At 45.6% G+C, this 43,639-nt stretch carries 29 protein-coding genes and 2 pseudogenes; 18 read left to right on the plus strand and 13 right to left on the minus strand.

What is annotated here, in order from left to right; translation table 11 throughout:
• Window positions 1–42: 42 nt before the first annotated feature.
• Both KME11_21935 and KME11_21940 read right to left on the minus strand, forming a co-directional pair.
• On the minus strand, window positions 43–615 hold the full coding sequence (locus KME11_21935) for a transposase (protein MBW4517875.1): 573 nt from the start codon (window positions 613–615) through the stop codon (window positions 43–45).
• A 135-nt stretch (window positions 616–750) separates the two neighbouring features.
• On the minus strand, window positions 751–921 hold the full coding sequence (locus tag KME11_21940) for a hypothetical protein (GenBank protein ID MBW4517876.1): 171 nt from the start codon (window positions 919–921) through the stop codon (window positions 751–753).
• A gap of 208 nt (window positions 922–1,129) precedes the next feature.
• Here KME11_21940 and KME11_21945 point away from each other — a divergent pair, with 208 nt between their 5' ends.
• Window positions 1,130–1,288, plus strand: a complete 159-nt coding sequence (locus KME11_21945) for a hypothetical protein (protein MBW4517877.1) — start codon at window positions 1,130–1,132, stop codon at window positions 1,286–1,288.
• A gap of 99 nt (window positions 1,289–1,387) precedes the next feature.
• On the plus strand, window positions 1,388–1,675 hold the full coding sequence (locus KME11_21950; protein MBW4517878.1) for a hypothetical protein: 288 nt from the start codon (window positions 1,388–1,390) through the stop codon (window positions 1,673–1,675).
• 180 nt (window positions 1,676–1,855) lie between these two features.
• Here KME11_21950 and KME11_21955 read toward each other — a convergent pair whose 3' ends face one another.
• Window positions 1,856–3,634: a ShlB/FhaC/HecB family hemolysin secretion/activation protein gene (locus tag KME11_21955; protein ID MBW4517879.1), complete on the minus strand. Its 1,779-nt coding sequence runs from the start codon at window positions 3,632–3,634 to the stop codon at window positions 1,856–1,858.
• 306 nt (window positions 3,635–3,940) lie between these two features.
• Here KME11_21955 and KME11_21960 point away from each other — a divergent pair, with 306 nt between their 5' ends.
• Window positions 3,941–4,111, plus strand: a complete 171-nt coding sequence (locus KME11_21960; GenBank protein ID MBW4517880.1) for a hypothetical protein — start codon at window positions 3,941–3,943, stop codon at window positions 4,109–4,111.
• Between the two features lie 563 nt (window positions 4,112–4,674).
• Here KME11_21960 and KME11_21965 read toward each other — a convergent pair.
• Window positions 4,675–5,035: pseudogene (locus KME11_21965) on the minus strand (hypothetical protein).
• Window positions 5,036–5,124: 89 nt separating this feature from the next.
• Here KME11_21965 and KME11_21970 point away from each other — a divergent pair.
• Window positions 5,125–5,337 (plus strand): annotated as a pseudogene (locus KME11_21970) (IS1 family transposase).
• Between the two features lie 67 nt (window positions 5,338–5,404).
• Here KME11_21970 and KME11_21975 read toward each other — a convergent pair.
• A complete protein-coding gene (locus tag KME11_21975; GenBank protein ID MBW4517881.1) occupies window positions 5,405–5,929 on the minus strand; it encodes a 2'-5' RNA ligase family protein in 525 nt (174 codons plus the stop codon).
• Between the two features lie 150 nt (window positions 5,930–6,079).
• Entirely contained in the window at window positions 6,080–8,686 is a 2,607-nt protein-coding gene (locus KME11_21980) for a hypothetical protein (GenBank protein MBW4517882.1), read from the minus strand.
• A gap of 298 nt (window positions 8,687–8,984) precedes the next feature.
• Between KME11_21980 and KME11_21985 the strand changes: the two genes are divergently transcribed.
• Both KME11_21985 and KME11_21990 read left to right on the plus strand, forming a co-directional pair.
• The gene (locus KME11_21985) at window positions 8,985–12,149 is read left to right on the plus strand and encodes a tetratricopeptide repeat protein (GenBank protein MBW4517883.1); all 3,165 of its coding nucleotides are present in this window, start codon (window positions 8,985–8,987) and stop codon (window positions 12,147–12,149) included.
• A gap of 34 nt (window positions 12,150–12,183) precedes the next feature.
• Window positions 12,184–14,517 (plus strand): tetratricopeptide repeat protein, encoded by a 2,334-nt coding sequence (locus KME11_21990; GenBank protein ID MBW4517884.1) that lies wholly within the window; start codon window positions 12,184–12,186, stop codon window positions 14,515–14,517.
• Window positions 14,518–14,715: 198 nt separating this feature from the next.
• On the opposite strand, the gene KME11_21995 is transcribed toward KME11_21990, so the two are convergent.
• Window positions 14,716–14,967, minus strand: coding sequence for an NfeD family protein (locus tag KME11_21995; protein MBW4517885.1), 252 nt, complete (start codon window positions 14,965–14,967; stop codon window positions 14,716–14,718).
• 168 nt (window positions 14,968–15,135) lie between these two features.
• On the opposite strand from KME11_21995, the gene KME11_22000 reads away from it, so the two are divergent.
• The 8 genes from KME11_22000 (at window position 15,136) to KME11_22035 (ending at window position 24,866) form a co-directional block, all read left to right on the plus strand.
• Entirely contained in the window at window positions 15,136–15,519 is a 384-nt protein-coding gene (locus KME11_22000; protein MBW4517886.1) for an ATP-binding protein, read from the plus strand.
• A 273-nt stretch (window positions 15,520–15,792) separates the two neighbouring features.
• The gene (locus tag KME11_22005; GenBank protein MBW4517887.1) at window positions 15,793–15,894 is read left to right on the plus strand and encodes a DDE-type integrase/transposase/recombinase; all 102 of its coding nucleotides are present in this window, start codon (window positions 15,793–15,795) and stop codon (window positions 15,892–15,894) included.
• A 685-nt stretch (window positions 15,895–16,579) separates the two neighbouring features.
• On the plus strand, window positions 16,580–18,802 hold the full coding sequence (locus KME11_22010) for a protein kinase (protein MBW4517888.1): 2,223 nt from the start codon (window positions 16,580–16,582) through the stop codon (window positions 18,800–18,802).
• A gap of 52 nt (window positions 18,803–18,854) precedes the next feature.
• The gene (locus tag KME11_22015) at window positions 18,855–19,754 is read left to right on the plus strand and encodes a hypothetical protein (GenBank protein ID MBW4517889.1); all 900 of its coding nucleotides are present in this window, start codon (window positions 18,855–18,857) and stop codon (window positions 19,752–19,754) included.
• Window positions 19,755–19,792: 38 nt separating this feature from the next.
• On the plus strand, window positions 19,793–20,797 hold the full coding sequence (locus tag KME11_22020) for a hypothetical protein (protein ID MBW4517890.1): 1,005 nt from the start codon (window positions 19,793–19,795) through the stop codon (window positions 20,795–20,797).
• A 42-nt stretch (window positions 20,798–20,839) separates the two neighbouring features.
• Window positions 20,840–21,760 (plus strand): hypothetical protein, encoded by a 921-nt coding sequence (locus KME11_22025; GenBank protein ID MBW4517891.1) that lies wholly within the window; start codon window positions 20,840–20,842, stop codon window positions 21,758–21,760.
• Between the two features lie 39 nt (window positions 21,761–21,799).
• Window positions 21,800–22,696, plus strand: a complete 897-nt coding sequence (locus KME11_22030) for a hypothetical protein (GenBank protein MBW4517892.1) — start codon at window positions 21,800–21,802, stop codon at window positions 22,694–22,696.
• Window positions 22,697–22,763: 67 nt separating this feature from the next.
• Window positions 22,764–24,866 (plus strand): FHA domain-containing protein, encoded by a 2,103-nt coding sequence (locus KME11_22035; protein MBW4517893.1) that lies wholly within the window; start codon window positions 22,764–22,766, stop codon window positions 24,864–24,866.
• On the opposite strand, the gene KME11_22040 is transcribed toward KME11_22035, so the two are convergent.
• Complete coding sequence (locus KME11_22040; GenBank protein MBW4517894.1) at window positions 24,847–26,124, minus strand: FHA domain-containing protein; 1,278 nt, start codon at window positions 26,122–26,124, stop codon at window positions 24,847–24,849. The two genes, KME11_22035 and KME11_22040, sit on opposite strands and share 20 nt — an antisense overlap.
• A gap of 190 nt (window positions 26,125–26,314) precedes the next feature.
• Between KME11_22040 and KME11_22045 the strand changes: the two genes are divergently transcribed.
• From KME11_22045 to KME11_22060, 4 genes are all read left to right on the plus strand, one after another.
• Window positions 26,315–26,704, plus strand: a complete 390-nt coding sequence (locus KME11_22045) for a hypothetical protein (protein ID MBW4517895.1) — start codon at window positions 26,315–26,317, stop codon at window positions 26,702–26,704.
• A 52-nt stretch (window positions 26,705–26,756) separates the two neighbouring features.
• The gene (locus KME11_22050) at window positions 26,757–28,496 is read left to right on the plus strand and encodes a caspase family protein (GenBank protein MBW4517896.1); all 1,740 of its coding nucleotides are present in this window, start codon (window positions 26,757–26,759) and stop codon (window positions 28,494–28,496) included.
• Window positions 28,497–28,561: 65 nt separating this feature from the next.
• Window positions 28,562–29,182 (plus strand): site-2 protease family protein, encoded by a 621-nt coding sequence (locus KME11_22055; protein MBW4517897.1) that lies wholly within the window; start codon window positions 28,562–28,564, stop codon window positions 29,180–29,182.
• 200 nt (window positions 29,183–29,382) lie between these two features.
• The gene (locus KME11_22060) at window positions 29,383–31,206 is read left to right on the plus strand and encodes a BamA/TamA family outer membrane protein (protein ID MBW4517898.1); all 1,824 of its coding nucleotides are present in this window, start codon (window positions 29,383–29,385) and stop codon (window positions 31,204–31,206) included.
• Window positions 31,207–31,233: 27 nt separating this feature from the next.
• On the opposite strand, the gene KME11_22065 is transcribed toward KME11_22060, so the two are convergent.
• From KME11_22065 to KME11_22085, 5 genes are all read right to left on the minus strand, one after another.
• Entirely contained in the window at window positions 31,234–37,377 is a 6,144-nt protein-coding gene (locus KME11_22065) for a CHAT domain-containing protein (protein ID MBW4517899.1), read from the minus strand.
• A gap of 151 nt (window positions 37,378–37,528) precedes the next feature.
• On the minus strand, window positions 37,529–38,335 hold the full coding sequence (locus KME11_22070) for a DUF928 domain-containing protein (protein MBW4517900.1): 807 nt from the start codon (window positions 38,333–38,335) through the stop codon (window positions 37,529–37,531).
• A 29-nt stretch (window positions 38,336–38,364) separates the two neighbouring features.
• Window positions 38,365–40,722: a CHASE2 domain-containing protein gene (locus KME11_22075; GenBank protein MBW4517901.1), complete on the minus strand. Its 2,358-nt coding sequence runs from the start codon at window positions 40,720–40,722 to the stop codon at window positions 38,365–38,367.
• Window positions 40,723–40,733: 11 nt separating this feature from the next.
• Entirely contained in the window at window positions 40,734–41,891 is a 1,158-nt protein-coding gene (locus KME11_22080; protein ID MBW4517902.1) for a DUF1822 family protein, read from the minus strand.
• Window positions 41,892–41,915: 24 nt separating this feature from the next.
• Window positions 41,916–43,130: a sigma-70 family RNA polymerase sigma factor gene (locus KME11_22085; protein MBW4517903.1), complete on the minus strand. Its 1,215-nt coding sequence runs from the start codon at window positions 43,128–43,130 to the stop codon at window positions 41,916–41,918.
• Between the last annotated feature and the right edge of the window lie 509 nt (window positions 43,131–43,639).

The following is a 43,639-nucleotide window of genomic DNA, read 5'->3' on the forward strand; positions in this document are numbered from 1 at the left end:
GAGTAGTTGCCGTGCCCCGCAGCTATTCAAGGCTTTGGGTGTTCAGGGCTTCAATGTCTGAAATACAGGCACAACAATCATTTCCAGGTTCCGTGGCACTATTTTACACGTATCTCGGCTCGACCCCTCATACAACCGAGCATCGGTGGGAAAGGCAATCGCCTTCTGTTGAACCGTTGTATCCACCGTGACGCCTTTGAGTTCACGTTTCGTCAGAGCTTGATATTGCATTGCAATTCTCAAGACTTGTTTGAGAAGCTTCTCAACCCCGTTCGCACCGACTCGTTTTCGCCATTTCACTAAACTGCTTGGATGACAAGGAAAATCATGTTGAAAGTTTTGTTCTCCACAAAAGTATTGCCAGTAGGGATTCTCAAGGCACTCTACAATGACAGATTCATCACTTTCATCGTAGAGTGCCTTGAGATAGTGCAATCCCACCAGCAATCGAGTCGGCAGCGGGGGACGACCGACCTCGCTGGCAAGGCTAGCAAATTCTTGCTCAAAGTAGTCCCAATCCAGGGTCGATGAAAGTTGAACGAGGGGATGGTCTACTTTGAGCAGGGGTGCCAGGAGTGTTTCAGAAGATGCTGATGGGGGGTGAGATGGGCTCATGATTTCACCAGTTTTTGCCAAGTTTTGCTCAGTTTCTGACAATTCTATCATGGCTCTTAGAGGCTATAATCCTTGCTCTTGTTAAGCTTTAGAGTTTTTCAGGGACGACTAGCTAGTCAATATCCAAACCAGGATTCAACGAGTTCTGCTTTTAAGGACTGAAGTCGAATCTTGGATGATTCCTGATAGAGCGATCGCGTTACAACCCAATCGATAAGCATCTGGATAAGACCATCCGGCTCTTGATACATCATAAAAGCCAACTGAAAACTTAACAGAGGCTGTATCGCCAATCGTGTCATTCATACCAATTACATAAGGGATGTGTTGGATAATCGCATCCGTTTGGACTTTGGAGTAACAATCGTTGAGGGCGACGAATTCTAGCCGCGGCTGGAAAATAGTTGAAATAAGCTAGCTAGTGCTGCGGTTGACGGTAGCTTAGCGCTGCCTGATTCACCTTCTAAAACTAAACCTGCTGTACCTTCTTTATGCCCACAAAAGTGAAGAACCTGTGGTTGAATGTCGAATAGTGCGCGACGCAAATCATCGGGACGTACTGCCCAGCGTTGCTAAAGATCAAATTGCTCTCGTTGTTGGCTCAGGCGCAATCCTTGGTCAACTTCTCGCACTTCATTATCTAGCCGTAATCGGGCTTAATCGGCAGGACTAGCGGCAAGCACCAGGATGACGCGTGGGGATTTCCCAGCACTGGGAAGATGCGCTAATTGAGCAGAACTTGCAGGTTGGGAGATAAGGTGCGATCGCCTACATGAAGATCTCCACCTGTGCTCCCGACTCCGTCACCATCAACAAAATTGACCCAGACCCCAGCCAGGGCGCTATAGAAATTCCTATCGATATGATTGATGCCTTCAGCCTTGTTTCCCAAACCTACTCTGATAGAGATGCGCTCAACCGAACTCCCAGCGAGTTCATCATCATAGGCAGAGGTGAACTATCGCCTAGTTCCACTGATCAATTGGGAGCAAGCTCAACCCTCCCCCACTGGATCGCCCATAACAATTCAACCAGTCAGTCGGCACCTCTCAGAAGCTAAGAACCCCAAAGCCACGCAGAGAGGCAAATTGCCTAATTGCAACGAGATTGTAGAAGTTTGAGGCTGGGTCAAAACCGCAGAGAGAGAGAATGTTAGCTGCATCTCCGCGATCGTGCAGTCTTCTACCACCCAGATCAGTTGCAATAGGTAACCCAGACATCTCCCAATCTCGCACGAGTTCTAAAACGGCGTATACCTGACCGAAAAATACACCCCGTTTTCCTGCCAAGTGCGATCGCTCGACTCCACCCGAATCAGCGGAATTCCCCAGTCAAGCCGCGCTGAAAAAGTGTCCCCTATCCCCCACAACAACCCGACCCCAGCTCCAATTAAGCTATTCGGATTCGGATCTTCCCCCGAACTATTCCACGTCGTCCCCAGATCCACAAAAGGGGTCACTTGTAATAGTCCTTTAATACTCGGTACTCGTAAGATGGGAATACGTATTTCTGTAGATAGCAGCGCTCCATTATCCGTTAATAAAGCATCCTGCCGATATCCTCGCACCGTTTCTTGTCCTCCTAAACCAAATTGTTCGGAGGGGAGTAATGACCCATCTGCCAGTTGTACATCTCCACGTACTAACAGCAGTGTATCAGGCGCTAACAACCGCACCCATTGTCCCTGTCCTCGCCAGGATAAAAATCGGCTGTCGGGCGTTCTCTCATTGATAGTTGAGTCCAGCAAATTTAATCCTAAACTCACTTGAGAGCGAGCTGCTAAAACTTGATTGTTACTGCGCTGCGTCCATTCTTGGAAAAAACGCAAGGCAGAAATTTTTGTACGTCCATTTTCATCTGCTCCCAGTGAGGGAAAGGGGAGATTCTCCTCTAAAAATTCAGCTTGACTCTCTTGTCGAGAAGCCGTAATACCCAGCGTGAATTCCTCAGAGGGGGATTCAAAGAGAGGCTGACGATAGGATATTTCGTAGTAGCGAGAGTTAGAGTCAATATTGAGGACTTCAAAGTCAGGATCAATAATGCTGCTGGAAGTTATCCCGTAGGAGAAGCGCAAAGTTCCGTTGCGGGGATTGAGTGGAAGTGTGTAGCTGGTATCAATGCCGTTGCTGCCATCAGTGTTGTTGTAACTGACTTGTAAGTCATCACCAAAGCCGATTAAGTTGGCTTGCCTTACTTCCAGTTGACGACGAAAGCTGCCGACACTGGGCGATCGCCCATTATCGATAGAGGGGGTAACACTAAAAGTGTCTGCTTCTGCGACTTGGACTTGCAGCAAACTGATGCCCGGACGGGTTCCCGCTTGCAGATCGGCTGAGATACTCTCGATGAGAGGGTCAAGCTGTAAAAGCTGTAAGCCCTCTAACAATCGAGGCACATTGAGCGGCGTAGAAGCTGCTAGTCTAATCCGACTGCGAACATAGCTAGACTGGAGCCGTCGAGTGCCTGTGATATTAATGTCTTCTAAACTGCCTTCAATCACCTGAATTTTAACGACTCCACCCTTTAACGTTTGGGGCGGAATGAAAGCACCAGAAGTCACATATCCCCGACTAACATAAAGCTGTGTTACTGCTGAACGCGCTTGCAATAGTTCGGCAAAGGATATTTCTCGTCCAGTGAAAGGAGCGGTGACCGCAGCAAATTCTTCTGGAGTGAAGACTCGACTGCCCACCACTGCAAATCGTTGCACAAAAAGCGTTTGAGGAATTTCTGCGGGTGTCTCTGATGGTGTGGCTGGAGGTACGGGAGTGGGTAAAAGCTCGTCAGGGGGCGGCAGCGGGGGCAGGGGCGCACTCGGTAAAGGAGGTTGGGGAATAGGATTGGGTGGCAGCGGGGCTTGAGCAATTTGGTTGGCGATCGGGGGGAGAGTGGGGGCTTCTAGTGAATTAGATGGAAGAGGTTTAGTCGGATAAATTGAGGTAGCTTTAGTTTCATCAGATAAAAGAATCGAAAGTTGAAGTTGATCTACGGAGACTTTTTCTGAAGTTGATTCTGCCATATTTAAAGTGGTTTCTATGCTTTTCACTGAAGATATATTTCCCATAAGTATCGTAATGATAATGGTGAGATTCAACAGCAGCATTTGGCTGAAAAAATGTAGTAACTTAGCATTCATAAGAGGGATTTTTTCGTTCTGTTACAAGAAGTTTTGAAGAGTAGAAGAACTCTTTCACGGTAGTAGGCTTAATCCACAACGCCGAAGAATTTAGCGACCAAAGTTGCTTGACCAACATTATGCTCTTGACCGATTCCTTTAACTTGTTCTTTGCAAATCATCTTCATGCGTAAATCTCATTGATGCACCATGGATCGTGGGTTAACTGAAGAGGCGGATGAACCCGCCGAGCTAATTCGGGGGCGGCGCTCTGCACCTATCTGTAAATCATCGAGCGATTCCCCTCAACTCCTTGCCCTGCCGTCATCTCTTTCAAGAGTCGATTGCTCAAGGGGGCGCAGCAATACCACCGTACCTTGAGCGGGATGATTTCAGGCAGAAGGTGTCGCCACTTAAACAGGTTGGAAGCGGACATACAAGCTACACAGAATGGGCAATTAATCCCATCACTTTACCATCTCCCAAGTTTTTGCAAAAAACCCCCTGACTTCTGTATCGAGTTAAGTTGCCTAAATCAGCACAACTGTGCTTATGCGAGTTGAGTCGAAAGCAGTTTTTCGATACGAGCGTAGCGGCACTAAAGCCTGCACCATAACTATTTATCGAATCGTAGACATTCGCTACGAGTCAAGGCGTTTATTGATTTCTTAGTAAAACGATTTGGCAGTCCGCCTTACTGGGAGGATGTTGCAATTTAGGTTGTCTTCTATTCCGTTGCTGATACTGACTTGTGAATCGCCTCGATCTACATTAGTGCTGGTGAGCGATCGCGCTCACCAGCACTGTTGGCGAATGTCCTATAAATAGATTTACACAAAATGTGCAACCGCTGAAGCACTTAATCTTTGCTTGCTCACTACTCTTTATAGTAGGTTTTTAGGAAAAGTTGGAATACATTGACCGACTGATAATATTGCATTGAGTCATCGGCAGACCGCCCCGCATTTTTCGATTTTTTGCACGACGGCAACTGCGCGGGCAATCCCATGCTCGGCACGGATTTTCATCCCCAGTAGCTGCCCGTTGCCGCATCGATTGATCGGTCACAGCCGTTTGAATCGCTTGAGCAAGTCGTTCAACCGTAAGTTGCTTACGAAGAATTGGTTCTGGACCAACGCCTAATTTCGCGTCGCGCTGCCCCCAAAATAACTGATCACCAAAGAACAGAATCACGATCGCCGGAACACCTGCCCTGAGACCTGCGGCTGTCGTCCCCGCACCACCATGATGAATAACAGCCGCAACTCGTGGAAAGAGCCAGGAATGCGGAATTGAGTCCACCATGAAGACGGTCTCCGGTAAAGCTTCCTGGCGTTGCTGAAAGGGTAATGATTTAAGCGGGGAGAGGAACTGTCCGATACTTCAAATAATGCATAGTCAGGCAGCAGACTGGAAAGTGGCATCGACGGCAGAATAAATTTGGCAAGATGTGGGAACAAACGAAAGTGACCACCCGATTAGTCGTGAGCTACTTCAATTGGATCTGGTAGCATAACCGATTTAAGACAACGGTGGCTCAACGAGCAAAACTGACAGAGCGACCCTGGTCTTGGCAAGACATCGTCACTTATCCCACGATTCTTTGAAGCACTACCGAAAACTCAATATACACAAATCTAAACCACCTGTCTGCTCTTACATAACGAATGAGGATTAGAGCACCTTAAATCCTAAAAAAGGGAATTCGCCCGCCATTTCCCACTCTCCACCTTTATAGTACCAAAGCAGAAGCCCTTCTCCTTGACCTGAAAAACATTGCCATTCAAGGTTCAGCCGATCGTACAACTCACGCGCTACCTCTGGAGTGACTTTGTTCTGTAAGGTAATGTGAGGTCGGTAGTGCTGTTGATCTTGCCGGGTCAGCCAGGGCATCCACCCCATTGCAAGCTGTTGTTGCAGATGAACTAGGACTGGAGAACTCACTTCTGCCGCCACCCCTCGCCCTAGAAAACGTAGACCTGGAAAAGTAAGAGACAAAACAGGTGCATCTGAGCAGAGATCCTGGAGAAGTCGTTGAATCTGATGTTCCTGTTCACCGGGTAGGGTATGGAAAAGAGTTACATGAGCAGACAAAAAGTTCTTTGCAGGCGGAAAATACTGCTGACGGAGGCGATCGAAGAACTCAAATGTAGGTTGATCCAGTTTAAGCGTCAAAATTAGAGGCAAGGATTGAAGCATAGTAAGAGGAGGTCTGAGAAGTATACAAGCTGTTATCTTGTTACCCTGTGATTAGAAAACTAAGATACAGGAGACGAGAGGAGTGACTTTATCCTATCGCAGCGATTTATCAGAAATCCGAGATGTTGTCTAGCGGAATCTCCGATCGCTCTACCTCTGCCCTTTTAACCTGGCTAGATACGTGTAATCATCGATCTTCTCAACGACAGGATGACTGCTGATTTCTCCAGGGTGGGTTTCTGTAAACCACCGCTGCCATATCCATTTTGCTTGCTGCTTAAATTGCTCAGACACCAGATTCCAATCTTTTGTTTTATCTAATTCATTCAGAAATTCAATGACATGGGCTGCAATGCTATTTTCGTTCCACCCTTGTTGCTTCTCATCTAATGAAAATATATCTGATTGCAGTCTGTCAACATTAAGTGCTTGTTTTAACGATTTACTAATCCTGTAATTACTCAAATTTTGCGAGGCTCTGGCCATACCGTAAATTCCATCGGCAATTAACCGAGCAAAACCAATATAAATAGCTCCACGTAGCGACTTCAGAAAATAGTTGATTGCAGTAGGCATATCTTTCTCAACCAGTAAATACCACTCTCCGTATGCCAAGTTGACCTCTGCCATGATTGAGTCAATGTACTGACCACTGTAGGTGGGTTCCAGAGACGCTCGAATAATCCGGGATGCAACTTCACATAGGGGTTTTGCCAAGCCCTCTGGATCGCCTAAGCGACTATGAATTCGGCTAGCATTCACCAGCCAATGAGCAGACCGCTGACGATAACCAATCTTAGAGGCGCAGTAAGCCGCACGAATTGAGTGTTGAATCGATTCCTTCAAAATGCTGTAATCGTCCTCATCACAAAAGCAAAGATTGAGCCGTGCAATCCTGCCGAAGATCTCGGAGGCACAGAGATATGTACTAAAATCAAATCGACCAGAGTACTTTCCATATCTCAAATTCTGCTGCGCAATATATTGATTCAACATACTCAGTCGATCTACAAGAGAAGACTGCCATTGCTTAGTTGATAAGAAGGTTGAATCGCCAGAGAAAAATTGATGCACCATCCACTCAATCTCATAAAGGATTTTAATCTCCAAGCATTGCTGAATATTACTGTCTCCACGTAGTCGTCTTTCTACCTCATCTAAAAACTTACGAGCTTGAGTTAAGTTGCCTTCAACATGGGCAGATCGAGCACAGGTAAGGTTTGCAAAACAACTCTGTCGTTTTAGATAAGCACCAAAACAGTCTTGCAAAATAGGATTATCCCGTAGCATATCGCGTTGAAGCTCTTGAACTTTATCAAGAACACGTTTGCCAAGATAACGATTCGCAGAGCTATCCTTAATCTGACGAAATGCATAGTCATTCAGAAGTTTCCTGCCCTGTGCTAAAGCGTTCTCAATCTCAGCAACTGCCTGACATACTATATAGTAGTTTTTATAGTTCTCCTGACGTTCTAACTTGTCAGACAACCATTTGCTTGTGGCGTTCAGTGAGGATTGTATAATCGCTTTAATCGTACCGCGATCGACCCATGTACTCTCATAAATTCCGCCTTCGCCCGTTCCAGCCTCAGCACCCACTTCACGGAACGCTACAGAAGCCTTAACTAGACCATAGCCCTGCTGGCTCAGGGAGCGTGTAGAACTCTCGATTAGCTCTAGGTGTTGGCAATAGCCCATGCCGATCGCCAATGCTGTTAATGTGTTCTCAATATGGGTTGCAGAAGATCGATATAGCCAGCAAATCTCTTCGTCAATCTCTGGGAATTGACAAATAATTTTTGCCTCCATAATAAAGGGGCTATCTACAGACTTGCTCTCAGCAAAATCATATTTCTCTCCGAATCTGGTTCGAGAGTCGTCGTAGTACAACTGAGACTCAACTGCCAGTTGGGACTGCTTCAACTCCTTTTTAAGGACAGTCTCGGTATCATCCAGGTAGTGTTGAAGTGAAAAAGTCAGAACAGTAAACTGACATTGATAGACTTTAACTCGGATATAGGGGTTGATGGACTGCTTCAGATGCCGATCGCTCAAAATTGATGAGCCAAGCTCAAAGAGTTCTACATCGTTGAGATCAAATCGACCAGAAGCTGAAGCAGTTGCCAGAAATCTTTGAATCTCGCCGAGGATAATGGGACTGGATATCTCAGATTTAAGGGGTTCTGAAAATAAAGCCTGAATGCGATCGGGAATGGACAATAGATTTGGGTTAGAAGTTTGCTCGGAGGGCAACTGCTGGGTATAAGGAAATGCCCTAGCTCGAATCGCCACCTCTAGATCATTAATTAAGCTGTTAAAATTGGCAAACCCAATATCAGGCAAACTTGCCAACATCGCTCGAATGCGCTGGCTCTGCTGTTCTCTGTTCGATCGATTCGATCGCGCACTGGGCAAAAAACCTGCCGCCTCTAAGAGGCGATCCGCTCCTTCTTTTCTCAGTTGCAGACGTTTTTGTTTTGCTCCCTTAGATATTTTCTTATGCTCTAAGAGAGAGGGGGAGGTTAGAAAGTCCCAAAGCTTCACCAAGTGAACCCGATGAATAGATAAACCCCGATCCCCAAGAGTCTGCATAAATGTCACCAGCGGCTGACGGCTGATACCTAAACCTTGTGCTAATTCTACGTTGGTAGCCTCTAAGTCAGCCTTAAACTGCTCTAATACCTGATGTAGATTCTGCCAAAACTGCTTTTGTTCTTCATCATATTTCGTAGGGTGGTCTTGAAGATGATCGCTCATAAGAACCTGCTAGCTGTTAGCCGGAGGTGGTTGCAATTCTGTGATGACGTATAAAATCTAGATTCTAAAACTTGATAGAGCGTAGTCATTTGGAAGTTCACTGAAAGAGCCTACACCACTTTATCTGGGAAGTGTCTATTTTATAGACATATAAAGAGCGGACTTTGACTCAAAACGAAGAAACTTATAGAAAATAATTGCTTCCTGTCTAGATAATTGACAGAAAAGTACTGTAAGCTGATAGAAAATTATAGATGCTGCCATTGTAACTGTACCTCTCACAGTCGAGCGCCGCCCTATGTCTTTGAAAAAGCGTAATCGTGGTTATATTTTAATTCCGGAAGGATTGCAAAAGCTCCAGCGTCGGTTGCGGGAGTGGGAATCGGCGCGAAATACTGGATATCGCTATTCCCAAGAAAAGCTGGCAGAGATGACGGGCTTGCATTCCGATACTATTCGCAAAGTGTTGGGAGCCACAGAGGGAAGCGATCTGAGTAGCATTGAGCGGATGTTTCAATCCTTCGATCTGGCTCTGGCTGAGCAAGATTATGTGCAGGTGGGACAAACCCCGGATCGGAGTTTTGTGGGTAGAGAAGAGGCGATCGTTGCGCTCAATAAGATAGCTCAAGATGCAAAAATTATTGTGATTCATGGGCGGGGCGGCGTTGGTAAAACCACGTTAGCTCGGAAATATTTCAAGCAAGGCACATTTGCCCTATGTCTAGAAAAATGGATGGCAACAGAAACCAAGAACATTATTTCAGTTGAAAGTATTGTAGAAGAATGGCTACGTCGTTATTTTCATGAAGAACCTGGCTGCGAGTTTGGCATTACCCTTTCGCGATTGAGGGAGAAGCTTCGCAAACATCCCCAGCATATTGGTATTTTGATCGACAACTTAGAACCTGCTTTAAATGGTGATGGCAGCTTTATTGCTGATCACCGTCGTTATGTTGAACTTTTAACGGTTCTATCTGATCCGGATGTTAATGCTTTAACTTTGGTCACTAGCCGAGAGAGGTTGCTTGAAAATATTACAGTAAGTCACTATCACTTGGATGGATTGTCCTTGGAAGCATGGCATCAGTTTTTTGAATCGAAAGGAATTCAAAGCAGTCCAGCAATCCTGGCTATGCACCAGTTCTATGACGGTAATGCCAAAGCAATGGATATTTTGAGCGCTTCCGTTTGCTTAGAATTTGAGGGTGATGCGGAAATCTATTGGCAGACGAATCAGAACTACTTACCACCAGAATTAGAAGGTTTGGTGAGGAAGCAGTTTCAACGTCTGGAGCAAGTTAATTCTAGCGAATATAACCTTCTCTGTCGTTCAGGCTGTTATCGCTATCAAGATGTTCCTTCCGTTCCTATTGCAGGACTAGATTGTCTTCTATGGGATGTTGCGGAGGATGAACGTTATAGTGTTATTCAATCATTAAAAAACCGTTCGTTACTTACATTCCATAAAGGACAGTTCTGGATTCACCCTGTCATTCGTAAAGAGTCGATTCGACGCTTGAAAACGACGAGAGATTGGCACGAAGCAAACTTGAGAGCTGCTAGCTTTTTGGGGCAAAGTATCCAGTTAATTCAAAAAACACCAGAGGCGCTCACAGCTTTGGAGCCTTACCACCACTATGTACAAATCGGTGATTTTCCAAGAGCAGCAGATGTGTTGATGGGAAAACGCTTAAATGTTTGGGGAACAAATGAATCCCTAATGCGCTCATTTTACAAGCGCGGTTTTTTACAACAAATGGTAAACTCTATTTCCAATGTGTTGGATAACCTCACTATCGAGGAAGATGCAACCCCATTAGAGCAATTAAACTATGCCTACCGAAAGGCAAAATTGCGGCATACATTGGGAGCGATCGCCTGGTTGTCAGGTCATATCCCGGAGGCAATTCAGCACTGCGAGGAAGCAAAAAAAACTGCGGCGAGTGCGTTGTTAGTGGGTGAATCTGACTCCTATCTAAGGGATGTCAGGTTGAATCTTAAGATCGTTGAAATCAATGCGCGATTGACGATCGGCATTTGCAAGATTGGATTTTGGGACTTGGAAACAGCCCTTGCTGATTTTCTTGAAATTGTAGAACTCAGCAGAGCCGTGAACTATGAAAAATTTGCGCCTTCTGCTCTGTTCTATGTGGCTTTCTTACAGTCCTATTTGGGTCAGACACAGTCCGCATTAGAAATTGCAAATAGGCTCTATGATGATTTACCAGAGAAGAGTTTACCGTTTTGGGTGACGGAATATCGTCTGTCTTATCTAGGACAAACCTACATGAAATTAGGAGAACTCGAAAGGGCAGTCAAAATTTTCGATCGCGTACTTGAATGTATTCAGGCTAGCCCATATACCCAGGCAGCCATCAAAGCTCAGAATGGCAGAGCGGAGCTTCATCGACGAGAGGGGAATTTTCCAGCGGCTGTAGTGTGTCATGCCGAGGCAATTCGTGTAGCAACAGAAATGGGTGCCCAATATGATCTAGCCGAGGCTTATTATCAGCAGGGTTTAACTTACAGAGAGGCAAACCAGCTTGATGAAGGTAACGCTAGCTTTGAGCGGGCAAAACAAATTTTTGAACAGATTCACGCACCGAAGCAGGTTACAAAAGTTCAGACAGCTCTGGAGAGTGATGCTATGCCCTCCCAACTACTTCAAGAAACTGAGACATTTAGTTTTGAGCCACTTTGTGAAAGCAGAAATACTTTGAAGATTGAGTGGAAGATTATTTTAGATGCTCCTTTTGAGGAGACATCAAGTGAGCAGATAGAGGTAATCATTGAATATTTACGGCATACATCAAAGGATTATTCTATTAGACTAAAACAGACTAATTCTGGGAGCATAGTTATAACACTTGAGGGATCTGAAGAGGGATTTAAGATTATTCAAGCTCTTTATAAAGAGGGTAAACTTACTGAAACAATCGGTTTACCTGTCAAGTTTGTTGGTTGTGAATTACCTCAACCAAATACTAAAAATTCAAACACCCAGCCGAATGTCGATATCTTCTTTTCTTACTCCCATCGAGATGAATTGTTAAGGAGTCAGCTTGAGAAACATCTCAGTGCTATCCATAATGGAAAAATAAAGGGATGGCATGATCGGCAAATCGGACCAGGCAGTGAATGGCAAGGTAAAATTGACCACCATTTAGAAATTTCTCATATCATCTTACTGTTAGTTAGTTCAGATTTTATAGCGTCAAGGTACTGCTACGATATAGAGCTAGTACGAGCTATGAAACGTCATGATGCAGGCGATGCAAGAGTTATTCCCATTATTCTTCGTCCAGTTTTTTGGCAGGATACACCCTTTGGAAGACTTCAAGCATTACCTAAAGGTTGTGTGCCTGTAACTTCGTGGGAGAACCAAGATGAAGCTTTCCTTGATATTTCAATAGGAATTCGTTCTGTTGTTGACGAAATTTTCTTAAAATGTAAGACATCATGACGTTAAGCTCCTTACAACACGCTGGAGTTGCTTCATGAATGCCGGACAAAAGCGCGATCGCGGTCGTCTCCTCACTCCCGAAGCTCTGAGAAAACTTCAGCAAGCGATTCGTGTCTGGGAAGTTCGGCATGAGAAAAAATGTACCCAGGAGCGTATCAAGGAACTCACAGGAGAGTTCAAGGAGGGAGGGCTTGACCCTGGCACGATTAGCAAGATTCTCAAGGGCAAAGAGGGCGTTGATTCAGAGTCAATTCGTTGCCTGTTTCAATCATTTAGGTTGCAGCTTAAGGAGACAGATTTAGTCGCTGCGATCGCGTTCTTGGCTCAGGGTGATCCGAATTTTGTGGGACGGGAAGGGGCGATCGCGGATCTCCAAACTCTCACGAACCAGGGCACAAAAGTCATCGTCATCCAAGCCAGAGGCGGCGTGGGCAAAACGACTCTGGCGCGGAAGTATCTTCAGCAGGAGTTTGGCACGTTTTTGGAGTTCCCGATCGCCAAGGAAACGAAGGATATTGCTTCGGTTGAGAGCCTGATTGAGGAGAAGTTGCGGCAGTTAGGCGAAGAGCCAGGGCGGGAGTTCTTGGTGTCGATTGATCGGCTGAAGCGCAAGCTGCAATCAGAGCGGATTGGCATACTCATTGATAATTTAGAGCCTGCGTTAGATTCGGCGGGCAAACTGATTGAGGCGCATCGGCGTTATGTGGAACTGCTGCGAGTGTTGGCAGATCCAATGGTGCGATCGCTAACGCTGATTACGACTCGTGAACGGTTGAGGGAACCGAGTATTACAGTGCAGCCTTATCTATTGAGAAGTTTGGATGTTGCAGCTTGGGAGACATATTTTCAGTCTCGGAATATTGCGACGGAAGGATCAGCGTTATCGGCTTTGCACAATGCCTATGGGGGGAATGCGAAGGCGATGGATATTTTGAGTGGGGCGATCGCGGAGGACTTCTCAGGAGATATTTCAGTGTACTGGTTGGTGAATCAAGATGACTTGTTGATTGAACGAGATTTGGAAGATTTAGTGACGACTCAATTTAACAGAATGCAAGAGCTTGATGGGAAGGCATATAATCTATTGTGCAGAATGGGGTGTTACCGTTATCAGGATGTGCCGCGTGTTCCGATTGAGGGATTGTTGTGCTTATTGTGGGATGTGGTGGAGGGACAGCGACGGCGAGTGATAAAGGCGTTGCAGGATCGATCTCTGGTGGATTGTGAGGGTGGGGAGTATTGGTTGCATCCGGTGATTCGAGGGGAGGCGATCGGGCGGTTGAGAACTAGTGAAGATTTGGAAACAACAAATCGCAAAGCATCGAAGGTTTGGGTAGAAAGTGTAAAAACAATTGAGACAATAGAGGATGCTTTAAGAGCCTTTGAAGCCTATTACCACTGTGTAGAAATTAAGGACTTTGAGCTAGCTAGCAACATAATTTTAGCAAAACGAGATAATAAGTGGCTAAGTAGTTCTGAATTTGGGATGGATCTGACGTGTAGCTTAGCTAGTTCGTTTAGTAGATTAGGATTGCTGCAACAAATAATATCTTCATGTTCTTATCTTGTTGATCGAATTAATAATGAACATTCTGTAAATAGACTTTATGCAGCACTTGGCGATGCTTATTGGATGGTAGGAAATGCTCTGAAAGCACTTGAATCTCACGAAAAGTCTAGAAAAATAGCAAGTCTTCACAACCATAAAGAGCTTGAGATTGTTGCTCTTTTGGATTTGGGTTTATGCAAAGAAGATTTATGGGAAGTTGAAGAGGCAATTGGTCTATATAAGGATGTGATTTTATTGTCTGAAAATACAGACTACAAAAGACATGCCGCGCAAGCTCGGTATTGTTTAGCTCGCTTGTATTCATATCTAGATTCTTTAGAGGAAGCCAAATTTTATATTGATCAAGTTTGGCAGGACTTTCCAAAAATTAGGTTGGGAATACGCAGTACAGGGTATCGACTATACACTTTGGGATTCGTTTCTTACTACTTAGGGGACACTGAAAAATCTCTTGAAATGTATGGTAGAGCCATTGAATACGCTGAACAAGGTAAGTTTGTACAACTCAAAGCAATATCTCTAATTGGACTTGCCATACTCTACCGAGAACAAGGTAAGGTTTCAAATTCGCTTTCCATCCATGCCGAAGCTATAGAGTTATTGCGTAGTGTTGGTGCAAAGCATAATTGTGCTGAAGCATATTATCAACTTGGATTAACTTATAAAGCAATGGATAGGAACGAGATGGTCGATGAAAATTTGCAGAAGTCAATTCAACTTTTTATAGAGATAGAAGCACCGAAGCAAGCGGAGCGGGTGAGTCGATCGCTAGTGGCTCAAAAGAAGGAAAAGCCATGAATACTCAACTGGTTGAAACAATCATCCGAATGATCTGATTGCTTTTGAAAGAGGAACGCTACTATTGGAACAACAAGTATTTTTCGATGACTCTGAGCCAACAACCTATGAGCTGATGCGAGAAGAACGGACTCAGCAAATCATGGATGCTGGGTTCTTTACATCAAAAGGTGAATGACATGGTGACGGTTCATAGGCTCAAGCACAAGCCTGAAATTGGTTTACATCGTTCACAGGTACAACTAACAGTCGGATTCCCTGCCTACCTACCACCTTTACCCATTCTCCTGGCTTTACCGTCATCTGGCAGCTAGAACGATAAAACTGAGCCTGCCAGAAGGTTCCCTGGAACTTTACCCATCCCGCTTGGTTTGGGGCGATCGCCTCATCGACTTTGCTCAGAACAGGCTGGTTGAACATCACAGGCATTGCAACTAATCGGGTCGTCATGGCTCTGTCTCCTTCATGTCTGGAATGACCTTAGTTTCAGGTTTCTACCCGTCGAGAACCAGGGAAAATCGGGGGGTTAAGCTCGAAGTTAAGGAGCAAACAGTAGAGATAGACTTCAGCCCTTGGCGAGCGCCCTTCTGACTAGGAATAATCTTCCAGGCTTTCGGCTTGGAGCTACAACCTGATGATTACACCTTGCCCCGCTCGGATACGGGAAACGCAGAACCGTTAGAGGAGGTCGAAGTCATTTCTCAGAACCAAGTGGATTGGGGTGAGGCTGTAGATGTTTCCATCTTCTATGGACGGACTGAGGATCTGGCGACATTGGAGCAATGGATTTTGGGCGATCGCTGTCGCCTAGTCGCACTCCTAGGAATGGGTGGCATTGGTAAAACATCGCTGACTGCCAAGCTGGGGGAACAGATTCAGGGAGAATTTGAGTATGTAGCTAACGGTAAATCGTCGGGCGATCGCTCTCAATCCCTCGCGCTGCCATTATCTCTTTCAAGTCTCGATCGTTTAAGGAGTAGCGGACATACTGCTACACATTGAGAGGATGATTTCGGGCAGAAAGTGCTGCCACTTAAACAGATCAGAAGTGGGCATACCTGCTACAGAGAAAGGGCAATTAATCCCCTCACTTTACCATCTCCCAAGTTTTTGCAATAGAATCCTATTCATCGAATTATCGAGGCTTAGAGGAATAATGGCAGAGTGAAGCGTAGAGGTAGAGCCTCCAACCCTCTACCGATGGATTTAAGCATATGCGCCAGAATCAATTAAACGGATTGCTTCCACTTAAATCCCACGAACGACTCTTAGCAAGTGGACGAAATCTATATCAAAGTTAAAGGTAGGTGGAAATATCTCTATCGTGTCGTAGGTTCAGCGGGGCATACGCTGGACTTTACGCTGAGCGCGAAGTGAAATGATAAATCGGCAGGGCGATTTTTCTGCATGTTGATTGCAGAACTCACTCAAACCCCACGAATTATCGATGTAGATAAATGCTACAAACCTGGTGACAACAAATGCGCTGAAAGAAGACGAAACGTCAGATGTGAAGACCGAGTTACAACAAGTTACGTGTTTAAGTAACATGATTGAGCAAAACTATAGAAACATAAAGCGAATGGTCAAGCCAATGATAGGATTCAAATTCTTCACCATTCAAGAAGAACATTGAAGTGATTAACATGATTTACAAAGATAGGTAAATGAAATAGAACAAGGGAGCAGTGTATCTCAATCTTAATTTATTGTAAATCTCTTCGGAATGACTACTTAAAGTAACGCGATTGAGACAGATCATTTATCAATAAAAGCTATCTGCAACAGAGATAGACTCGCTCTTTCCATCTCTATGAATAAACCAGACGAAGTAAACCAACGAGTTATATAGGGCGTTGCTGACTGGTTCTTTGAAGCGATCGCTGAGAGTCTGGAAGGTTAATTTAGATCTTCTCGAAATCATATCGTCATTCAGCAACGCCTTATATAGATGACTCTACTTGCCGATGAATAAGCAGAAAAACCAGAACCAATTAAGTCGATAGGTAGATAAAACTACTTTTGTCAGACACGTCACTCTAAACATTTAGGAGAAGCTCAAATGTTGACTCAGCAGGGAATCGTTGAGACTGCCAATCAATTACTGAATGGTCGCTATGAAATTGTTCGTGTTCTTGGTTCGGGTGGAATGGGGCAAACCTATGTTGCTAAAGATACGCAGCGTCCAGGAAATCCACTATGCGTTGTAAAACAACTGAAAACAGCGACGAACGATCCAAACTTTTTGCCTGCTGCTAGACAAATGTTTCAGAATGAGGCTGAGATTCTGGAAAGCTTAGGCAAACAACATAATCAAATTCCTCAGTTGCTAGCTTCTTTTGAGACTGAGCAAGAATTCTACTTGGTTCAGGAATTTATTGATGGCAATCCCTTAAGTACAGAATTTTCGTTGGGTGAGCGGTGGACAGAGTTGCAGGTGGTTCAACTTCTCCAAGAGATTCTGAGCATTTTAGAATTCGTTCATGGTCAAAATGTGATTCATCGAGATATCAAACCGGACAATATCGTTCGACGGAATAATGGCGAATTGGTGCTGATTGATTTTGGAGCGGTTAAACAGATCCGGACACAGCAAACAGTGGTTGGACAGAGAAGTATCACAGTTTCAATTGGTACTCCGGGTTATATGCCCACTGAACAAGCAAGTGGAAAACCCCGCTTCAGTAGTGATCTATATGCGTTGGGTATGGTTTGCATTCAAGCATTGACTGGGTTGTTACCTACACAGTTACTAGAAGACAAGGATGGAGAGCTAATCTGGCGAGACCAGGCTGAAGTTAGTGATGTTTTAGCAAATATCCTGACTAAAATGGTGCGACATTACTTCAAATATCGCTACGAGTCTGCGATGGAAGTTCTTCAAGTATTGCAACAGCTTGATTCATCAACGCAATCCTCTACATCAGAACGTAAATCAGCAGAGTTGCAGAAGGAGTCTGCTTACAGTCAGACTCAAATGAGTGAGCCAGAAACTCAGCAACCAACAATTAGAATTGACTGGAAACCTCCATCTCAAGCAGAAGCATTTGTTTTTGACGAGGAACCTGAGGAAGAATTGCCAACCTCTCCCAATAACTTCAAAAGGAATCGTTTTTTGATTGGTATGGGAGCAACCCTTGCGTCATTGACTTTGATTGTAGGAGCTATCTATATACAGACTCGATCGCAGCAGGAGCAAGATTTAAAGGTCGTTGAGCAATCATTTGCTGACAATAAGTTTGATGCTTGTATCGAGCAGGCAAAGGCGTTTCCTAGCTATCACGCAGATCTTTATGCAAAAGCGCAAGTGCAAGCTGAGAATTGCGGGAATGCTGCAAAACAACAAGTGACCTTGCAGGAGATTCAGAAGCTAAAAGCCGATAAGAAGTATCAAGATGCAATTAAGGAGGCACAATCTTTCTCTGATGCTCAGTCAAAGTTCTACACTGAAGTCCGAAATCTGCTGGGAGAAAGTCAACTCGCTTTAGCTCAACAACAAGCCAAAAAAGGTTCCTTTCAAAGTGCAATTTCTACATTGAGTCAGATAGCCTCAGATGCACCTGCACCCGTTCAAAAAGAAACTCAAACTCTAAAGTTCAAGTGGTCAGAGCGAATATATAGCCTTGCAGAGGAACTCTACCAGAAGGGAAAAAATAAAGCAGACTTCGACAAAGCACTACAAATGCTCAAAGCCGTCCCTCAAGGTAGCCCTGCCTACGATCGCGCTCAAACAACGAGCAAGCAATGGGAAACGGTTGAGGCAAAAAACTGGAACGATTTTGAATCGGCTAAGCAAGCCTTGAGTGCAGGGCGCTTCAAAGAGGCGAGAGATGCTGCCAGTCGGTTAATGGGCAGTCCTGCTCAAGCTTGGCAAAACCAGGGACAATCGCTTCTGACTCAAGCAGATGAAGCAGAGAGAAAGTATTTAACCCCGATCGATGTCGAAGGCAAGTTGGCTTTGGGTGAACCCAATGTGAACACTCGTGCTGACAGAAATACGTTGTTTAGGGATTACGAGTTTAATGGCACATCAGGTGAAGCAATCACCATTAGTTTACGGGGAGAAGGAGGCTTTGATACGGTGTTGTATTTAATCCCTCCAGATGGACAAGAAGAAAAGATTGAATTCAGTGACGATATCAGTGACAGCAACCTGAGTTCTTCAATCACAACAACCCTCAACCGAACGGGCAAGTATCGAGTCCGAGTCAATGCCTACTACCCTGCTACCAATTCGCAAGGACGAGGCAGCTATCACCTGACCGTTTATCGAGAAGGTAAATAGCCTCTACTCCATCTCTATTACCAATATCAACCTTTTGTTAGGAGAACACATAATGTCAGATCTCAAAACGGTTAATGATTTGATCGAACAGAATGAAACACGAGCTGAAGCACTTTCACTTGAAGTCGATCGCGCAATCAATTGCGTCAACCAAGTCGAACAAATGATCGCTGAACTCAAGTCAAGCCTTGACTCTGCGGCTCAAGATGCTCAGACTCGATTTGACGCTTTCAGCACTGTGCTGGATACATTGGAGGAAACACTAGATGGCGATTTGCAAACAGCTAAAGAGCGCCTAGACAGTTTACAGCAGAAAATCAGTGATCTAGACGGTCAAATCGATACTGTTTCTAGTGAGGCGAAGACTCAGCTAGCAGATTTCAAGAGTCATGTGGAATCTACACTTGCAGAAGTGGAAACCGAAGTGGAAACCGTTCAAACAGGGCTTGATCAGTTTGCTCAACAGATTGAGGCAGCGGAAACGGAAGCAGGGACTCAGGGCGAGGCTCTGAAAGGGGAGATTGAAGCATTCCACAATGCTGCCAATGAAGCGCAAACTTCACTGGGCGATCGCAAAACAGGGTTGGTCGATCAGTTTGATGTCTTAGAAGAGGAATTGCGGGAGAAGTTTGAGTCTGTTCTTGAGGCTATGGATTCTCTGATGGCAGGGAGTGGAGAAAAGCATTCAACTTTGGAAGATGTTTTGAGTACAACATCAAGTGAAGTGACAGATGCTGTGACTGAAAAGTTCACCGGAGAGGTACAAAGTCAATTAACTGATTCAATCGAACTGCTAAGCGGCGCGATGTCAACGCTGAGTGATTTGAGTGAATCATCCCATGAACTTTTGGATGGAGCGCTAGGAGATGTGGTGGACGGTATTAATGAAGTACTTGAGGTTATTGAGCCAGTTATGGATGTATTAGAGGTGGTCGAGGACATGCTCGGCTAATTGCAAAGATCTAGTTGTAATAAAGGAGATTGATGACAATGGCAGTTGCACAAGAATTTGGTGAGTCTCTCAATGAATCGGCTGAAAATCTAACTCAGCTATTGAATACGCTTGATCAAGCTTACGATGACATTAGCGCGATTTGCGAAGAGATGGAATCGAACAGTGAAGAGTTGAATGAACTGACGACCACGGTGAGTACGACATTATCTGATTTTTGGGAGGCTTTAGACTCTAACCAACAAGAGTTGCAGAATAGTCAGGAATCTAGCGCTACAGCGCTGGATGATCTGCAAGAGGCTATTACTGAGATGGAATCACAGATTGATGAATTTGCTCAGTCTATGGATGAAGTGAGCAATACCCTGGAAACAGAGATTGGGAATAGTCGCACTGAGTTTGATGGGGATATTACTGAAGCTAAAGAAGGGATGGCTGAGGCAAAGGCATTGCTAGAGAAACTGGAATCTGAACTGACCCAAGTATGGGAAACAGTAGAGCAAGCATTTACAGATACGACTGAATCAATCTCGCAGTTACAAGAGAGCATTGAAGCTCACAAAACTGATACAGAAGGGCAATTTGAACAACTGACAACAGATATTGGAGAGACGCTGAAAGGCACGATAGCAGACCTTCTAGATCAATTTAATGAGCAACTTAGTGGAACTCAAACTGATGCAGTCACCGACTGTTTTGATGACATGGAAGAAGGGCTAACAACTGCATACAATGACTTTGGCGAGCAATCTGAGGCGATCGCCGATGAACTGGTGAACCGTGCTACTGAAATTATGAGTAATGTGGCAGATCACTTTGAGAACTCTCTGAGCAGTGAGTTGGAACAGATTTTCCAAGATGCAATTGAGGACGCCATCAAAGCATTGGCTGAAGAAATCGTCGAGTCTCTAGCGCTGATGGGAGTAGGGACAACAGTCACATCTGCAATTGCACCCTTAGTGCCTGCAATTGTTGCTGCCAAGGTACTGCTTGAACTGATAACAGCGGCACTAGCAGCGATGACATTTGGCTTGGCAGGATAGTTGATTCAAACTTGTAAATTTTGACAATAGGAGTATTTGATCATGAACGATGCGTATACCGCGTTAGCGAATATGGTTGCACAAGCACCAGAAGAACTGAACACCTTAGTTCAGGGTACAACCGAAGTCCAAAGTGCTGTGACTGATTTTCAGAACTATTTACAGGAGAAACAATCGGCTATAGAAACGCTCATTGAACAAATTACGACAGCTTTGGGTGAACTGCAAGAGGAAGTTTCGACGCAGCAGGGTGAGACGGAAGGGGCGATCGCAGATCTTGAAGGCAATGCCGAAGAACTAAAGGATGCAATTGAGGAAATCCAAACTGAGTTGACTGCTGAACTCCAGTCGGTGCAGGAAAATCTTGATGAACTCAAGAGTCAGGTTGACGAGCGCAAATCTGCAATAGAAACAGGATGCGACGAAGCACAGCAGAGCCTGACTCAAATGCAGGAGAAAGTCCAGGCAGGGCAAGAACAACTGACGAATGCTCAGGAAACCGTGGGTCAGGGGATGGAAGAACTGCAAGAGAAAATGCAGACGGCACAAACGACAGCAACTGAGCAAGTCCAGACCTTTGAGGAGGAAATAGGTCAAGCAGAGCAGGAAATATCAACCCAGGTTCAGGACATGACGGATCGATTCGGTGAGCTTCAAGAGGAGTTGGGCACAAAGCTCACTGACCTCGCTGAGAACGTAGTTCGCGGAGATGTGGATGGCTTGATGGATGAGCTTCAGCAACAGGTTGAGGATGAACTGAAAAGTATTGCTGACGAAGCGGTGAAGCAGATTGGCGAAACGATTCGTGAAATGTGCGACAAGATTACCGGGGCGAAAGACGAATCTGAGGAAAAACGTCAACCCCTTGATCCGTTGTTTGACCAGCTTGAAGCGTTTGTTTCTCCAATCGAGAGTGCCATCGATGCAATTGAGGATATGGCAAGTTCTTTGGGTGTTGGATAACGTCTTTTTTGAAAATTAATCTTGTGAGGTAAATCAACCATGGCTGACTTAGGAACGATCGCAAACGAAACCGTGACGAAGCTGACCACTTTGTTCGAACACACGGATCAGGTACAGACGAACTTGGATGAGTCGCAAGAGCATCTGACTGGGCTGTCAGATCAAGTTGACGAAAATTGGACTGCTTTGGAAGAACGAGCGCAGGTATTGTTGGAAAAAATCAATAGCGTTAAGGAAGAACTAGCAACGGAGGCACAACAAAGTGCTGAGGCAATCAGTCAACTGCAAGGCAAAATGGAATCGGCTAAGGGAGAGATGGAACAAGAGCTAGAAGCTACGAAGGAGGCTATTACTGAACTGGGTAATAAAGTGGAATCCGTTACGCCAGAACTAGAAGAGGCTTTTCAAACGGCTGAGGAATCTTTCACATCTTTGAAGGAGTCAATTGCGGAACTGGAGTCTGGCTTAGACGAAGTAGTGTCTGAAACTCACGATTATTTGGTTGATGAGATGAATGGTGAGTTGGGGAATCATCAGACGGAAATTGATGAAAAAGTCGCGGCATTGGAAGCGGCGATCGCTGAGGAATATTTGCCGCAAATTACTGAGAAAACTGAAGAGTTCAGCCAGCATATAACAGACATTCTTGAGCAGCTATCCAGTCAACTACAAGAGATTGGGGATGAAACTGAACAATCTACGCAGTCAACGTTGGAACAAGTTAGACAATTTCAGCAGGATGGCGTGGGTGACTTGATGGATACGGTCAATGAAATCTCTCAACTGATGGAACGGTTAGGCGATTTAATTGATGGCACAACAGATACTACGATGACCGTTAAGGATGGTTTGATGGCGACAGTGGTTACAACCAACATTGGACTGAATGCTGCTGTCGGTATCTTTGAGGATGTGGTGGAGCTATTACAACTCTAATTAAAAAAGTCATCTTCTAATGATTTAATTTGCGGAATCATCATTGCATTATCATCATGAGGATATTATGGTAGTTAAATCTAATACACTGGAAAAGCAGATCGAAGAAGTTGAAAACTTTGTTGCAGTGCAAGTTGCACAAGCCCCTGCCTATGCCGCCATCTATCAGGCTCTTACCGATCTAAAAAGATCACTAACACTCGGTAAGTTAGTGTTTCAGATCGTGGGTCAGAATTCAGAGCAAGTTCAAAATCTTGAGAAACTCCTAGCTCACAGCCCCAGTTTGAGAGAGGGCTATGACATCCGAACAACTGTATTACCTGACTTCGCTGAGCCTGAATTAACTTCTGCGGTTCTGGCTCTCCAAAATGGAAATGCCCCAACCTACTACGAACTATCGAGCGCCCAGACCTATAAAATTGGTCGTAACCCGCATACTGCTCAAGTTTTGTTGGCTGATGCACTTAACCTCGTGAGTGGTTGCCACGCAGAATTGCAATTCTTGCCGAATGCAGGCTGGCAAATTCGAGATTTAGAGAGTCGTAACGGTACCTATCTTAATGGCAAATGCATCAAGGCATGGGAAACATTAGAGGCAGGAAACCAAATCTGCCTTGGATCTGCAACCGATGATGTTGGCAGTGGCATCCTATCATTTGAGTACTTCATCCCAGTTGTTCATGCAGGTAATGTGGTTAACTTATTTGATTGTGATGTCATAGGTTTGATTGTTGATCTTAATCAGCCTATTTCAAAAGAAACTCAGCGATTCATTCAACAAGCCATTCAAGCGACTGTCTCTAAAGTATTTGTGGTTGCAGTCCCATCGATGAGTACGAACCCTGAAGTTGCGAAAAACCACCTCTCTGATTTGGAAGAGTGGGTTAACGTTCAGCCGTACAGCGACTCTGTGGAAATAACACATCTGCTGCTGCAACCGATCGCCCGTAATCTCAAAGCGACAGTCTTGCTTCCCCATGCTCAGCCGGAATTTGAGTCTTTCTGCCAATCTCTAATCACGCTGGCTCAAGGCAAGATTGAGACCATAATTTTTCAGCGATCTGTAGCTCAACTGGCTGAACAAATTAAAGCAATAGAGGTGATCCTGAATCATCAGCAAGCGACCCTTCTTCGCAAAATTCAGCAGGGTGAAACTAAACTACAAGAGATTGGACAGAGCAGTCTGAAGGATCACATCAAGAAAGCGAGTGATACAGTCAAAAAAGAAGTGGATCAATTCTTTAGACAGGTTAAAAGTGAGATTGGTCAATCGAAAAGCGATCTCCTTTCCGAAAATCGTCAGAACAGCTTAACCCATAAAATTAAGCAATTTGTCAGAAAACTTAAGCCCATCGCCGTAATTAAAGGGAGTTCTTGTCATATTCACTTTCAGACGAAAAATGGAAGTGATGACATCCATGCTGTCCTAAATTACTTATATCAATGTGACCTTAAGAACTGGACGATCGCCGAGTGGACGCGCATTTGTACGCTCTACAATGTAAATGGTTTGATTGGTTTACTTCGCAGCAGCTATCGGACTCTGAATTTTATGCCTGATTCTAATCTTTCTGCTGCGTTGTTTCAGCCTCCTAGAGAAATTAATGTCGATCAAATCCTACAAATTACTACGGTGGCTGCGGACTGCAAAACGCACTACAAACAAATGACGTTCCAAGGCTTTATTTTCAAACGGCTTAAGAGCGAAGTCATTTCTCTTATTAGCTTGATCGCCATGGTTGGAGTCCCTATTCTTGCTTTCTTAGGATTGGAGTTTAACAAAGCTGTATTCACTTTGCCGATTCTCCCACTTGTAGGAATTATGATGTACTTTAGCTATCGCTGGGAAAAAGCTGAAAAGCTGGAGGATGCAGTAGAAAAGCTGCAAGAGAAATTGGCTGACCACTATCAGAAGATTGCGAAAGATATTGCCGATCGCCTTGCTCAACATTTAATGATGGCAATGGAATCGGAAGAGCGGCGGCTCCGGGATGCAGTCGATGTGGTTGGGGATCAGTATATGGTTCACGTCGGTGAATTCGAGAAAAAGCAACTCCAACTTAAAACACAGACGGAAGAACTCAAGAAGGTTCAACAAAAAAGCCTTGAAAAGGATATGGCTGAGTTTCAAAAGCTCAAAAGAGACTTGTCTATATCGACCAAACCCTAATCTGGTGGTCTTCACAACCACTGGCAAACTTCTGACCATCCGGACTAATTGCTACCCCGCCAACCTGCCAGGGTTGACTGGAAATTGTCCGGATTTCTTGCTCTTGTTTCAAGCTCCATAGCTTGATGGTCTTATCGTCACAGGCGATCGCCAGCACATTGTCATCTGGGCTAAACATGAGCGTATAGGCAGAAGCTCTGAAGGGAGGCAATATAGACATCTCGGTTCCCGCATCGGGTTGCCAAAGTTTAATCAACCTGTCCACACCACCACTCGCCAAGATTTTCCCATCACAACTAAACGCAACAGCCATTACCGCCATTTTATGTCCAGAGAAAGTCCGAATAGATTCACCTGAGGCAATTTCCCACAGCTTCACCGTTTTATCTTCGCTCCCACTTGCCAGCGTCTTCCTGTCTGGTGAAAAGCTAATCGCGTTTACGCCTCTACCATGCCCGACAAATGTTTTTAGTTCCTCACATGTAAGATTCCACAGTTTGATAGTTTTATCAGCACTGCCGCTTGCCAGGACTTGTCCATCTGGGCTGAATGCAACCGCACTGATCGACTGTTTATGTCCCACTATCGTTTGCAGCTCTTCTCCTGTGCTGAGGTTCCACAGTTTGACCGTCTTATCCGAGCTAGCGCTGGCTAAGATTTCTCCGTTAGGACTAAATGCGATCGCCCGGATTGAGTCAGTGTGACCTGCCAATACTAGAGCCGAATCATCAGATGCTAAATCCCAAAGGCTTCGGATAGCAGCAGGAGTAGCAGTTACCTGAACAGGAGTCGCGGGCATGGCGATCGCCTGCTCTGAAGATGAAATCACTACAGATTCCTGTACAGATGGTTCGGGGAGAGGAGCGACTGCAGCGATTTCTACGGGTTCTGTGACCTGTGACGAGATGACTTGCTGGCACTCAAAGAGGAACTCTACCCCATCTTTGCTTAGGGTAATGCGATCGCCTGATTGTAAAATTCGGCACCCTTGAAGGCGATCGCCGTTGATATAAGTGCCGTTGGCTGCGTTGCGATCGCAGAGTTGCCACTGCATTTGAACGCCACTCCCTAGGGTTCTAATTTCTGCATGATGTCGAGAAACGGCTGGATATTGGTTGCCATCGACCACGATAGTGCAAGCTTCGCGCCCCATTGTCACGACAGCATCTGGTGCAAGCGGATAGGAGGGCTTATCGAGATCTCCTGGTGACGACACTTGTTTTAGGTGAGCAATCCATTCAGTATTTGCGTTTGGCATAGGGCAGAGATGAATTGATGTGTTGGGGGCTGTCTTTAGTTTAATTGTGCATCAGAGAGGATGCCGTGAATAACTTTTTATGCGCTAACCAATTAAGAAATAGAACCATCTGAATGACTTAAGGAATCACGATGGATTCGCAAGGATAGACATCAAGCAGCACGCCTATTGTTTTATTCCCTAGTAAATTGTGAGTCTAAACATGATCTGTGAAACTGTAAAACTAACGCTTCAATTTGATCCAGAACATTTCGATGAGATGGAACGTCACCGAGAAGCTCAAAAACTCTTGAATCAGTTGAGATATCTTGATGAGGTGAAATCTGTTGATCGGCTGTTGAACCCTAATCCTCCTGATGGAAGTTATGCCATAGGTGCGGCTATTGTCGGTGCATTGACCGCGGAAGTGAACGTTGAGAACTTCTTGAAAGTGATGCAGTTTTTGCGCGATCGCCTAGTTGGAAAATCGATTTATATCAAGATCGAAGCCAACGGTAAGCAGATAGAAGTTAAGGCTTGTAGCCTAAAAGAACTGGAAGTGGTGTTCGGATTAGCTCAGGGTTTTATCAGTGGCTTATGAAGCCTAACGGCAACGTTAGTAGCTTGATACATAAGAATCATAACGAGGATATATGGCAAGAATTGCACTACTGATTGGGGCTAGTGAATACGGGACGGGGATACCTTGGCTGCCTTGTGCTACTAAAGATGTAACGGCATTGCAGCACTTGTTAGAAGATAAGGAGATCGGCAAATTTGATGAAGTCAGAACATTGCTTAATCCCGATACTCAAACAATGGCAAAAGCCATTGAGAAGCTGTTCAGAGAACGTGAGAAAGAGGATTTTGTATTGTTGTTTTTCTCAGGGCACGGCATTCAGGATGACTCTGGTAGGCTATTTTTTGCAGCCCATAATACTCAAGAAATGGACGGAAAGATATACTGGGCTGATACCGTCTCTGCTAGCTTTGTTCATGATCAAATAGAAGGCTCTCGATGTTGGCAGATAGTTGTGATTCTCAACTGCTGCTTCAGCGGTGCATTCTCTTCAAATTTGGTTCCTCGAAGCGTTGGGATTGCTGATGTTAAGGCACAGCTTGGTGGGAAAGGGCAGGCGATTCTAACTTCGTGTAATGCGGTGCAATTCTCTTTTGAGGAGAAGGATGCGGCTTTGTCGATTTACAGTCAACATCTGGTTGAGGGCATCAAAACGGGTGAAGCGGATCAAGATGGAGATGGACGAATTACTGTTGACGAACTGCATAACTACATTAGAAAAAATGTTAAGGACTCTGGATTTCCGATGAATCCTGAAATTCATTTGGTAATGGAGGAGCCGTTAACGATCGCCCACACCCTTGTGCAGGATAAGGGCAAGTTCTATGAGAATAAAGTAGCACTGTTTGCGCAGCAGGGCAAAATTTCTAAGACTTGTCACAAAGTCTTAGTTGAATTGAGAGGAGACTTAGCGTTATCCCGTGAAGAAGCTAAGGCAATTGAGTCCAAAGTTTTGAAGCCGCAACGAAAATATCAGAAGAGCCTACATCTCTATCGTCAGGAATTTTTGACGATCGCTCAGAGATCGCCTGGAGTCAGTGAACGCGATCGCAATCTCTTAGTACGCTTACATCAAGGCTTAAGGCTGAACCCTGAAGATGTCGAACAAATTGAGGCAGAATTTCTCCAGAAGATGAGTGCCTCCAATAAACGGATTAATCGCCTGATGTGGGCGCTGCTACATTCTATTGGTACGGTCTCGATAATGTCGGCTGCGACCATAGGTATTTACTTTCGACTCTACAACAATCTGCCTCAACCGATCCTAGAACCCCTTTCCCCTACTCTGGAAGAATTACACGAGAACCTGTTTGGAAAAGTTGATGATTTACGTCATCAACTGGCGATGCAGATCATGGATTCACAAACCGTTGCCCTTTTAACTGCAGTTCAGACATCTTCGACTCAGACGGTTGTGGAAAAGGTGATGGCAGCAGCAGCACTTACGGAGAAGGCTCAAACTCAGGTTGAATGGTCGAGTGCAGCAGAATACTGGAAACAGGCGATCGACGAGTGGCACAAAGCATCCCAGATCCCCGAAACTGAGCTACAAAAAGCAAAATCAGAACTGTGTTTTGGAGAGGCTGTGTCCAATGCGACGACAGCAGCAGAGCAGTCGCACCAAGCTAAGACACAAGCGGAATGGCAAGCGATCGCCCATCTTTGGGAACAAGCACACGACTATATGCAAGCAGTATCGCCCGTTTCTCATCATAAACAATTGGCTAAGGCAAGATCTGCCACCTATGCTGCCAATCAGCAGGAAGCTCAGAAGCGGGCTAAAAGCCTAAGTCAATCAGCAGTGAATAAGTAATTGGCTCTAAACCAATTAAGTCAATAGATGAGTTTGATGTCCTTTATATATTCAACGTCACTCCTATGTTCATCTACAATCTTTTCACTCATCCGGTTTACTTTCTAAGGTTCGTTGCAATTCTGGCATTTTCGATTAGTCTACATGAATTAGCGCATGGTTATGCTGCCCTCAGCCAAGGAGATGACACTCCACTTCAGCGAGGACACATTACGCTTAATCCGCTGGTGCATATGGGTTGGGAGTCGCTAACTTGTCTCTGCGTTACGGGGTTGGCTTGGGGACAGATGCCTGTAAATTCGGCTAAGTTTCGGGCTGGGGGATGGAGCAATATTTGGGTGTCTGTGGCAGGACCGCTGTGTAATTTGGGATTAGCTTTGCTGTTTATTGTGGCGTTGCGGTTGATGACAACCTTCAACTTGCAGGGGATTTGGAGCGTTGAGTTTTTCTATCTGGCAGCCCAGGTTAACCTGGTGTTATTTTCGTTGAATCTTGTGCCTTTGCCACCTTTGGACGGGTTTCATGTTGTGAGTGAGGCTTTTCCGGCACTGAAGATTTTGGAAGAAACTCCGTTGAGTCTGTTTCCTTTGGTAGTTCTGTTGATGAATCCGGACTACATGACAGCTTGTTCTGATGCTGCCAAGTTGACTGTGGAAGTCTTGGGCGGGGTGAAACTTCTACCGTGATTATGGAATTAATTTCTTAAGTTAATTTGACTTTTCCAGACTTAAATCTACTTTAGTGCTAGGTATAACCCAGTCAAGTTGATGTAGATCGGTTGTATCTTGTGAGTAAATGTATTTTCGAGCACTCTAACTAAGTGTCTATACAGGGAGCTTACGGGATGAGGCTATAGTTACCGAGTGTGGTGTAGATGAGAGTTGCTATGAATTATCCCCCACTGTTTGCTTTGCTCGTGATGGTTACAGTATGGTTCATTGAGGGGAATCTACGAACCGCTCTAGCAGATCCTGAACAGGTTGAAATTTTACCTTTTGCCCCTAGGCCGTCTCCAAGTCCGGTTGTGCCGATTCCAGGTCTGGTCAGCCCTTCTCTTGAAGCTGTCCCAGAACAAGCCTCACCTGTTGTTCAAGCTGAAATTGATACCTGTCCAGGTTTAGTAGAAGCAGATGCAGATACTTCTACTCCACAGCCAGAGGTTTCAGAACCTACTCCTAGTAAAGTATTAGTCAACGATATAGTCGCAGCCAATGGCATTTTTGCTAATACAGATAAAGCTAGGTTTGATGCTGCTGTAGAGAGCTATAAAGGGCGTGAGTTGCTCGCGCAGGATTTGATAGATCTTAAGAGGGAAATCGATCGCCTGTACGCGAGGCTAGGTTACATTACATCTATTGCAAGGCAACCTACTCTGAGACAGGTTCAAGATGGAACGCTAAAGGTTGACATGATTGAGGGGGCTTTAATACAGATTAACCTCACGGTGGATGGAACACGGCGATTGGATAAATCCTATGTTTGTAGCCGTATTTTACGAGGCGTTGATGTACCGCTCAATACCAATCAACTCGAAGATCAATTAAAGCTCCTGCGCATCGATCCATTATTTGAATATGTGGAAGCGAGTTTGGCTGCGTCGAGCACGGGCGATCAGCAAGGACACGAGGGCGAAAGCATTTTGAATGTTCGGATCAAAGAAGCTGAGCCATCTGTCGTGAATTTTAGTGCAGATAATTATTCACCGCCGAGTATTGGTTCAGAGCGGTTTAGCGTTAATGCCCGATATCGCAATTTGACTGGACTTGGGGATGAAATTTCAGGCTCTTATTCCCGCACTATTACAGGAGGTGCAGATGTATTTGACTTTACATATCTTGTGCCTCTCAATGCAATGAATGGAACGCTCTTGCTCAGAGCAGCACCAAACCGAACCGAAATTACTCAAGCTCAATTTCAAGATTTGGACATTCGAGGAACGCAGGCTGTTTATCAACTGGAGTATCGCCAACCGATTGTGCGATCGTCAGATGAAGAGCTAGCTTTATCGTTAGGGTTTCTTTATCAAAGTGGATTAACGTTGCTAAACGGTGAGCCATTAGATATTAACGATGTGGATCAGGGTGGGATTAGTCGAACCAGCGTGATTCAGTTCAGTCAGGATTATTTGCGGCGCGATGGCTCTGGAGCTTGGTTGTTACGATCGCAGTTTAATTTCGGGACAGGCTTATTTGATGCGACGATTAACCAATCGCCTATTCCTGATAGTCGCTTTTTCAGTTGGTTGGGTCAGGTGCGGCGGGTACAGCGGTTTGGGGATGATCATATAGTGTTAATGCAAGGTGATGTACAACTGACTCCTGACCCTTTACTATCATCACAGCAGTTTGTGATTGGTGGTTCTCAATCTGTGCGAGGATATCGACAAAATGTGCGGTCGGGTGATAACGGGTTGCGAGTCTCTGTGGAAGACCGGATTGCGATCGTGCGGAATCGGCGAGGAGATCCATCTATTCAACTGGTGCCGTTTGTGGATGCAGGGTTAGTTTGGAATCAGGCAGAAAATTTGATTGAACTGCCAAAACAACGGTTTTTGTTGGGAGCAGGTTTGGGGCTACTGTTAAATGAGCCGTTTAGTATTAATGGGTTAAATGTCCGGGTGGAATATGGTTTTCCTTTTATTGATTTGAGCGATCGAGAGGGAAATATTCAGGATGATGGTTTGTATTTTGGTGTGTTTTACCAACCTTGAGCAAGTTGTGAAGTCAGTCTCGTTGCTTTACCAAGGGTTTCCAACTATTGTAAAACCTGCCCAATAATAAGGATTCTTGATCGTAGAATCATTAATATCGTTACCAAAACCTTGTCCGCTCTCGTTTAACTGTTCTAGCAATGCTGGCGGGATCGAAATCTGGGTTGCAGCTAGAAGTTGTTTTCCATTGTCATCAATGATAGGGGGCAAAAATAGCACTCCCTCTTTGTATGTGATTTTTCCATTAATAATGTCAAGCTGGGCGCGACGGAGTGCTTCCGCTTTGATGGGGACGTACTTAAGCCATCGATAGAATTCGGTCATGAGAACCCAATTTGCTTCTTGATTGGTAAGCCACAAACTACCTAAGACCGAGATCACTCCACTTTGTACTGCGGCTCCTGCAAATCCTAGCTCAGAATAGCGATCGCCTAATGCCGTGTCACAAGCACCTAAAACCAAGAGATCGACTGGAGGATTATTCCAACCTTGCTCTCGGATATCATCTAAACGAAGTGCATCTCCATGCAGTTCGATAGAAGGACTTAACTGATTCTTTGCTTGCTCTTCGTTAGGAAAGAATGCATGGGTTGCAAAGTGCACAATACCAAAATGATTTTGTTTCTCTAGAAGATTTCGGGTGACTTGTTCTTCGGGCAGTAGCTGACCCAACTGAGAAGGCTTAAGACCCTGCCAGAGGTTTTGAACAAAAATGGAGTTGAGTTGAAGGGGAACTGACAGAAGTTCATCCCACCGTTCTTCGTCTTGAGGAAATGTAGACGAACCTACTGCCAAAACTTCACTGCTCCGAATATCTCTGTAGCGTGTATCTGTAAGGGAAAGACTGGGAGCTATACCGATACTATAGTTTTCAATGAGAAAACGATTATTTACATCCTTCAATGCAGCTAAGGGAACTGAACGAAGTTTTTCATCGGTGACAAATACTAAGTTCTTAATTTTCTGGCGCTCTAAATAGTTTTGAGGGGGAACATTACTTACTGGCTGATTATCGCCATCGGTAATTGCTTCCAGAGGTTCAATTAACCATCTATAAAGGATTCGAGCGTTAATGTTTTCAGGAGTTGAAGTCGAGGCATTTTTAGCGTTATTGTAAAAGCCTATTGCAGCATCTGTGACAGCTTGTCGCGTTGCTCCGGGCGGTAGCACTCTTACAGGGAGACGATCAGCGGTCACAAGAACAACTTGTAGTTGATCGGTTGGTTTTGCTTCTCCTGAATCTGGTATTTTTTGAACAATCTGATCATTCGAGATTTTACCTGCTGAAATGAAGTTAGCATAGACAACTGCTGGTTTAATACCTGTTGCATCTGCAATTCTTTGGAGAGTAGTTGAAATAGCAAACAAACTTCCTTCTTGAAATTGATAAACCTCGGTGCTTGTTGCGCTCCCCTGACCTATTGCTCTCTCAGTCGAGACTGGTGGAGCGGCAATTCTTATAGAGTTTTGGCTGAAATATTTCTTGAAGTCATCGGTAATACTTTGATCAAGGTTACTCACTCCCGGATCCAGCATCAATGAGGGCGGTTGAACCGCGATCGGGTTGGGTACGCGAGAGGGTGATTCTTCGTCTTTCTGGTCTTCATCGTTTGTCAGTTGCTGGGGATCTCTTTCTCTAGGAGGAATTGCGTTCGTCAGTAAACTAATATTGGGAGGTTGAGTCAAACCAAATCGATAAGAATCGAGTGGAACAGTCGCGTCACCAGAGGTAATGCCTCCTCGTGTACCGTTAATGCTGACACCACCCACGACAAATGGCACAATGCCATCTCCTCCATGCGAGATCTCAATTCTGCCCCCCGAAGTGCCTCCTGCGGTAGAAATGCTAGATCGAGAATCGTTTGGAATCCGACCTGTTGCGCGGAAGAATCGTTCTGTTTCAATCGTGACATTTCCACCGCGATCGCTGCCTCGCGTATTGATGGAGCTAACCTGAATGTCGCCGCTGGGGTCAAGCAGGACAGACCCACCGTTGCCTGCGCTGCCGCTGGAGTTGATTCTCCCTGCTGTAATTGCTGTCTCAGCCTGGACTTGAATGGTTCCTCCGCGTCTTCCAGAACTGATGAGGTCGCCTGTGGTAATTCCACTTGTTCTAGCAGTCAGGGTGATATTGCCGCCTCTGCCTCCATTATTGCTGGAGTCCAAGGTTGGAGCGTTGATCGAGTTAGCAGTCAGGGCAATATTGCCACCGTTAGTGTCAATGCGGGCAGAGTTGGGAGTGGTGATCGAGTTAGCAGTCAGGGCGAGGTTGCCATCAGTTTGGAGAAGTCCGGCGAAGCGAAGGGTACTGTTGCTGTTCACCACAAAGTCTGTGAGGTTGGTGAAAGTGTTTCTGGTCAGGGTGAGGTCGCCGATCGGATTATCTGATGTGCCGAGTTGGAATCTGGAACCACCTGCGTTGATGTCACCTGACAAAATCAGGTTTCTGGGTATTGATCTGCCGAAGCGGACTTCTGCACCGTTGGTGGTGAGGGTGCCGAGGCTGACTGTGCCCGGTGAATTGATGATGAGTTGCCCGTCTACGTCCGATCGCCTGTTGGTGGCTCCGAATGTGAGATTGCCTGTGGTGAGGTTGCGATCGGCATTGAGACGGAGGATTCCGCCTCTGTTAGCGGAGCTTGTATTAAGAGCGCCAGTGGATGTATTAATGTCTCTGCCGTTTAAGGCAATGTTGCCGCCGTTTGTGATAATTGCGTTAGAAACAGTTAAATTTTCAGGGCTGTCAAAGGTAAAGTTGCCGCCATTTGTAGTGATGGCACTGGAAAGCGTAAAGTTGTCAGCTAGCAGGAAGCTAAGGCTACCACCATTTGTATTGAGATTAGCAGGAAGCTGAATGTTGCTGGGGCGATTAGCATTGCCGACCTCTACATCTGCACCGTTGAGCGTGAGTCCGGCGCGAAAGTCGATCGCGCCACGAGTATTGGCAGTGAGAGTTCCATTGGTCGGACTAGGAGTTGATGAGCCAAGGATCACGGCTCCGGTGGTAATGCGATCGCCTGCTGTGAGATCAATAGCTCCACCTCTCCCGGTTTGTGAGGACGAGTTGAGAGTGCCCGTTGTGATGCTGCCGTTAGGGGCGGAGAGGGCGATCGCTCCACCATTCCCATTTGCGAAGGTATCGAGATTGCTTGCTGTGATCCTGCCGTTATTGCTGGTTAAGGTAATAGCTCGACCAGGGTTAGTAATGTTACCAACGTTGATGTCTTGATTGGTTTGGAATGCGATCGGGTTGTTGAATGTAACGTTGAAGTTATTAGGTACGGTAGTAATTGTGCCGTCGTAATTATTACCTCCGATCAAGATTTGGGAAAAACCGCTTTGTATTGTACCGAGTTCACGATCAGTTAAATTTAAGCGATTATCAGCAGTATTGCCTCCAATAGTGCTACCTAAGCTAGGAGTCAGAGGTGTGAATTGAAGAGTTCCAGTACCCTGAATCTGCGTACTAGAGACAAGATCTATCTCATCAGATCTTAAGGTAATATTGCGATTACCTTGAATCCCATCTTGATTACCAGCAAAGTTAATTCCAGCCGTCCTAGCTCCAGTACCTTCCAAAGTAATAGAGCCTGTCCCATCCGATACTATTTGACTTCCAGATAGGAGATTGACGCCATAATTTTCACTTCCAGAACCGTTACCAGTACCACTTAAATTAATGGTTCCAGTGTTTGATCGAACAGTACCCGCTTCAAGATTGATTCCACGATTCCTGTCCAGGCTGCCATTACCAACACCTGTAAGAGTAATATTTCCTGAGCCAATTGCTTGAACACCTACAAGATCGGTTCTTGAGCCAGGAACTCCTGTCTGAAACAAAATACCACTATTTCCACTATTTCCATCTACGCTTCCTCTTCCATCCAGAACGATGTCTCCACTACCCCGCGATTCCACTGCGCCTTCAGTGAAAAACGAGATACCTCTATTAATGCTCCCAGAACCATTGCCGCGACCTGTGAGTCTGGCAATCCCATTGTTCACAATAACCCTAGAAGAATTCTGAATTTGTATTCCTGAATTCTCCTCATTGCCATTGCCACCACGACCAAACATCGTGATATTTCCGTCACCTTTTGATTGTATTGTACTGGTTCCCGCACTAATTTCAATTCCTGTATTGTATGCTCCAGTCGAATTACCACCATACCCATTGAGAATAATGTCTCCATTCACTGAGCTAATAGTAGAATTACTAATTAGGACACCAGAGTTACAAGTTTTTCCAGTAACACAGAAGCTGGTCGGAGGTAAAGTTGGATTACCCGTTGTGTCTCCACCTCTACCCTCTAAAGTAATAGTTCCGCCAGTTGATTCTAGTGTGCTGCGAAGGGTGAAAATTATTCCATAGTTTCTAGCCGTTGTTCCCCCTGTTCCACGGATGTCGATACTACCAGAGCCAACATTGACATTGCTACCAATGTCAATGTTACTAGTGAAGGTGACACCAGCATTAGAAAGAGTGTTCCCCGTAGCGCTCCCTGTTCCTCTTCCTACAAAGTCACCGCCATTAGTATTAATTGTTGCGGCATTAATCACAAGGGCACCGCCATTAGTGCCATTATCTGAATTAGCTATAAGCGTGACATTGCCACCATTGGTAGTAATATTTGAGCCAGGATTGACTGTAATGTTGTTATTTGCTTCAGCGGTTAGCCCTATTCTAGGAGCATCAATCTGAATGGGAGCATTAAAGTTGATATTATTATTTGCTCGCAAGACAACATTACTTGTTGAACTATTAATAGTACCGTTATTGATATTGCTTACCCCAGTTGCAGGGGGATCACTAAACGCATCGTTGGCGGTAAGTTGGGCGGGGACATTCGCACCCGCAATCACATTGATGTCGAATGGATCAAGCAACAAGGTACCAAACCTACCTTGAACGCTACTCAAATCGGCGATGCCAGAATAATCTAAGAAAGAGTGCCCAGATATTTCGGCAAAGCCACCGTTGCCTCCATTTCTTCCTCCCCTGGCAGTTAAAGTCCCATAAAAATGGGTTGCTTCATCCGCCCAAACAATCACTCGACCACCATCACCGCTATACAGTGCATCCGCATTAATCAATGAATCCCGACTCACAAACGTCCGATCGCTATTTGGCACCGTTCCCTGTCCCTGATAATCGCCCCCAATTCTGACCGTGCCGCCCCCGTTTTGACCCGAAGCATTCACCGTCGCATTGACCAAACCTACCCGATCGCCCAACACATTAATTTCAGGCAATGTAGTGCCCTGAGTAGAAGCATCAAGAGTACCAGAGGCGATCGCTGTTCCCGCCCCAGTTGGAATCACAGTATCAGAAGCCACTAAACGGACTGAATTATCAGAAGCAACTATCAACCCCGTATTAGCATCTGCCCCCACCGTCAACAACTGCGCCAGAGCAGCCGGATCAGTCAAAACCTCGTTTGGCAAACCATCCTGACCCGGAGCCAACTCAATCTCCAGACTCAACACCATGCCTTCCTTACTAATGCGGAGGATATTCTGACCTGGAACCGCCGTAATCGTAATATCACCACCCGGAGCCGCAATCCGCCCCGTATTGATCACCGCTCCCCCCAGCAAACTCAGACTTTGCCCTTCCGGCACCGCCAACTCTCCAGCATTTACGATCGCCCCCGGTTCGCCCATCGTAAACCCAAAACTCCCTGGTTCACCAATCAAAGAAGTGTAATCATTCGCACCGATCGCATTAAACCAACGACTCCCAAACCCAATGCCATTAGCAGTTGTCACCGTCAAAGAACCCGGTATATCCAAACGGGCATTTGAGCCAAAAATCACCCCAGCCGGATTCATCAAAAATAGATTTGAGTCGCCCCCTGTCACCCGAATCAAACCCTGAATTACCGAAGCATCACCCCCTGTCACCCGTGCCAAAATATTGCGAATCTCGGGGTTTGACAAAAAATTGGCAATTTGATCCCGACTCAGACCAAACTGCTCAAAACTGTGGAAGAGATTGGCGCGATTGCCCGATCGCGCTCCCCCTTCAATATCAATGCGATTACCATTTTGACGAACGACCGTCCCCGTTCCATCACGAGCAGGAGTAATCCGCTGGGCGTGAGCCGACAACGGAAGTAAGAGTGCTAGAACCAGGACACTATACTGAAGAAGCTGTGTGTACAATTTCATAGCTGCTCTCCGTAAATCACCCAATGTCGACTTTATACTCGTACTAGTTAGACTTTATGACTGAATTTAAGGAGAACCAGCCTTTGATTACAAAACATCAAAGGAATACATAGCCCTTTGCATTTCGAGATGTTTCGTAATGCAACTCTTACTACTCCCCAGTAGACCGACAGCAGTTAACAATAGGCTTGTCTGCAATACCTGGGACAATTCTTTGTAGGTTCACATGCTCATCTTCTAATAACTTTTTCCACTGAGTCTTCCAAGGAACATTACTCAAATCAGCACTGTGGCGATCGCCTACTACCTTCAACGCATTCAACCAGATTCCATGCTTAAAATAAGCAGCCGATTTTGCCTCAGGAGTCGATGCCATTCTTAAATCAGCCGTCAATTCGGGACTAGGCAAAACTCTTGTAACAGTATTTCGGAGAGGTAACTCTGTACCTTCCTTACAAGTTAAAATAAGTAACCACTCATGGGAGCGAGCAGTCTCTAACGCTGGAACTGTATCTGGAATCTTGATCTGAATAACACCTGGCAATGCCTCTGTAGGTTCCAGGAATTTGCTATAAAGCGGTGTTTGTGTCCGATCAAGTGAATGAAGAACAAATTTTACAGAGGCAAATTCATCCGCCTTTGCCGGAAGATAAAACCAGAAGGTCGGATGTTCATCCGTAGTTGTAATCCAATTCTGACGTTTAGGTATCAACGCAACCATGCGCTCCTGATTCGATACATTCATGTCACACGGACCATGTGTTGATCCATTCGTTTGCTGAGATGTTCTTCCGCCCCCTCCCCAAATACTAGAACCTGTCGTTTCTTCGGAAACCAAGAAGGAATTGGAATCGATCAGTAGAGCCTGAACCAAACTGACAGAGTTCAACCAAAACATCCCGCCTGCGATCGTTCCTGCCGAGATCGTTTGCAAATACTTAAAATTAGAACTAACCATAAACACCTGCTTTGAGATTTAATGAATAGCTACAATGCCTGAACAGGCAACCGACCGTAAATCATGACCGTTCCACCTGCTACGACTAATGCGAGGAAAGGTGGAACTAGAGGAATCCAACCGCTTTGGAAAGCGAACACAGCGTAGCAGCAGCCATAGAGAAAGACAATTGCCCCAACCTCTCCCAAAGTCACGACTAAGAGCGAGCGAGAGCGCCAAGCAATCGCTCCTCCAGCTAAAGCCCATACCCCGATCCAAACTACTTCTGCCCATTCAGGCAGCCACCAAATCAGCGATCGCTTCTTGCCATTTTCGTCTCCAAGGGCTGCATTGATTAGACTGCTCACCATATGAGCATGGACAATCACTCCTGGCATTCTTTGGTCAACACGGCGATTGTAGGGAGTAAAATGCAAATCCCGGTAGCTCGGCGCAACAGTTCCAATTAAAACAATTTTTCCTGCCACCAAGTTCCGTGTCAGCTTTTTACCTTCAAGTGCTTCTTTTAGCGTGAGTTGAGGCGCGATTGGGTTAGCAGATCGATAGTTCAGTAAGATTTGTTGGGTAGCAGTGTCAAGTTGGTGATAGCCACCAGTATCAGCTTCTAATCGCCTCAAGACGATATCACCCAAGAGAGGTTGACCGTCCTTGAAATCGGGTTTAATGCCTTTATCCTGTAAGTATCGAACTGCGATTGAACTGCTAAAGGAGAAAGTAGTCTGACAGGCTTCTCCAACAAGGGGATCTTGAGCCAACATCTGACGGCGAACGCTTCCTTCTGGGTAATCTATATTCAATGCATCTACGCCAACTCGGCTATCGATATGACCTTTTAGGATTTCGACCGGAGGTCCAACAGCAGACACTTCTGAAGTCTTACTGCGGCATACTACAATCAATTTGTCATTTTGTTGAACCTGACGAATTAACTCTTTATGCTCAGGCTCGATAGGCGATTCTCGAAGGACATCCAACCCAATGAGCGCAGGTTGATATTGAGTTATTTTCTGAATCAGTTGTTCAAGCCTACTATTCGAGAGTGATGATCCTTGACGGTCAGGTTGAATCTTAAGATCATTTTCTGTGATGGTAATCAGCAACAATCGCGCATCCGTCTTCTCTATCGGACGTACTTGCATAAGATGGTCATAGGCTTGGAGTTCCCACGATTCCAGGTATCCTAGTTGTCGCATACCCTGAGTTAAAGCCAAACCAATTAAGCTCGACAATACCATTTTTCGCAAGCTGCGTTTGAGGCTTGCTTTTGGCTCTTGTCTTCCTCCATCCAACAGATCTTTCCAAGTCGGCGGAACCTCCGCCGGGTTCTGACAAATCACAGGCAACCAAGACGCACTCGGAAACTCATCCTCCATCCCCTCCAACTTCTCTCTCGCCTCCCGCACCGACTGATATAGCGACTTCCCTCCTGAAAAAGCAGTCAAGAAATGCTTCAAAAACTCCTGAGCAACCTGATCCGGCACAGGTTCTCGCATCACAATCAGTTGCGGAATATTTAAATCCGCCATTGCCCGCGCTAAACCCAACCCATCACAAGAGTTAAAAATCGCCAACTTCAATCCACGGGCGATCGCCGCCTTCAAAGCATTCTTCAACTGATCAATCGTCAAACTCTCCGTCTGGTTAATCGCAATCTCACCCGATCGCCCATCGACTTGACTGGCACTATGCCCCGCAAAAAACAGAATGTCCCACCCCTTCTCATCCCACAATCGCTGGTTCAATTCCCAACGGGGTGGCTCTGCTAAAAACACCGTTCCAGCCCCAGGAAGTTGATCTAGGAATTCGCGATCGCGGTGAGTATCAATCCCCTCACTATTTCCCAGCACTGCCAAAATCTTGACCAACCGAGTCGAACTTTGACGAGGCGGATGAGGCTGCTCATAGTTCTGAGTCCCCAGCGCAATTTCGGCATAAGGATAATCTTCAAAGAAATTCCATAAGTGCCAAGGAAACTTTCGCAGATGCGGATCTTCTGTCGTCACCACAACCCGAATCTCAGTAGACCGAGATAGGTTGGCTCGAAGTTGGCGCTCAACCTTACCAAACCCATCCGAGTTGAGCCAACGATTCAATTGGCTTTTAATTTGCTGGCAAAGATGATTGAACTCAGCTTCAGAAACATTAGTAATATCCGCTTCATCAATCTCAAATGTTGTCCGGGCACGGCGCAAACTCAGTCTTGCATGGAGCGCTTCGTAGAGCGATCGCCACTTCTGATATAAATCCAGTAATTCCAGAGAAGCAGGCAACGAACCTGTAAACTGCGTCGGCATCGCACTGCCCCCTTCCCAAAGCTGGGTGGTCACCTCTGGAAACCCCTGCTGCAAACTACCTTTCGCAAAATTGAGGACAATTAGTTGGCTCATAAGTCCTCCCCCTACGCTTCAAAAAATTCAGTCGTGCTGTATTCATCCAGTACAATCTGCAACCGAAACCGACTGCCAATTGGACACCGAAACCGCTTCAGTTGGATACAGTTATCCTGCTCACCCGCTTGAACCGTCTGCACCACTTCTCCTTCTTCAGCCAGCATTACCAATGTCAAATTGACTGGTATGTACTGATCGCCACTAGGATGCACCTGAACTCGGATGCCAACCCTATCCTCTGCTTCAGCTTTCAGCCCCATAAATAGCAGCACGTGCTGAGGCTCAGGGGCCATAAACTCAATTACCTTGGCTTGAATCACATCTGATTCCGCCGTGAGCAAGTTTGAACGAAAATTATAAGCCGTCGCCGCTTGCCAACCCGCATTAAAAATGTGTTGAAACCATTCACGGAGCTGCACAGGTCGGAGGTCTTGCCCTTGAGGTTGCTCTCCTTGCCGCTGTTGATAAAGAGCTTGTCGCCATTCCATTCGCTCCAGCAAGGCTCCCCAAAGCGCAAATGGGACAGATAATCGAGGAAAGGCAACCGCAGGGCTTCCTAGCCGTTGGATCAAGCTGCCTGCCTGAGCAGTCGGTAATTCCAGTAACGGGGCAACAACCGTTCTAGTTTGTTCCTCTGGGCAGAGCTGATACCTCACCCAAAACGTCATTTGATCACGAGTTAAATGCTCGGTATCCATGCAATACGTGCGATCGCTTGCATCATAGTTGCCACTCTCCTTCAACTTCTGATGTGTTGTATACCCCCAAACTCTGACCCACTGATCATCCGCCTGCCCATCTGATTTCACCTGCACTGCAAAATAATAATCCGAAGCCCAACTGGGAATATCCACCCACTCTTGCGGCACTTCCAATGCTCCATCATCCATTACTTCACTCGGCAGCAAAACTAGCCGAGTCTCACCAATGGCGATCGCCGTTCCATTCACAAATTCCCAGATAGACGAATGATCCAGCCAAGCCGAAGCCTCTAAGGCATATTCAGTCTGTATCCAGGGCAACAAAACATCAAGACAAACTTGATTGAGATAGGCATTCCACCGACTATCAGGCTCAGCAAAATGCTGGCTCTGTTGCCAAGCCTCCGCTTGCGTCTCTGGCGGAATTTCAAAACACCATTCTTCCGCTGCAAATGTCATCACCACAATCTACTTCCTCCACCTCGATATTTACTGGGCAGATCTAGCTGAGCCGCCATAATGACACTCAAGCCACTCTTTCAGGAGCAAGCCCATGTCCCCTATTTGGTTTGCATCTGGGGAAATATTCAGGGTTTCTTGACTCCAGGTCACGAGCGCGATCAACAATTGCTCATGCGCTCGATTAAGACATCGCGAAATCGTCGGCTGACTCTTATTCAACTTTAGCTTCATCTCTTTCTGGGTCAGACCTTCCTGATAATGAAGACTCAACACCTGTTGTAGCTCTGGCGCTAGCTGCTCTAACAACACGACCAGAGCCTTATAGATCTGTGATTGCTGCTCCTGCCGAATTTGAGCATCCTCCTGAGCAATGATCTCAGCCAAAATGCCTTCACTACCAGAAACAGAGAGTAAATCTTCCAACACCTCATTAGAATCTGTCCCACTTCTAGGAGTCTGAAGCGAGGAAATCGGCGGGTACAGATATTTTCGGACAGCTAAGGCACAGTGAACCAGCCATGTCTCAATCGTCGCCGCATCACAAGCTTGACCTGATGCATCCAACTGACCTAGCCGTTCTTTGTTGTACAGTGTTGCAACGGCAGCCCAAAAGCTTGGATTAAGCGTTGGCAACCCACTTGCAGGAGCAGACTGAACATAAGTCTTCTTAAAGCACATCCAAGCTAATTGATATTGAGCCATTGTTTCAGTCGACAATCCTGCATGGCTCAGAGATTCCATCAATCGCCGCTTGCCGACTTTGCGCAACAAAGTCCAGTGGGTACAAAGATCCGCTTCCTGCCGCTGTCGGAGAATATCCCGCAACAGACTGCGAAACGCCATTTCAGCATATGATTTGAGATGACCTCGCTCTGGCTTAAACCCTTTAAGGATTGTGGGGAGTTCAGCGATCGCCAACTGGAAGCAGTCCGACAATCCATACTGAGTGCTGGTGATTTTTCTAGCCGTTTTCTGTGCCGCCCAATAACAAGGCTCTTGAAGATAGGCTGATAAATGTAGTCCTGATAAGCCTCCTACTTGAGACTGCCAAAGTTGATACCAGTAGAGAGACCAAAACAGATCAGAATTTGCCACTTCTGATCCGACATTCTCTAACGGTTGTTTCAAACACTGCCCCATACTTCGACGCAACTGGGCATCAGCTATCCAGCCACCAAAACGTTCAGATTCAAACCTTACAAAAGTTGAAAAAAATTCAGTAACTTCTTTGCGAGGACGCATAGATGTACATACGGTAGTGGAGCATCACCTAATGAACGGAGACTCAGTAAACTAACTTAGACCTAGCGAACCCTACAACAAATTATCACACTTCACAATAAGGCGTATCTTTTTTACCCACAAATCCTACTACAGTGTCGGACTCTGTCCATCTACCAACACCCGCTGACAAATCAGAAAAGCCGATTGCTTCAGGTTCTCTGCCGTAACCTTTGCTTGCTTTGATTCATGCATCAACGCTTCTAACTAAAAGACCAGTACCTGCTTGTTTCTAAAACTCTAGTTCATTGTGGTTAGCGATTTAGGGACGAGTTAGTTTTCTAGGAAAGTTATGCCAGAAAATTTCCTTCCCATCGCCCTTCACTTTATTTGACAGGACGATTCACAAAAGCGATCGCAAAACTGATGAAAATTTGTCAGTTGTCACTTTTTTTTGAACCAAAGCTAAAGCTGCTTTCGCCTCACAGCGACTAGCCGAATTCAAAAAAGCCCTATGGTCAATTCCCAAC

Source organism: Timaviella obliquedivisa GSE-PSE-MK23-08B (assembly GCA_019358855.1).
Lineage (GTDB): Bacteria > Cyanobacteriota > Cyanobacteriia > Elainellales > Elainellaceae > Timaviella > Timaviella obliquedivisa.

Coding starts and splice junctions, on each gene's coding strand:
- KME11_21935 (MBW4517875.1), bottom strand. CDS start 615: ATGAGCCCATCTCACCCCCCATCAGCATCTTCTGAAACACTCCTGGCA.
- KME11_21940 (MBW4517876.1), bottom strand. CDS start 921: ATGAATGACACGATTGGCGATACAGCCTCTGTTAAGTTTTCAGTTGGC.
- KME11_21950 (MBW4517878.1), top strand. CDS start 1,388: ATGAAGATCTCCACCTGTGCTCCCGACTCCGTCACCATCAACAAAATT.
- KME11_21955 (MBW4517879.1), bottom strand. CDS start 3,634: ATGGCAGAATCAACTTCAGAAAAAGTCTCCGTAGATCAACTTCAACTT.
- KME11_21960 (MBW4517880.1), top strand. CDS start 3,941: ATGGATCGTGGGTTAACTGAAGAGGCGGATGAACCCGCCGAGCTAATT.
- KME11_21975 (MBW4517881.1), bottom strand. CDS start 5,929: ATGCTTCAATCCTTGCCTCTAATTTTGACGCTTAAACTGGATCAACCT.
- KME11_21980 (MBW4517882.1), bottom strand. CDS start 8,686: ATGAGCGATCATCTTCAAGACCACCCTACGAAATATGATGAAGAACAA.
- KME11_21985 (MBW4517883.1), top strand. CDS start 8,985: ATGTCTTTGAAAAAGCGTAATCGTGGTTATATTTTAATTCCGGAAGGA.
- KME11_21990 (MBW4517884.1), top strand. CDS start 12,184: ATGAATGCCGGACAAAAGCGCGATCGCGGTCGTCTCCTCACTCCCGAA.
- KME11_21995 (MBW4517885.1), bottom strand. CDS start 14,967: ATGACGACCCGATTAGTTGCAATGCCTGTGATGTTCAACCAGCCTGTT.
- KME11_22010 (MBW4517888.1), top strand. CDS start 16,580: ATGTTGACTCAGCAGGGAATCGTTGAGACTGCCAATCAATTACTGAAT.
- KME11_22015 (MBW4517889.1), top strand. CDS start 18,855: ATGTCAGATCTCAAAACGGTTAATGATTTGATCGAACAGAATGAAACA.
- KME11_22020 (MBW4517890.1), top strand. CDS start 19,793: ATGGCAGTTGCACAAGAATTTGGTGAGTCTCTCAATGAATCGGCTGAA.
- KME11_22025 (MBW4517891.1), top strand. CDS start 20,840: ATGAACGATGCGTATACCGCGTTAGCGAATATGGTTGCACAAGCACCA.
- KME11_22030 (MBW4517892.1), top strand. CDS start 21,800: ATGGCTGACTTAGGAACGATCGCAAACGAAACCGTGACGAAGCTGACC.
- KME11_22035 (MBW4517893.1), top strand. CDS start 22,764: ATGGTAGTTAAATCTAATACACTGGAAAAGCAGATCGAAGAAGTTGAA.
- KME11_22040 (MBW4517894.1), bottom strand. CDS start 26,124: ATGCCAAACGCAAATACTGAATGGATTGCTCACCTAAAACAAGTGTCG.
- KME11_22050 (MBW4517896.1), top strand. CDS start 26,757: ATGGCAAGAATTGCACTACTGATTGGGGCTAGTGAATACGGGACGGGG.
- KME11_22055 (MBW4517897.1), top strand. CDS start 28,562: ATGTTCATCTACAATCTTTTCACTCATCCGGTTTACTTTCTAAGGTTC.
- KME11_22060 (MBW4517898.1), top strand. CDS start 29,383: ATGAATTATCCCCCACTGTTTGCTTTGCTCGTGATGGTTACAGTATGG.
- KME11_22065 (MBW4517899.1), bottom strand. CDS start 37,377: ATGAAATTGTACACACAGCTTCTTCAGTATAGTGTCCTGGTTCTAGCA.
- KME11_22070 (MBW4517900.1), bottom strand. CDS start 38,335: ATGGTTAGTTCTAATTTTAAGTATTTGCAAACGATCTCGGCAGGAACG.
- KME11_22075 (MBW4517901.1), bottom strand. CDS start 40,722: ATGAGCCAACTAATTGTCCTCAATTTTGCGAAAGGTAGTTTGCAGCAG.
- KME11_22085 (MBW4517903.1), bottom strand. CDS start 43,130: ATGCGTCCTCGCAAAGAAGTTACTGAATTTTTTTCAACTTTTGTAAGG.